Here is a 55,591-nt window from a genome sequence, read left to right on the forward strand (position 1 = left end):
GCTGCCCGTCGCGGCGAAGATGTTGCCCCGCTCAAGGCCATCGTTTCCAAGATCAACGAAGAGCTCGAGACCAGCAAGGTCGAGCTGGATGCCCTGCTGGCCGAGCTGAAGACCATCGCTGACGCCATCCCCAACCTGCCGAGCGACACCACTCCGGTCGGTCGTGACGAGAACGACAACGTGGAAGTACGCCGCTGGGGTACCCCGCGCGAGTTCGACTTCCAGGTGCGCGATCACATCGACCTGGGTGAAGCGGCCAAGGGCGTCGACTTCAAGAACGGCGTCAAGCTCTCCGGCTCCCGTTTCGTGGTGATGAAGGGCCAGATCGCCCGCCTGCACCGTGCTCTGGCCCAGTTCATGCTGGACCTGCACACCCTGCAGCACGGTTACACCGAGTGCTACGTGCCCTACCTGGTCAACCCGGACAGCCTGTACGGCACCGGTCAGCTGCCCAAGTTCTCTCAGGATCTCTTCAATACCGGTATCGAAGGGGAAGGGGAAGAAGAGGGCAAGGTTCGCAAGTTCTCCCTGATCCCGACCTCCGAAGTGCCGCTCACCAACATGGCCCGCGACGAGATCTTCGACGAGCAGGAACTGCCCATCAAGATGACCGCCCACAGCCCCTGTTTCCGCTCCGAAGCGGGCTCCTACGGCCGTGACACCCGCGGTCTCATCCGCATGCACCAGTTCGACAAGGTCGAGATGGTACAGCTGGTGCACCCGGAAAAATCCTGGGACGCGCTGGAAGAGATGGTGGGTCACGCCGAGAAGGTACTGCAACTGCTGGAGCTGCCGTATCGCGTGATGGCACTCTCCACCGGTGACATGGGCTTCTGCGCCGCCAAGACCTACGATCTGGAAGTGTGGCTGCCGGCCCAGAACACCTATCGCGAGATCTCCTCCGTCTCCAACTGCACCGACTTCCAGGCACGCCGCATGCAGGCTCGCGTGCGCATCGATGGCAAGCCGCAGCTGCTGCACACCCTGAACGGCTCTGGCCTGGCGGTGGGTCGCACCCTAGTGGCGGTGCTGGAGAACTACCAGCAGGAAGATGGCCGCATCGCCATCCCGGCTGCGCTGCAATCCTACATGGGCGGCCTGACCCACATCGGGTAAGCGCTCATTGCAGACGACAACGCCATGGCATGCCATGGCGTTGTGCATTCTGGCGCCGGTCAACCGTTTTTATCGTGAATAAATCTGCGTTGCCGGCGTCTCTTTGAACATGTAACACAATTTTATCAAGCATTGCGCAATCGTTTTTGTTAGACTGCGCCGCAATTTCGCAGGACATCTTTTTCTATGGTCTGGATTGATTACGCCATCATCGGCATCGTCGGTTTCTCTGCTCTCATCAGCCTGGTGCGCGGCTTCGTCAAGGAGGCCATGTCTCTCGTCACCTGGTTCGTCGCCTTCTTCATTGCCAGCCATTTCTATCCCGATCTCGCCGTCTATTTCACCTCGTTCAGCGATCCCCTGGTGCGCAACGGCCTGGCCATCGCCGCCCTGTTCGTGGCGACCCTGATCCTGGGCAGCGTGGTCAACTACGTGGTGGGCCTGCTGGTGGACAAGACGGGGTTGTCCGGCACCGACCGGGTGCTCGGCATCTGTTTTGGCGCAATTCGCGGGGTACTGATCGTCAGTGCCCTGCTTTTTTTCATGGATACCTTCACCAGCCTCTCCCAGAGCGACTGGTGGGTGGCATCCAAGCTGGTGCCCGAGTTCAAGCCGGTCATCCAGTGGTTCTTCGGGTTCATGCTGAACTCATCGAGTTTTCTTAAACAGGTATAGTGACTTCGAGGTAGCAAAGACATGTGTGGTATTGTCGGTATAGTTGGCACCACCCCCGTCAATCAGGCCCTCTACGACGCCTTGACGGTGTTGCAGCACAGGGGACAGGATGCCGCCGGGATCGTGACCATTGACAGTGGAAACTTCCGGCAACGCAAGGCCAACGGCCTGGTGAAGGACGTGTTTGAAGTGCGTCACATGCAGCGCCTGAAAGGGCATATCGGCATAGGACATGTCAGATATCCCACCGCAGGCAGCTCCAGTGCCGCTGAAGCCCAGCCTTTTTACGTGAACTCTCCCTATGGCATGGTGCTGGCCCACAACGGCAACCTCACCAACGCCAAGGAGCTCAAGGAGCAGCAGTTCAAGGTGGCTCGCCGCCACATCAACACCACCTCGGATTCCGAAGTGCTGCTGAACGTGCTGGCCCACGAGCTGGATCGCTGCGACAAGATGGCCCTGCAACCGGAGGACATCTTCGCTGCGGTGCGCAAGGTGCATCAACAGATCCGCGGCGCCTATGCGGTGGTCTCCCTGGTGATCGGCCACGGTCTCATCGGCTTTCGCGATCCCAACGGCATTCGCCCGCTGATCCTGGGTCGCCGGGTCGACGAGCAGGGGCAGGTGGAGTACATGCTCGCCTCCGAGAGCGTGGCGCTCGATGCCATCGGTTTCGAGACGGTGCGCGACATCGCCCCGGGCGAGGCCATCTACATCACCGAGCAGGGCCAGCTCTTCTCCGAGCAGTGTGCGGAGAACCCGCAGATGAGTTCCTGCATCTTCGAGTACGTCTACTTCGCTCGCCCTGATTCGTGCATCGACAAGGTGTCGGTCTATGCTGCCCGCCTCAACATGGGTCGCAAGCTGGGCCAGAAGATCGCCCGCGAGTGGGAAGATCTCGACGTGGACGTGGTCATCCCCATCCCCGAGACCTCCTGCGATGTGGCGCTGGAAATCGCCCACACCCTGGATTTGCCGTACCGTCAGGGCTTCGTGAAGAACCGCTACATCGGCCGTACCTTCATCATGCCGGGCCAGACCCAGCGCAAGAAGTCGGTGCGTCGCAAGCTCAACGCCATCAGCTCCGAGTTCAAGGGCAAGAAGGTGTTGCTGGTGGATGACAGCATAGTGCGCGGCACCACCTCCGAGCAGATCATCCAGATGGCCCGTGAAGCGGGGGCCGCCAAGGTCTACTTCGCCTCGGCGGCACCGGAGATTCGTTTCCCCAACGTCTACGGCATCGACATGCCCACCGCCAACGAGCTGATCGCCCACGGCCGGGAAGTGGAAGAGGTGTGCAAGCTCATCGGCGCCGATGGCCTCATCTTCCAGGATCTGGAAGATCTGGAAGCGGCGGTGCGGGAGATCAACCCCGAGCTGCGTCACTTCGAGACCTCGGTGTTCAACGGCCACTACGTCACTTCCGACGTGGATCAATCCTACCTCGACCACCTCAATGCCATGCGCAGCGACGACAACAAGGCGGTGCGCGAGTGGCAGGAAGGCACCAGCAACCTGGAAATTTTTAACGAAGGCAGTTAAACGTTTTCCACGCTGAGGTGTTGCAACGAGATGGGGGCCAAGGCCCCCATTGTTGTTTCCGCTTGCCGAAAAGGGCCCTGTATCTGCTTGAAAAAGCAGCGTTTGTAGCCGCAGCTATGGGCAGTGGCGGCGGGATCCGCTAGCATGGGCCGCCGCTGTATCAACCCGACCAGACGAGAGTTCAGATGGATGACCTGCTAGCCCCCGTGCGCCAGTTTTTGCACTGCGAGACCCCGGATGCGTGGATCGAGATGGCGCGGGATCCCGCCCAGCTGCCGACCCTGCTCATCGATCACGCCAACTGCGAAAATAAGGCTGCGCTCACCGCCCACAGCCTGGTGCGCCGCTACTGCCTGCCCAAGGGCAAGCGACATCTGCTGCCCAAGCTGGAGTTCTATCGGGAGCTGGACGCCATTCCGGAGAAGGCCGAGATCCTCGGCAAGCGGACCATGGGAGAGACCGATCGCACCGTGTTCGAGGAGCTCTCTCGCAATCCGCTGCTGTTTCCCATGGTGCGGCTCATTCAGGAGGAGCTGCACCACTTCGAGCAGGTGCTGGAGCTGATGGCCGCCCGCGACATCCCCTACGGCCCGGTGACCGCCTCCCGCTATGCGCGCAACCTGATGCAGCACGTGCGCACCCACGAGCCCGCCACCATAGTCGACAAGCTGATCATCGGCGCTTATATCGAGGCGCGTTCCTGCGAGCGTTTTGCCAAGCTGGCACCCCATCTGGACGAGGAGCTGGGCCGCTTCTACGTCTCCCTGCTGCGCTCAGAGGCGCGCCACTATCAGGATTATCTGGCGCTGGCCGAGCAATATGCGGGAGAGGACATCAGCGAGCGGGTGGCCTTCTTCGGCCAGGTGGAGGCGGAGCTGATCCGCTCGCCGGATCCGCAGTTCAGGTTCCATAGCGGTCTTCCTGTCAGATCTGACAGTTGTTGACGCGAAGGGGGCTGCCTACCATTGCAGCGTTCCTACTACGAGCGACGCATTTACTTTTGAGCGCAATTCCCGGCCCCTGAGCCGGGATTTTTTTGTCTCATTTTCGGGGCTGCGGAAAGGCGGGAAAGGGCCGGCGGCAGGCCGCCGGGCAGGGCTCAGCGGCGGTATTCGTTGTCGTAGTTCTGGATGAGGCGGCGGGTCACCTCGTGCTGGGGATCGGCGAACACCTTGAGGGTCTTGCCGCGCTCCACCACCCGCCCTTCGTGCATCACCAGCACCTCGTCGCTGATGTGGCTCACCACCCCCAGATCGTTGGCCACCAGCACATAGCTGAGCCCCATGGTCTCCTGCATCTCCAGCAGCAGGTTGATGATCTGGGAGCGCACCGAGATATCCAGGGTAGAGAGCGCCTCGTCGGCCACCACTATCTTGGGGTTGAGGATCAGTGCCCGCGCCAGCGCCACCCGCTGCTGCTGGCCGGCGGAGAGCATCTGCGGGTAGAAGAGGGCGTGATCTGCCAGCATGCCCACCATGCGCAGGGTCTGTATCACCTTGTCGCGGCGCTCCTCCTCGGTCATCTCGGTGTTGAGGCGCAGCGGCGTCTCCAGGATCTGGCCGACCCGGATCTTGCGATTGAGGGAGGAGTTGGGGTCCTGGAAGATCATCCGCAGCAGCTTGCAGCGGGTCTGATAGTCGCCATGGATCATCGGCTGTCCCTCGATGGCGATCTCGCCACCGCTCGGCTCTATCATGCCCGCCAGAATGCGGGCCAGGGTGCTCTTGCCGGAGCCGGCCTCTCCGACGATGGCCAGGGTCTGGCCCACCTCGAGATCAAAGGATAGCGGCTTGATGGCTTCCACCGCCCGGCGTCGAAACAGGCCGGTGCGGTTCTGATAGGTCTTGCACAGGCCCCGGACCTGCAGCAGAGAGGGTTCGATCACTGTCCTGACTCCTTGGTGACAGGGCTCGCTGTCACGCACTGATACGAAATTGACGTCACTTCTTGGGCTCTTCCATGTTCAGCGGGAAGTGGCAGCTGAACTGGTGCCCCTTGATCTTGCTCATCAGCGGCGTCTGCACGCACTGCTTCTGGGCGTAGGGGCAGCGGGGGCCGAGCCGGCAACCGATGGGCAGGTGCTGCAGCGGCGGAATGACGCCGGGCAGGGTTTCCAGGCGCGACTTGTGGCGCACCAGCTTGTCAAAGTCGGGGATCGACTTGAGCAGCGCATCGGTATAAGGGTGGTGCGGGGTCTCCAGGATCTGCTCCCGGGTGCCCACCTCCACCATCTGGCCGCAATACATCACGTTGATGGTGTCGGTCAGGTTGGCGATGGCGGCGATGTCGTTGCTGATGATGAGGATGGTGGTGTTGCCCAGCTTGTTCATCTTGTCCAGCAGCCGCAGGATCTGCGAATGGGTGGTGGATTCCATGGCGCTGGTGGGCTCGTCCGCCACCAGCAGGCGCGGCTGGTTGGCGATGGCCATGGCGATCATCACCTTCTGGCACATGCCGTCCGACAGCTCGTGAGGGTAGGCCCGCATCACCTTGCGGTGATCCTTGACGCCGACCCGGTGGAGCAAGGCGATGGCCTTCTTCTTGCGCCACTGGAAGCGCTGCCAGAACTGCCCCTCGAACGAGTCGGTGGGGATCGCCTCTTCCAGCTGGGTGCCGATCTCCTCGGAGGGGTCGAGACAGCTGATGGGGTCCTGGAAGATCATGGCGATCTCGCGGCCCATGATGCGGCGCCGCTCGCGGGGCGCCATGGTCAGCAGGTCCATGTCGTTGAAGCGCATCCGGTCGGCGCGCACCGTCCAGTTGTCCTTCTGGATGCCGACGATCACCTTGGCTACCAGGCTCTTGCCGGAGCCGGATTCCCCCACCAGGCCGCGGATCTCTCCCTCGGCCAGGGTCAGGCTCACCTTGTCCACCGCCTTGACCTTGCCCTGCGGGGTGTCGATCTCGATGGTGAGGTTGCGTATGTCGAGCAGAGGCATTAGTCATTCCCCTCTTTGAGTGCTTCGCGAATGCCCTCGCCAACCAGCGATGGGTTGACCTGCACGCCGTACAGGAATTGGCGGGGGACAAGGGTGAGCATGCCTATCTTGGGCACAGAGCATTGCATCAGTCGTTCCCCTCTTTGAGTGCTTCGCGAATGCCTTCACCAACCAGGTTGGTGACCAGCACGCTGAACAGGATGGCCATGCCCGGCAGGGTCACGGTCCAGGGGGCGAGATAGATGAGATCGCTGGAGTCCGCCAGCATGGCGCCCCACTCAGGTTGCGGTGACTGGGCGCCGAGGCCGAGAAAGCCCACCGCCGAAATGTCGAGGATGGCCGCCGACAGGGTGCGGGTGGTCTGGGCCACCAGGGTCTCGACGATGTTCGGCAAAATGGCGAGGCGCATGATCCGCAAGGGGGGCGAGCCATCGAGCCGGCTGGCGATGATGTACTCCTTCTGCATCTCGGTGTGGACCGCGTTGTAGGTGGCCCGGATGAAGGGCGGGATCAGCGCCAGGGTGATGGCGATCAGGGTATTGAACAGACCCGGCCCCAGGATGGCCACCATGATGATGGCCAGCAGCAGGGAGGGGATGGAGAGCAGGGTATCGAGCAGGTGGTGCAGCACGCTCGACTTGAGCCCCTTGCTCATGCCACCGAGGATGCCGATGGCGGTGCCCACCACCATGGCGATCACCACCACCAGCAGGGCGTTGCCAAAGGTGAGCCGCGCGCCCACCACCAGCCGGGAGAGGATGTCGCGGCCCAGATCGTCGGTGCCGAGGAAGTAGTCGATGTTGCCGCTGTTGGCCCAGGAGGGGGCCAGCAGCAGGCGGGAGCTGTGCTGCTCGTCGATGCCGTAGGGCACCACCAGCGGGCCGAGCAGGGTGATCAGCAGCAGGATCACGAAGCACCAGAGCCCTGCCATCGCCAGCGGATTGCGGCGATAGGAGGCCCAGGTCTGCTCCAGCGGCGAGAGGATCTTGAGCTCGGGGTAGAGGCTAGTCTTGTCTTGCATAGGATTCCTGGCTCCGGGTCATGCCATGAGCACGTTCAGTCTTGTTTTGCATAGAGTTCTTTGCGCCGCGCCGGGTAGATGATGGTGGTGAGCAGCTCGGTGCTGACGCTGATGAAGATGACGAAGCTGGCCACCACCAGGGTGGCACCGCGGATGGCGGCGTAGTCCTGCAGGGCGATGCTGTTGATGAGCCAGCGGCCGATGCCGTGCCACTCGAACACCACCTCGGTGATCATGGCGGAGGTGAGCACGCTGCCCAGCTGCAGGCCCAGCAGCGGCAGCACCGGCGGCAGGGCGTTCTTGAGGCCGTGGCGCCAGACGATCTGGCGGCGGGAGAGGCCGCGGCTGGCCGCTGCCTTGATGTAGTTCTGCTTCATCACGTCGATGAGGGAGCTGCGCACGTGGCGGATCACCTCGGTGGTGGGCACCACCGCCAGCACCAGCGAGGGCAGGATCAGGTGGCGCAGGGCGTCGTGCAGGGCAGCCTGGCGCCAGGGCTCGTGGCTCATCAAGACGTCGATGAGGGCGATGCCGGTGATGGAGGGCACGTCATAGAGCAGGCTGATCTGGCCGGAGGCGGGCAGCCAGCCCAGCTCCAGCGAGAAGAACATCACCACCAGCAGTGCCAGCCAGAACACCGGCACCGCGTAACCGATGAGGCCGGCGGTCATGATGGTGAGATCGAGCGGCTTGCCCTGGGAGAGGGCCGCCAGGGTGCCGAGCGGAATGCCCACCAGCAGCGAGATGGCAAAGGCCGCCCCGCAGAGGATCAGGGTGGCGGGGAAGTAGTGACGGATCTCGTCCAGCACCGGCAGGCCGGAGACGCTGGAGAGCCCCAGATCCCCATCCAGAATGCGGCGCAGGAAGTCGGGGTAGCCGCTCCAGAAGCTGGCTTGCTGGCCGATGAGACGCACGTCCAGCAGGTAGGCGACGAAGGTCAGCGCCAGCAGGGTGATGAGCAGCAGATTGATGCGACGCAGGATATAGAGAAACATGCTTACTCCCGATAGGCCTGGTTGAAGACGGTGCCGCCAAAGGGCATCAGGGAGAGCCCCTCGATGTCGCTGCGGCTGACCTGGGTACGCAGGGCATGGGCCAGCGGAATGAGCGGCATCTGTTCGTTGAGCAGGGTCTGGGCGTAATAGTAGTTGCGCAGCCGAAACGCCAGCTGGGGCGTGGTCACCGCGTCGTCCAGCAGCTGATCAAACGCCGGGCTGCACCAGCGGCTGTAGTTGTTGCCGCGCTCGACGGCGGCGCAGCTCAGCAGCTGGCGAAAGAAGTTGTCCGGGTCTGCGTTGTCGGCGATCCAGCCGCTGAGCAGACTGTCGTACTGACCCTGGGCGAGGCGGGCCTCGATGACCGGCCACTCCTGCTGCACGATTTTGAGCTTGATGCCGATCTTGGCCAGATCGCTTCGCATCAGCTGGGCGGTCTTGAGGGCATCCGGGTTGTAGGCGCGCGAGCCCGGCTGCACCAGCACCTGCATCTCGAAGCCTTGCGCCAGTCCCGCCTCCTTGAGCAGCTGGCGCGCCCGCTTGAGATCCGGCTGGCGCATCGGCAGGGAGGGGTTGTAACCCCAGGAGAGCGGCGGCAGCAGGCTGTTGGCGGGCTGGCCCGTCTCGAAATAGACCGCCTGCAGCAGGTTGTCGATGTTGATGGCGTTGGCGATGGCCTGGCGCACCTGCACCTTGTTGAACGGTGCCTTGCGGGTGTTGAGGGCGAGGAAAGCGACGTTCATGCCGGACTGCACCGCCAGGCTGAGGTCGGGATCCTTGTCGATCACCGACAGCTGGCTGGCGGAGGGGGTGCTCATCACGTCGCACTCGCCGGTCAGCAGTTTGGCCAGCCGCTTGGAGGATTTGGGGGTGATGTCGTAGATGAGCTGCTCAATCTTGGCCTCGCCGCCCCAGTAACCGGGGTGGCGCAGGTAGCGCACGTATTCGTTGTGGCGATACTCCTTGAAGCTGAACGGCCCTGTGCCCACCGGGCGGCTGTCGATGAGCCCCGGGGTGCCGGCCTTTTGCAACTGCTCGGCATACTCGGCGGAGAGCACGATGGCGTAGTCGCTGGCCAGGGTGGCGAGGAAGGAGGCATCCGGCCGGATGAGCTCGAACACGACTTTATCGGCCCCCTTCCGGTAGACCCGCTTGATCAGCTGATCCAGCCCCAGACTGTAGAAGTAGGGGTATTCGCCGCCGGACACCTCGTGATAGGGGTGCAGCTTGTTGAGCAGCCGCTGCCAGGTGAACACAACGTCGTCTGCGTTGAGGGGACGGGAGGGGTTGAACCAGGGCGTGTGGTGAAAGGTCACCCCCTGGCGCAGGGTCAGGGTATAGGAGAGACCATCCTCGCTCACCTGCCAGCGGGTGGCGAGCCCGCCTTCGAGCGCCAGGGTGTTGGGATTCACCTCCAGCAGGCGGTCATAGAGGGGGCGCGAGCTGGCATCCAAGGTCACCCCCGAGTTGGAGACCTGGGGATTGAAGGTCTGGGGCGAGCCTTCCGCACAATAGATGAGTCCCGTCTTGGACGCGTCATCCTGTTTGTGACAACCGGTGAGCAGCACCAGCACACCAAGCAGCAGGGGTTTGAGCATTCTCATTGTCGAACCATGTTTTTATACGAAGTTGCCGGCGATGGGGCCGGCAAGGGGTGGAAGCCGCTCTGGCACGGGCTGCCCGGGTTATTAATCCGCATCGTTGTCACTGTCCAGCAACTGGTATTTGCGCAGCATGCCGCGGAACTGGTGATAGCTCAGGGCCAGCAGTTGGGCGGCTTTGCGCTGATTATACTGGGATTGCTGCAACGCTTGCTTGAGTAAATTAATCTCGTAGCCCGCCACCGCCTGTTTGAGGTCCAGCGGCAGGGTGGCAGTGGCCGCAACGGGCGCCGGTTGCGCCTCGCTCGGCAGCGCCGCGGCGGTGTCGGTGCGAGCCAAGGGCCGCCAGGGGGAATCGAACGGGTTGAGCACCAGCTCGGCCAGCGGCAACTGGGGGTTGCCCTGGCGGTAGATACTGCGCTCCACCACGTTTTTCAGCTCCCGCACGTTGCCTGGCCAGGGGTAATCCAGCAGCAGCTGGGTCGCCTTGCGCGAGAAGCCGGCAAACAGTGGATAGCCGAGCTCCCGGGTCATGCCGTGGGCGAAGTGCTCCGCCAGCATCAGAATATCGTCGCGCCGCTCCCGCAAGGGGGGCAGGGTGATGACGTCGAAGGCGAGCCGGTCGAGCAGGTCGTGGCGAAATTGCCCTTTGTCGGCCAGCGCCGGCAGATCCTCGTTGGTGGCGCACACCAGCCGCACATCCACCTTGAGGGCCTTGGCGCCGCCCACCCGTTCGAACTCCCCGTACTCGATGACCCGCAGCAGTTTTTCCTGCACCCGGGCGCTGGTGGTGGCCAGCTCGTCAAGGAAGAGGGTGCCGCCATCGGCCCGCTCGAAGCGACCCTGGTGACGCTTGGCGGCACCGGTGAAGGAGCCCGCCTCGTGGCCGAACAGCTCGGTCTCCAGCAGGCTCTCGCTCAGGGTGGCGCAGTTGACGGTCACAAAGCTTTGATCCCAGCGCGCCGAGAGATAATGTAGGCGGTGGGCGATCAGCTCCTTGCCGGTACCCCGTTCGCCGATGATCAGCACGGGCTTGCGCAGCGGCGCCAGGCGGGAGGCCTGCTCAATGATCTCGAGAAATGCGTTGGATTCCCCCAACAGGCTTTCCGTGGCCGTGGTCATAGTCATCCCCGTGAGTCGGTGAAAGCTGGTCAATCTTACCAAAAGTTGGTGATTCTAATCATTACTTGTGTGGTGCCTCTTGAAATACGATCGAGCAGCCCCATATAAATCAACAAGTTAAATTCTGTTCCAGATTGGCACACAAGTTGCCATTGTCAATGGAGAAACAACGTATGCCAACCACAGGAGTACAATCATGAGTATTTTTTCCCGCCTGGCCGACATCATCAATTCCAACCTGACGGCCCTGCTCGACAAGGCAGAAGATCCCCAGAAGATGGTGCGCCTGATCATCCAGGAGATGGAAGACGAATTGGTGAAGGAGCGATCCAACCTGGCCCGCTTCCTCGCCAACCAGAAAGAGATCGGCCGCCAGGTCGCCCGCCATCAGGAGCGGGTCGCCGAGTGGCAGGGCAAGGCCGAGCTGGCCCTGAGCAAGGAGCGGGAAGACCTGGCCCGCGCTGCGCTTATCGAGAAGAAGAAGCAGGCCGAGCTGGCCGACTCCCTCTTGCGTGAGCAGCAGGCGGTGGACAGCGGCATCGAGAAGCTGGGGGAGGAGATCCGTCAGCTGGAAGCCAAGCTGGAAGATGCCCGTGCCCGCCAGAAGGCGATGGCCATTCGCACCGAAGCGGCCAGCAGCCGTCTCAATGTGCAGAGCCAGGTGGCCCGTGGCGACAGCCAGGCGGTGGTGAGCAAGTTCGAACGCATGGAGCGCCGCATCGACGAGATGGAGGCCCGCGCCGATCTGGGGCAGTCCGACAAGGCGCTGGCCCAGCAGTTTGCCGAGCTGGAAGCCGACGATCAGATAAGCAAAGAGCTGGAAGCCATGCGCCAGAAGCTGGGCCAGAGCGACACCACGCCGAAACAGGGAGAATAACAGATGGAAGATCTGCTGGGTGTGTTGATGGTTCCCATGGTGGTCTTCATGGTAGTGGTGGCCCCCATCTGGCTGGTGCTGCACTACCGCGCCAAGGGGCGCATTGGCGCCGGTCTTGCCGATGGCGAGCGTGAACAGCTGCAGGGTTTGCTGGTGCGTGCCGAGAAGATGCAGGAGCGGGTCGGCGCCCTGGAGTCGATTCTGGATGCCGAGGTTCCTGGTTGGAGAAACAAGGTATGACACAGTGGAGCAAAGAGGGGCGCAACCTCTATCGTGACCCCCAGCGCGGCAAGATAGCCGGGGTCTGTGCCGGTCTGGCAGAGTACTTCGGGGTGGAGACCTGGATCGTGCGGTTGCTGGCCATCAGCGGCCTCATCTTCGCCGGTTTCATCACCTTCACCGCCTACGTCGCCGCCTGGTTTCTGCTCGACAAGAAGCCGGTCACCCTTTACGCCCAGGAGGATGCCGACTTTGCCGAGGTGCGGATGAAGGCGCGCAGCTGGCAGGCAGGCGTCACGCCTCATCAGGCCCTTGCCCGCATCGGCCAGGAGCTGGATGCGCTGGAGCCCAGGGTGCAGCGCATCGAGAAGCTGGTGACCTCCAAGGAGTTCACCCTGCAGCGGGAGTTTCGCAACTTGTAAGGCCTGAGCGGTACGATGGCCCCGCCGGCCTGGACTTGCCTCTGATGGCAGGGGAGGCGGGCGGGGATCATGACGAGGGTGGTGCTGCCTGCCACCCGCTTCGCCGGGCAGCTACGGGAGAACAGAACAAGCCTTGATACTCAATAAACTGGAACAGCAATTCAATCGCCTGCAGCACAAGGCAAGCGACGTGGTGAACCGGGTACGGGATCGCCACATCCGGCTGGCAGTCACCGGCCTCTCTCGCAGCGGCAAGACCGCCTTCATCACGGCGCTGGTTAACCAGCTGGAACACGCGGCCATCGATGGCCGGCTGCCCCTGTGGGATGCCCTGCGCCAGGGGCGCATCCTCGGCGCTCGCCGGGTACCCCAGCAAAATGCCCACATTCCCACCTTCCCCTACGAGCGTGGCCTCGACTCTCTGTTTGGCGATCCGCCGGCCTGGCCCGAGCCGACCCGCGGGGTGGCCGAGGTACGCCTCGAAATTCGCTATCGCACCCGTCATCCGCTGCGCAAACACTTGGGGGAGATCTCCACCCTCTACGTGGATCTGGTGGACTACCCCGGGGAGTGGCTGCTCGACCTGCCGCTGCTGGAGATGAGCTACGAGCAGTGGAGCGAGCAGGTGCGCGAGCAGCTGCGCCGCCCCGAGCTGCAGACCCTGGCCGCCGGCTGGCTGGCACCCGCATGGCAGGCGGAGCAGGACTTCGAGGAGCGGCCGGTGGCCCAGCTCGCCGAGCGCTACACCGATTATCTGCACGCCTGCAAGCGTGAGCTGGGGCTGCACCTGATCCAGCCCGGCCGCTTCGTGCTGCCGGGGGAGTATGTCGGTGCCCCCATGCTGCAGTTTGTGCCCTGGGTGTGGGACAAGCCTGCCGGCGAGCCCGCCGAGGGGACCCTCTACGCCACCCTCAAGCAGCGCTTCGAGCAGTACAAGCAGCATCTGGTGCAGGGGTTTTATGAGCAGCACTTCGCCGGTTTCGATCGCCAGATCGTGCTGGTGGATTGCCTGCAGCCCCTCAACGCCGGGGCGGCCAGCTTTGGCGACATGCAGCAGGCCATCGCCCGCATCATGGAGAGCTTTGCCTACGGCAAGAGCAACTGGTGGCGGCGGCTCTTCTCGCCGCGCATCGACAAGCTGCTGTTCGTGGCGAGCAAGGCCGATCACGTCACCCCGGAGCAGCATGGCTCTATGGTCTCCCTGCTGCAGCACCTGGTGCGCAGCGGCCGCGGCCAGGCCCGTTTTGAAGGGATTGCCACCGAGTGTCTGGCGCTGGCCGCCATCAAGGCGACCGAGGTGGGCAAGGGGGTGGCCGATGGCCGCGAGTTCCCCGCCATCCGTGGCACCAGCCTGAGCGGTGAATCGCTCTTGCTGTTTCCGGGTGAGGTGCCATCCCATATCCCCCCTGCGCAGTGGTGGAACAATCAGGGCTTTGATTTTCAGGTTTTTCGCCCGCTGCCCATGAGCGCCCATCAGGCGCTGCCCCATATCCGGCTCGATGCGGCGCTGGAGTTTCTGCTCGGGGATCACCTCGAATAAGGGTGTGCGGCCGGGGTTGTTTCCGTCGCCGCACCCAGAAGACGGTTTTCAGGAGAAGCGATGAACGATCAGACAAAAGCGCAGCCGCCGCTGCAGGGCAAGGTGATCCTGGAGCCCACCTTGACGACAGCTGACGACCAGCGAGCGTCGGCACCCGCCCAGCGACTGGAGGAGGCGAGCTTCGAGCGCCTCGATGAGCTGGAAGAGCTCACCGAGGTGGAGAGCGCCCTCGTCATCAAGCCGCGCCGCCGTCATCGGCTGCTGGCCTGGGGGCTGGGGGCGGTCGGCCTGCTCTCTCTGGGCCAGTACGGCGCCTTTCTCTACGATCAGTTTCTCACCACCCCGCTCTGGGGCGGCGCCTGGCTGGCGGCCTCGGCACTGGTGGCGGCGGGTACCGCCGGGGTAGTGGGGCGCGAGTGGCTGCGCCTGCGCACCCTCAAGCGGCGCCAGGATGTGCGCTCGCGGGCCGAGGATCTGCTGACCCATCAGGGGGTCGGCCAGGGGCAGGGGTTTTGCGAAGGGCTGGCCGAGCGCAGCGGCGACAAGGGGCGCGAGGGGTATCAAACCTGGCTCGCCCAGCTCGACGAGAGCCACAACGATCGGGAGGTGTTGACCCTCTACAGCCAGCTGGTGCTCGGTGAGCGCGACAAGCTGGCCCAGGCGCGGGTGGCCAAATGGTCGGGGGAGGCCGCCGTGCTGGTGGCCCTGAGCCCGCTCGCCACCGTCGACATGATGCTGATGCTGTGGCGCAACCTGCGGATGATAGAGGACATCGCCGATGTCTACGCCATCGAGCTTGGCTACTGGAGCCGCATCCGCCTCATCCGTCAGGTGTTTCGCAACATGCTCTACGCCGGCGCCACCGAGCTGGTGACCGAGGTGGGAATGGACTTGCTGGGGGCCGAGCTCACCGCCAAGCTCTCCGCCCGTGCCGCACAAGGGGTGGGGGCCGGGCTGCTCACCGCCCGGCTCGGCCTGCGCACCATAGAGGCGTGCCGCCCGTTGCCCTGGTGCGCGGACGAGAAGCCGAGACTGGGAGAGCTGCGCAAGCGGCTGATCGGTCAGCTGGCGGGCTACCTCAACAAGGGGTGAGCACCAGGCCAGGGGCTCGATTGTGGTTGTCACAAATTATTTACAATTGTCCGCGACAGCCGACCCCTGGGTCGGCTGCTTTTTTGGGGGGCAAACCGTTACAGTGATCTCATCGCGCAATGGCGCCACACCGCCCGGATGGCGGGTTGCAACCCAGAGGATGGAGTCACCCATGGCAAGTCTCTACACCGCCCACCAGCCGGACGAAGCGGGCACGATCCACTACTCGGACGAGGAGCACGGCACCTGGCAGATCCTGATCGCACGCCAGCTGGCTGCGCTCGAAGGCAAGGCCTGTGACGAGTACCAGGCCGGGCTGGCGCGGCTCGACCTGCCCCGGGATCGGATCCCCCAGCTGGCCCAGATCAACGCCGTGCTGCAACCGGCCACCGGCTGGTCGGTGGCGGCGGTGCCGGCACTCATCTCCTTTGACCGCTTCTTTGCCCTGCTGGCCAACCGCCAGTTTCCAGTGGCCACCTTCATCCGCCGCCGGGACGAGCTCGACTACCTGCAGGAGCCCGACATCTTTCACGAGATCTTCGGCCATTGCGCCATGCTGACCAACCCCGCCTTCGCCCACTTCACCCATGTCTATGGCCAGCTCGGCCAGCGGGCCGGCAAAGAGGATCGGGTCTTTCTGGCGCGGCTCTACTGGTTCACGGTGGAGTTTGGCCTGCTGGCCACGCCGGAGGGGCTTCGCATCTACGGTGGCGGCATTCTCTCCTCCATCGGCGAGACGGCCTATGCCCTCGGCAGCCAGCCGGTATTGCAACCCTTTGATCCCATCGAGGTGCTGCGCACCCCGTATCGCATCGACATCATGCAGCCCACCTATTTCGTGCTGCCCGAGCTTGATGAGCTCTATCGTCTGGCGGAGCAGGACATCATGGCCATGGTGGCCGAGGCGCGCCGCCTGGGGCTGCGTCCACCCCGTTTTGCACCGGCCGGCGGCAAGCAGGCGAGCTGAGTCGCCCGCCGGTGTTGATCACCCCTTTTCATCGATACACAAGGAGAGTCCCATGTCCGAACTGGCCAGCCAGCAGTGTGAAGCGTGCCGCGCCGATGCCCCCAAGGTGAGCGAGCAGGAGCTGAGCGAACTGATGCGCCTCATCCCCGACTGGCAGCCGCTGGTGGTAAAGGGTGAGCTGCAGCTGCGGCGCGAATTCACCTTCCGCAATTTCAAGGAGGCGCTCGCCTTCACCAACCGGCTGGGTGAACTGGCGGAGGCGGAGTTTCATCATCCCGCCATCCTCACCGAGTGGGGCAAGGTGACCGTCAGCTGGTGGACCCACAAGATAGGTGGCTTGCACCGCAACGACTTCATCATGGCGGCGCGCACGGACGAGCTGCTGAAGTGAAGAGGCCATTCCTCATCGACAAATTGCTCAAATAAACGCCTGTAGATGACGCGGGCCTGCCCGGTGAAAACGGGGCGGGCCCGCATTTTTATGGGCTGGCGCTCGCACTGGCGGGATCGAGTCTGTATTATCCGGTCATTCATAGAGTTAGCTAGGAAGTGTGTCCCGAATGCGTCTTGAAGTCAGCTGTGAAGACCGCCTGGGCCTGACCCGGGAACTGCTCGACCGCCTGGTGGAGCACAACATCGATCTGCGCGGCATCGAAATCGATACCTCAGGCATCATCTATCTCAACTTTCCCGAGCTGGAGTTTCGTGATTTCCAGCACCTGATGCCGGAGATCCGCCGCATTCCCGGCGTCTATGACGTCAAGACCATCCCCTACATGCCCTCCGAGCGCGAGCATCACGAGATTGAGGCGCTGCTCAAGGCGCTGCCGGATCTGGTCTTCTCCCTCGATGCCAAGGGCAAGGTGACCCAGGCCAACCAGTCCGCCCTCACCACCCTGGCCCTGCCGGTGGAGGAGGTGCGCGGCGCGGCGCTCGGCTCCCTGGTCAAGGGCTTCTCCTTCAGCCGCTGGCTGGAGGCGAGCGAGATCCGCCCGCAGACCTGCAAGCTCAGCATCGGCGGTGAGGAGTATCTGGCGGATCTGATGCCGTTGTTCGTGGCCGAGGAGAAGGGCAAGCAGGCCCTGGCCGGCGCCGTGGTGGTGCTCAAGTCCGCCCGCCGGGTTGGCATGCACTTCAGCGCGCTGCACGCGGTGGAAGTGGGGGGCTTTGAACACCTGCAGGCCGAGAGCCAGAAGATGAAACAGGTGCTGGCCCAGGCGAGCAAGCTGGCGATGCAGGATGCGCCGCTGCTGATCGTCGGCGAGACCGGCACCGGCAAGGAGCTGCTGGCCCGCGCCTGCCACGGTGCCAGTCTGCGCTCCAGTCACCCCTTCATGGCGCTCAACTGCGCGGCCATGCCGGACAACGTGGCCGAGAGCGAGCTGTTTGGCTATGCCCCCGGCGCCTTTGGCAACAACACCGAGGGCAAGCGCGGGGTACTGGAGCTGGCCAGCGGCGGCACCCTGATGCTGGACGAGATCGGCGACATGTCGCCCCATCTGCAGACCAAGTTTCTGCGGGTGCTGCAGGACGGCGTGTTCCGCCGGGTTGGCGACGAGCAGGAGGTGAAGGTCAATGTGCGCTTCATCTGCACCACCCAGAAGCAGCTGCTGGATCTGGTGCACGAGGGCAAATTCCGGGAAGATCTCTACTACCGCCTCAACGTGCTGAGTCTGGCGCTGCCGCCGCTGCGCGAGCGCAAGGCGGACATCATGGCGCTGGCCCAGCAGTTCGTCTCCCGTTTTGCCAGCGAACTGCAACGTCCGCGCCCGCGCTTTACCCGCAACATGGCCGAGTACCTGACCGCCTATCGCTGGCCCGGCAACGTGCGCCAGCTGCGCAACTGCCTCTATCGTGCCATGACCTTGCTGGAAGGGGACGAGATCGGACCGGAGCACGTGGACTTGCCGGTGGCCGCCGATGCCATGCCGCTCATCGACGAGTGGTTCGAAGGGGGGCTGGACGAGGCGGTGAAACGCTTTGAGAGCCGGCTGCTGGAGCGGCTCTACCCGGCGTTCCCCTCCACCCGTCAGCTGGCCAAACGGCTGGGGGTGTCGCACACCGCCATCGCCAACAAACTGCGGGAATACGGGATCAGCAAGAAGTAACCCCATGAATGTAACTTATCGCAGGGCTCACGCCGGGGTGGGCCCTTTTCATTATTGTGACGCCAGCCCGGCCAACCCCTTGCTCTGCGGGCTGCGCCTTGTCATGCTGCTGACAAGTTCAATACTATCTCCTGCCGGCTCACCCCCTTCGGGTCTGTGCCCTGTGTGGTTGCTGAGGCGGGTGTAAGCGCAGGCATGATGCACTCTTTTTCACTGTTCAGGATCCTTGTCTGGCTGGCGCCCCTGTTTTGCTCGCTGGCCCTCTCCAGCGAGTCGCCCCCGCTCACTGCGGCCGAGCTGCGGTCCGAGCAGGTACGCCAGACCGTGCTCGACATTCTCAGCTATACCCGCTGGCCGAGTGAACCGAGCGAGCTGCGCCTGTGCGTGGCGGCGCCGACGGAGTACGCCACCGCGCTCTTTTCCATCAAGCAGCAGGCCAACGGCCGGCCGGTCAGCGTCCATCGCTACGAGATCGATGACGAGGCGATCGGCCCCCAGTGCGACGTGCTCTATCTGGGGGTGCTCTCCTCCGAGCGGCGCTTGCCGCTGTTCGAGCGGCTGCGTGGCTACCCCATCCTCAGCATCAGCGAATCCAGCTCGGAGTGCGTGGCCGACGCCGTCTTCTGCCTGCAGATCGGCAAGGAGCGGATCCGGTTCAGGGTCAATCTGGATGCCCTGGCCAGGAGCGGAGTGCGGGTGCATCCGGCGGTGCTCAAACTGGCCAAGGCCGATGAGGGGGGGTCATGATAGGTCTGTTTCGCCCCCCCTCCCAGCGCCTCACCTTGCGACAGAGTCTGGGACGCACCCACCTGGTGACGTCCCTGACCGCGGTCTGCATGGCCGGTCTGCTGCTGACCGGCATCGCCCTGCTGGCGCTGCGGCTCTATGCGGATCACAATCTGGAGCTGGTCGCCCGCGCCATCGGCTATACCAGCGAAGCGGCCGTGGTGTTCCACGACGAGGATGCGGCCCGGGAGGCGCTGGAGGCCATCCTCACGCACGAAGACGTGGCGCAGGCCAGCATCTATCTGCCGAGCGGCCAGCTGCTGGCGAGCTGGAGCCGGGCCATGAGCACCCCCTGGTCCGGCCTTGAGCAGTATCTGGCGCGGATCATCCTGCCGGGGCCGGTGGATCAACCCATGATGCGGGGGGGCATGGAGATCGCCCACATTCACCTGGTGGGGCACGGCCAGTATCTGTTGTTGTTCCTGCTGCAAACCCTGCTGGCCATGCTGCTCTGCCTGGTGCTCAGCACCCTGGGGGCCCTCTATGTGGCGCACCGGATGCAACACTCCCTCACGGCGCCGCTCAAGGAGCTGGCCCAGGTGGCCCACAGCGTGAGCCGCCAGCGGATCCTCGCCATGCGGGTGCCGGAGGCCAACATCGCCGAGCTGCACGAGCTGGGTCAGGATTTCAACTCCCTGCTCGACGAACTGGAGGCCTGGCAGGCCCACCAGCGGCGGGAGAATGCCAGCCTGTTGCACCAGGCCACCCACGATGCCTTGACCGGCTTGCCCAATCGTGCTCTGTTTGAGGCTCGTCTGGATCAGGCGGTCACCACGGGCCGGCTGCATGACGAGCGCTTCGCGCTGCTCTACCTCGATTGTGATCGCTTCAAGCAGATCAACGACACCCTGGGCCATGCCGCCGGGGATGACGTGCTGATCGCGCTGGCCAGACGGGTACAACATCAGCTGCGGCCGATGGATCTGGTATGCCGTCTGGGGGGCGACGAGTTTGCCATCCTGCTCACCCCCCTCTCCCTGGTGGAGGAGGCGGAGGATGTGGTTGCCCGCATCCAGCAGGCCATGGCGGACCCCGTGGTACTGGGGGACGGCAGCCAGCTGGTGGCGGCCGTCAGCATTGGCGTCGCGCTGTATCCGGATCAGGGGCAGAGTGCCGCCGATCTGCTGCAGCAGGCGGACCATGCCATGTACCAAGCCAAACGGCTGCGTCGGGAGCTTGCACTCCATGAGCAGCTGGAATTCGATGTCTCTGCTGAGGAAAAATAACAATGAAGATCCATGTCCTGATGAAAACCGGCTTGATCGGTCTGCTGCTGAGCGTGCTGATGGGTTGCCAGAGTGCTCCCTACGGCCTCACGGCAGAACAGATCGCCGTACTCAAGGAACAAGGCTTTCGCCTGACCGACGAGGGTTGGACTCTGGACTTCTCCAACCGTGTGCTGTTTGCCAACAACGCGGATGCCCTGACCCCCAAGACGCGCGTCGTGGTGGAAAAACTGGGGACGACGCTGCTGGAAGTGGGCTTGAACCGGGCGCGGATCGATGGTCATACCGATTCCAACGGGGCGGCGGACTATAACGATCAGCTCTCCTACAAGCGGGCGCAGTCGGTGGCCGACGTGCTGGTTTCGGTCGGCATGCCGCAGGCCAACCTGGACATCCGGGGCCGTGGCGAGCGCGATCCGATAGCCGACAACAAGACGGCTGCCGGTCGGGCCGAGAACCGCCGCGTGGCAATTGTCATCAGCAATGAATGACACGGTTGTGTAGATACAAAAAGAGCGCCATCAGGCGCTCTTTTTTGTGGCTCGCCGTTATTGCTGCTTGAACTTCTCGCGGTCGTGATGACTGCGCAGGCGGATGTTGATCATCTCCACCGTCAGCGAGAAGGCCATGGCGAAGTAGATGTAGCCCTTCGGAATGTGCAGGTCCATCCCCTCGGCCATCAGCGCAAAGCCCACCAGGGTGAGGAAGGAGAGGGCCAGCATCTTGATGGTGGGGTGGTTGTCAACGAAGTCGCCGATGGCCTTGGCGGCGAACATCATGATGAAGACGGCGATCATGATGGCCAGCACCATGACCGGCACGTGATCCGCCATGCCCACGGCGGTGATGACCGAGTCCAGGCTGAAGACGATGTCGAGAATGGCGATCTGGATCAGGGTGCTGATGAAGCCGGAGGCGGCCGTGCTCACGCTCTCGGGCTCGGCGGCCCCCTCCAGGGTAGCGTGGATCTCGTGGGCACTCTTGCCGATAAGGAACAGGCCCCCCAGCAACAGGATGAGATCGCGGCCCGAGATGGCCTCGCCCAGCACGGTGAACAGCGGCTCGGTGAGGCGCATCACCCAGGCGAGCGATAGCAGCAGCAGGATGCGGGTGCCCATGGCAAGCGCCAGCCCCAGGATCCGCGCCTTCTGGCGCTGGGCTTCCGGCAGACGGCCGACCAGGATGGAGATGAAGATGATGTTGTCGATGCCGAGTACGATCTCGAGCAGGGTCAGGGTGGCGAGCGCGACCCAGGCAGAGGGGTCCAGAACCCATTCCAGCATGATGAAACCTTGGTTGAAAAAAGTGAAGCAGCGCATTTTAGCAGGGGAGTCACGGCTTGTCCCTGCGCCTTGAAAAGATAAAATGGCGGGCGTCTGCAGGGAGGATATCATGTTTCGTTTAGGACTCATCATCAATCCGGTCGCCGGCATCGGCGGCGCGGTCGGTCTCAAGGGCAGTGACGGCATGGTGGCCGAGGCGCTGGCCCGTGGCGCCGTGCCCAAGGCTTGCGAGCGGGCTCGTCAGGCGCTGCTGCCATTGTGTGAACTGGCGGAGCGCTTCGAGTTGCTGACGGTGGCGGGGGAGATGGGGGCCGGGCTTGCCGGCGAGCTCGGTCTGCCCTGTCGCATCGTCTACCAGCCCGCCACTGTGCCCACCACGGCGGCCGATACCCGCGCGGCGGCGCTGGCGCTGCGCGAGGCCGGCGTCGATCTGCTGCTGTTTGCCGGCGGTGACGGCACGGCGCGGGACATCTGTGCGGCGGTGGGGGAGTCGTGCCATGTGCTGGGCATTCCGGCCGGCTGCAAGATCCACTCAGGGGTGTACGGGGTGACCCCCGCCGCCAGCGGCCGGGTGGCGGCCAGGATGATCGCAGGCGAACTGCTGAGTCTGGTGGATGCCGAGGTGATGGACATCGACGAGGAGGCGTTTCGCGCCGGCAAGGTGCGTGCCCGCCACTATGGCCAGCTGCAGGTGCCCGGCGATCTGCGCTACGTGCAGGCGGTCAAGCAGGGGGGACGGGAGTCCGAAGAGCTGGTGCTGGCGGACATCGCCGCCGGTGTGGTCGAGCAGATGGAGCCCGATACCCTCTATCTGATGGGCTCAGGCAGCACGGTGGCGGCCTGCATGATGGAGCTGGGTCTGGAAAATACCCTGCTCGGTGTGGATCTGGTGGAAAATGGCCAGCTTATCGGGCAGGATCTGTCCGCCGCCGAGATCCTGACCCGGATCCGCGGTCGTCGCTGCCGGCTGATCATCACCCTGATCGGCGGTCAGGGACATCTGTTCGGGCGCGGAAATCAGCAACTGAGTCCAGAGGTGATCCGGGCCGTCGGGCGGGACCAGATCCAGGTCCTGGCCACCAAAGCCAAGCTGGCAGCCCTCGATGGCCGTCCGCTGCTGGTGGATACCGATGATCCGGCGCTGAACCGGTCGTTAAGTGGTTATCTGCGGATCACCACGGGATACAAGGATCAGGTCATCTACCCGGTGGCCAACCCGGAATAGGACATCAAGGATGCGGCTGGCCTGGCGCCAGAGAGCCGCGATCAACCGGATCGCGGTTCCACTCCCCCGAATTATTTTGCCGGCAATCCCGGAAAATGAGGCTGCGTTAAATGACGATTCATGAATTTGAGCACAAGTTGTTGGGACTGATAGACAGCATGGTGGCCACGGCGACCGATGACGAGCTGTTTGCCGGGGGCTACCTGCGCGGCCACATCTCGCTGGCGGTGGCGCGGGCCGAGCTGGAAGGCAAGACCCTGGTGCGGGATGTAAAGAGCTATGTGCTGCGCAGCCTGAACGAGGCCATTTTGCAGGGTGAACTCTCGGAAGAGGATGAGAAGCTGGTGCAGGCGATGTGGATTCGTTTGCAACAACAGGCAGAAGCTTGATCGGTTACACAGTTCAAACAGAAGTTTAAGTTTATTCTTCCCTGAGGTTAGTGAAAGGTTAATAATAAGTTTCGCCTTTTGTTTCAGGGATTAAACTATGGCTTCCTCCTCGCGTATTGCCAATAAACTGCCGCTCGAAATGCTCTATCACTGGGAGCGGCAGTCTCCTGACAGAGTCTATCTGCGTCAAACCATCAACCGAGAATACGTGGACTTCACCTGGGGCGAAGTGGCCGATGAGGCCCGCCGCATGGTGACGGCACTGCGTCAACTGGGGCTGGTGGCCGGCGACAAGGTGGCACTGCTCTCCAAGAACTGCGCCCAGTGGTTCATCGCCGATCTCGCCATGCAGATGGGGCAGTACGTGAGCGTGCCCATCTACCCCACCGCCAACGTCGACACCATCGAATACGTGCTGCGCCACAGCGAGGCCAAGGCCATTTTCGTCGGCAAGCTCGATGACTGGAAGAGCCAGGAGGCGGGGGTGCCCGCCGATCTGCTGCGCATCGCTTTTCCCTATGACACCATGCCGGCGGCCCACCAGTGGGACGAACTGCTGGATCGCCACGAACCGATCCCGGACAGCCCGGTGCAGGCGCCTGACGCCCTGCTGAGCCTGGTCTACACCTCCGGCAGCACCGGCAAGCCGAAAGGGGCCATGCTGAGCGTCGAACGTTACGCCTGGTCGTGCGAGAAGCTGGTGGAGACCGTGGGTCTGACCCAGTCCGACCGCGGTTTCTCCTATCTGCCGCTCGCCCACATCACAGAGCGGGTCTACATCTACGGCGGCAGCCTCTACGGCGGCGCCACCATCGCCTTTCCCGAGTCCCTCGATACCTTCATCGAGGACGTCAAACGCTGCCGTCCCACCGTGTTCATCTCGGTGCCGCGGCTGTGGGCCATGTTCCGCATCAAGATCCTCGAGAAGCTGCCTCAGCAGAAGCTGGCGCTGCTGCTCAAGATCCCCTTCGTCTCGGGCCTCATCAAGCGCAAGCTGCAAAAGGGGCTGGGGCTGGATCAGGCGCGGGTACTTGGCTGCGGCTCGGCGCCGGTGTCGCCGGCCCTGCTTGAGTGGTACCTGAGCATCGGCCTTCAGGTGACCGAAGCCTGGGGCATGACCGAAAACCACGCCTACTCCACCATCAACTACCCGTTTAGGGCCGACAAGATAGGCACGGTCGGCAAGGCAGGGATCGGGGTCAACATCAAGATCTCAGACGAGGGGGAGATCCTCTGTCGCTGCGAGGGCATGATGCTGGGCTACTACAAGGATCCCGAGCACAGCCGCGAGGCCATCGATGAAGAGGGCTGGCTGCACACCGGCGACATGGGCAAGCTGGATCGGGAGGGCTACCTCACCATCACCGGCCGCATGAAGGACGTGTTCAAGACCGCCAAGGGCAAGTATGTGGCGCCGGTGCCCATCGAGGGGCTGCTGGGCCAGGAGCCCATCATCGAGCAGTTGTGCGTGATCGGCTACGGCATGCCGCAGCCGGTGGCGCTGGTACAGCTGGCTGAACACGCCATGAAGGGGGACCGCAATCAGGTCAATGCCCAGCTGGAGGCGGCCCGCAACCGGGTCAACGAGCAGCTGGAGTCCCATGCCAAAATTCGCGGCATCCTGGTGGTGAAGAGCCCCTGGAACATCGAGAACGGGGTGCTGACGCCCACCATGAAGATCCGCCGCCACCTGCTGGAGCAGAAGTACGCGAACCTGGGGGACGCCTGGTCCTCCTCCCAGAGCATCGTCTGGGAGTCCTGACAGGGGATCCGCTGATCACCACAAAGCAACAAGGGGAGCCACTGGCTCCCCTTGTTGTTTCAGGCCATGGCCGATCAGACCGCCTGATACTCCAGTTCGACCGAACCGAGCGCCTTGAGGGTGGCGCGGGCGGAGTCCTGCTGGCTGATCTGGCCATCCTTGCTCTCCAGCAGCACGGCGCGGCGGATGGTGGCGAGATCCTCGCCGCCCAGCACCGCATGGGCACAGGCCATCTGCATCGGTGGCAGGCTGGGGTTGAAGGCGGCGTTCTCGGCGTAGCGGCCGCAGAAGATGCGCCCGTCGGCGAACTGCAGTGCCACCGCGGCATAACCCTGGCTGTAGGGGGCGTAGCTCTGGCGGGCGGCGGCCAGCGCGGCCTGCCACAGCGGATCCTCGCTCTCAAGCTGGAGCTCGTCGTGGGACTGCGGGCTCATCAGGGCGTCCGTGATGTCCAGATCCGCCGGGCCGAACGAGTGAGGCAGGAAGGATTGCAGCGCGCTCAAGTCGTCCGGCAGGGAGACCTTGAGGGTCTTGGCGGTGCTCAGCTCGTTCATGAACTGGCGGCAGTGACCGCAGGGGGTGTAGTTGACGGTGATCTCGGAGATGCCGGTCTCGCCGCCCAGCCAGGCGTTGGAGATGGCGGACTGCTCGGCATGCACCGAGTGGAACAGTCCCTGGCCGGCGAACTCCATGTTGGCGCCGAAATACCAGTTGCCGCTCAGGCCGCAGGCGATGGCGCCGACGAAGAACTTGGAGATGGGGGCCACCGAGCAGGCGGCGGCCAGCGGCAGCAGGGCTAGGCGCAGGGCGCGATCGTCAAGACCGGTAGCGGCTTTCAGGGTCGCGACCTGATCGGCGGTGAAGCGGGCCTGGAAGTCATCGCCCAGCATGGGCAGCAGGGCTGCCTTGAGCGGAGCGGACAGGGTATCGAGTGGCTTGGCAAAACGGGGATGCATAGTGTGTCCTCAAAGGCCAATTGGGGGGCCATTGTAGGGAGCAAGCTCGGGCAAATGTGTGAGCGTGCTCACGCCCTGACGGGCAAACGGAGGAGGATGTTAATGGAAACGTTTGTCTTGTGCAAATTGTGCGGCAGGTCGCACATCGGCGGGCCCGCAGGCCCACCGCAGCGGAAAAGGGTGCGCTTCAGCTCAACCAGTGGTAAATGGCAAACAGCAGGGGCGCCACGGCGGCGGTGAGGATGCCGCATACCACCATGGCCAGCGAGGCAAAGGCGCCCTGGGTGATGCCCTGCTCGGCGGAGGTGGCGGTGCCGATGGCGTGGGCACAGGCCCCCATGGCCAGCCCCTGGGCTTCGGGGTCGGTGACCCGCATCAGCCTGAGCAGGGGGAAGCCCACCAGGGCGCCGACGATCCCGACTACCACCACCACGGCGGCGGCGATGGCAGGAATGCCGCCGAGGGACTGGCTGACGCTCATGGCGAGCGGGGTGGTGATGGATTTGGTGGCGAGCGAGGCCAGCAGTGCCGGATCGGCGCCCATGAAATGACCGACCGCCAGGGTCGTGCAGACCGAGATCAGGACCGAGCTCAGGGTACAGATCAGGATGGGTTTGAGCCTGGCCTGGATCTGGCGGGCCTGTTGATAGAGGGGCAGCGCCAGCGCCACCACCGCCGGCTCCAGCAGGGCCGTGATGGGGCGGGTGCCGCTCTCGTACTGCTCCAGCGGCAGATCGAACCAGAGCAGCAGGCCGATGATGACGGCGGTGGGCACCAGCACCGGGTTGATGATGGGCCAGGGCAGCTTGCGATAGAGGGCCCGGGTGGCGAAATAGAGCGCCAGGGTCAAGGGAATGGCCAGCCAGAAGATCATCTGTTCATCCTCTGGTAGAGACGGCCGACGGTGCCGAGGATCAGCACGATCCCGAGCACGATGCAGAGCATGATGAGACCGAAGGATTGGCGCAGCGGCTCCAGCCAGGCCACCAGCCCGACTGCCACCGGCACGAACAAGACCCCCATGTGGCGCAACAGCAGGCCGGCGCCGAGTTCTACCCAGTGCAGTTTCACCAGTTGCAGGGAGAGCAGCACGAACAGCAGCAGCATGCCGATGATGCTGCCGGGGAAGGCGAACGGCAGGATGGCTGCCAGGGTTTTGCCCGCCAGCAGGCAGGCGACGATGACCAGAAAGTCACGAAGGTACAGCAAGGCACGTTGTGCGATCACAGGAGCCCCATCTTGGTAACGGTGAAGTAAGGAATACGCCAGTCTACCAGAGAGACAGGGTCGCGGCATTAAAACAATAACAGCTGAAATCAGTTCGTTTGAGGCTGATTTCATTGAAGATTTTCAGATAGAACCCTTTTCGAACCACAAGGAGTCGCCATGACATCTCTCTTGTCCCGCCTGCGTCAGCTGGCGGACGACCACCATCTCCCCCCTTCGTTGCTGCAAACCCGCCAGTGGGAAGGCCCCCTGTGCCGGGTGCGGCTCGACAACACCGGCAGCAGCGAGGCCCGGGTCGGGCACTGGACGCTGTTTGACGGCAAACTCGGCCTCTTGCCTGCGAGCGCCATCTACGGCGAAGGCTTCCAGATGCTGGCCCAGACCATGGGCAGCTGGCAAGCGCCGCAACCGGTTGGCCGCTGCCCCGATGCCGGCGTCTATCGCATCACCGACGATCAGGGCTATCACACGGTGCACAACCTGCTGTTAGTGGAACATGACAAGGGCTGGCTGCTGCTTGCCTTTGCCAGTTGTCAGCGCTTTGGCGGGGAGTTTCGGCTCTACCCCGATGGCCGGCTGCAGATCCTGATGAATTGTGAGGGGCGTGCACTCCCTGCCGGCCAGTTCTGGCAGAGCGAGGCGTTGCTCTGCCTTGAGGGGAAAGATCGGGAGGCGCTGCTGGCCGAATTGGCGCAGCAGATCGAGGCTGAGCATGGTTCGCTGATCGGTCAGGTTGGCGAGCGCCCCAGCGGCTGGTGCTCCTGGTATCACTACTACGCGGACGTGAGCGCCGCCGACATTCGCGAGAACCTGCAGGTGCGTGCCGAGCGCTTCCCGGCGCTGCGCTACGTGCAGATTGACGACGGTTATCAGGCCAAGATGGGCGACTGGCTCACCCCGTCGGCCAAGTTCGAGCAGGGGGTGGCGTCCCTGGCCGCCGAGATCAAAGACGCTGGCTGCGAGCCGGCGCTCTGGGTGGCCCCCTTTATCGCCGAGCCCGGCTCCCAGGTGTTTCAGGATCACCCCGACTGGTTCGTGAAGGGGGAGGACGGGCTGCCGCTACCCTCCGAGCGGGTTACCTACGGCGGCTGGCGCTGTACCCCCTGGTACGTGCTGGATGGCACCCACCCCGAGGTGCAGGCTCACCTCGAGCGGGTGTTCCGCACCCTGCGCGAGCAGTGGGGCATCCACTACTTCAAGCTCGATGCCAACTTCTGGGGGGCCATCCACGGCGGTTGCTTCCACGACCCGGCTGCCACCCGGGTCGAGGCCTACCGGCGCGGCATGGCCGCCATCCTGCGCGGGGCGGGCGAGGGGGCCTTCCTGCTCGGTTGCAATGCGCCCATCTGGCCAAGCCTTGGTCTGGTGCACGGCATGCGGGTGAGCGATGACGTGGAGCGCCACGGCCAGCGTTATCGCCAGATCGCCCGCGAGGCCTTCTGCCGCGCCTGGCAAAATGACAAGCTCTGGGCCCTCGACCCCGACTGCATCTGCCTGCGGGATCTGCCGAGCCAGCAGGCGAGCCCTGCCGAGTACTGCTTTCATCTGGCGGCGCTGGTGGCAAGCGGCGGCATGATGCTGGCCGGGGACAGGCTGCAAGATCTCGACGAGGAACAGGCGGCGCAGCTGCGCAAGCTGCTCGAGCTCTGTGCGGCGCGGGCCCCTTGCGCCCGTTTCGAGTCGATGGACTTTGCCTGCGGCGAGGTGAGCCTGCCCGAGGGCGGTACCCTGCTCTGTCTCTTCAACTGGGAGGCGCAGCCTCAGGAGTTTTTGCTGCCAGCGGGTGGCGAGGATTTTTGGGAAGAGGGGGCCGTCGGTACCGCGCTCACCCTGCAGGGGGGTGAGGGGCGGGTGATCCGCTACCGCTGAGCAGGCTGGCAATCATGATTCAGGCTCCCGTGGGAGCCTGAATTTATTGTGAAAGGAGCTGCTATAGCGGAGTCAATAACGCCACTCGAAGCCGATGGCGTAGTTGGCGGCGCCATAGCCCGGGATCTCGTTGCTGGAGAGCAGGGCCTTGAAGGTGAGCTGCGCCGTGAGCGGAATGCCGAGCCCCATGCCGAGGGCCACCTCGTCGTTGGTGTTGCCCATCATGTCGGCCCGGATCATCCGATAGAGCGACATGTCCTGGCTCATGTGCACATAGCTCTGGGAGGCGCGGTTGTAGAGCTGGCCGAATACCTCCAGCTGAAAACCGGCCTGGGGCGTGATGGCCAGTGGCACGCCGACGAAGTTGTAGAGATCGGAGCGGTTGAAATAGCTGTTGGTGATCTGGGGGGTGAAATCGGTCTGCCGATAGAGGCGACTGAAGTTGCTCTCGATCAGCTCATAGGTCTGCTGCGGCAACTGCAGCAGGTAGTCGGGGATATCAAAGCGCACACCCGCCATGCTGGTCGATGGCAGCAGGGCGCAGATGAGCAAACCAAAACCGGATAATCCTGAACGCATCGGATGAGGCATCCCCAAGGGTCGATAGGCCAACCGGCCGTTAGTGCAATGTTAGCGCACAAATAATTGAAACATCAGGAGTCTTTGCTCCCCTTCCCATTATGTCGCGGGGCGGGGGAGCGTACAGTCATTTAACCGTGAGGCGGGTCACATCTCACAGATTTTCGAGGTAGTGATAGAGGCTCTTGAGGATGGCAAAGTTCCGATCGTTCCCCTGATTCTGCTCGGCCAGCGCCTCGAGGCGCGGTACATAGTCGGGCAGACGGCGGCTGAAGTAGTCGCTGCAGTGCAGTCGCCAGCGCTTTTGCTCCGCTTCGCTCAAGGTGTGCGGCCAGTTGCGGGCACGGTAGCGGAACAGCATCTCCGGCAGCCGTGGATCCGTGAAGGCAAACTCCCGCTCGCCCAGCAGGTCCGCCGGGGTGGCGCGCACCAGATCCATGGTGGACTTGTCGCCGTGACCGAAGAAGCCGGCGTAGAGCTGGGTATCCGGATCGCCGTCATTGTTGCCGGCAAACTCCTGATTGAACACCTCCACCAGTTTTTCCCGCACTTCGGGGTGGGCGCGCAGCAGATCCAGGCTCTTGCGGCACTGAGCCCGGTCGATGCCAAGCTGGTCGGCGCGCTCCGGCGTCAGGGTGGCGGCCGGCGCCAGCACAGGGCATTTGTTGATGTGCACCAGCTTCACCGGAATGCCGGCCAGGTCCCCCAGCTCCTCTTTCTTGGTGTAGAGGCGCTCGCGGATCTCCTCGCTGGTGAGTTCGATGAGCGGGGTGGGGTCGCGGGTCAGATCCACCATGATCACCGCGTTCTGGTTGCTGGGGTGCCAGGCGAGCGGCGACACCCAGCTTGCGCACCCCTGCCAGGGGGAGAACATGCCGGAGATGTGTACCAGCGGCTTCATGGTCACCACGTCGATGAGGGCCTTCACCTTGTTCTTGTTGCGAAGATCAAAGAGATAATCGAACAGCTTGGGCTGGGCCTTTTTCACCAGCCTGGCCATCTCGATGGTGGCCAGCACATCCGAGAGCGCATCGTGGGCGTTGGCGTGGGCCACGCCGTTGGCCACCGTCAGCTTCTCCAGCTTGAAGCTCGGCTTGCCCTCTTCGTCAAACGCCCACTCTATCCCCTCCGGGCGCAGGGCGTAGCAGGCCCGCAGCATGTCGAGGATGTCCCAGCGGGAGTTGCCATTCTGCCAGGCGTAGGCATAGGGGTCATAGAAGTTGCGATAGAGGGTGTAGCGGGTCACCTCGTCATCGAAGCGGATGCTGTTGTAGCCCAGTACGCAGGTGCCCGGGGTGGCGAACTGCTCGTGGATCTGACGGATGAAATCCGCCTCGCAGAGCCCGTCCTTCATCGCTTTTTGCGGCGTGATGCCGGTGATCAGGCACGCCTCCGGCTCCGGCAGATAGTCAGCGGGCGGCTTGCAATAGATGACCAGCGGCTCGCCGATGAGGTTGAAATCCGCATCGGTACGAATGCCGGCAAACTGCGCCGGTCTGTCCTTGGCCGGGCTGATGCCGAAAGTCTCGTAGTCGTGGAAGTAGAAGGTCGGCTCGCTGCCGGCGTGTGCTGTTTTGCTCATGTTGCTCGAGAGGGATATCCGATGACGGCGGCGCCTGGCGCCTGGGTGGGGGTGCCATGCACCTCGGTTGCCTGCATGGTAAACCATAGCGCAGGCAGAGCGAAGGGCAGTCGTCGTGGTTGGCTGTTTATTGGCCGCGGCAGGTTGGCCAGCCCGGTGAGATGAGCAACGCCATGATCTTCTAAGACAAAGGCATGTCTCAACGGTTTCTTCTGGCCGCGCCCGCCAGTGTGCCGGACATCGAGGATGGATGCCCGGCCTGGTGATCGCGGCCGGGCATGGCAGGTTACTCCTCATCGATGGCGGCGAATCGAGCCACCAGATAGTCGATCAGCGCCCGTACAGAGGGGAGCAGGCCGCGCCGGGAGGGGAACACGGCGTGGATGAGTTCGGGCTTTGGCTCCCAGGCGGGCACCACCTTGATCAGGGTGCCGGCATCGAGCTGCTCCCGCACCATCAACAGCGGCAACTGCACCACGCCGATACCGGCCAGCGCGGCACTGCGCAGGGCCACCATGTCGGTGGTGACGAAACGGGGTTGGTGGGCGAGCTCGACATGGGCCCCCTGCGGCCCGAACAGCGACCAGACATAGTGCAGCCGTGGCGCCCCCAGCCCCATGCTGGGCCAGCCGTACAGATCCGCCGGCGCGGCAGGCAAGCCCCGTTGTGCTATCAGTGCCGGGCTGGCCACCAGGCACTGGCGACGCTGCGCCAGTGTCCGGATCACCAGTTCGCTGTCCTGCAGCGGTGGCGGTCTGACCCGGATCGCCACATCGACTCCTTCGGCGATGGGGTCGACCCGCCGATTGGTCCCTTCCAGCTCGACTCTGATCTGCGGGTGACGGGCCATGAAATCCGCCAGCATGGGGCCGATATGGGTATGCAGCAAGGCGATGGGGCAGCTTATGCGGATGAGACCACAGGGCTCGGTTCGGGTCATCTCGATGGCAGCCTGCGCCGCCTCGGCCTCCACCAGCATCCCCTTGCAGTGTTCGTAATAGGTACGGCCCAGCTCGGTCACCGCAAACTGGCGGGTCGAGCGCTGGATCAGCCGCACGCCGAGCCGCTCTTCGAGCTGTGCTATCCGGCGGCTGAGGCGGGATTTGGGCATGCCGATGGCGCGGCCAGCGGGGGCAAAACCGCCGTGATCCACCACCTGGACGAAGTAGTAGAGATCATTCAGATCCTGCATAGGGTACTCTCATCGTTCCAAAAATAGGACGCTGATGCCTAATTTAGCAGTCTATCCACCTGTTCGTTTCGAAACTATGCTGTCTCCAGTGTTCAATTCCACCGAATATGTCAGGAGCGACAGATGAAAAAGATCCTCGGCGTTTACAGCGCCCCCCGTCCTCACTGGGTGGGCGACGGCTTTCCCGTCCGCTCCCTCTTCTCCTACAGCAGCCACGGCAAGCAGTTGAGCCCATTTCTGCTGCTCGACTATGCCGGCCCGGCCAACTTCACGCCGAGCAGTCGGCCGCGCGGAGTGGGTGAACATCCCCATCGCGGTTTCGAGACGGTAACCATCGTCTACAAGGGCGAAGTGGCGCACCGGGATTCGACCGGTCGGGGCGGCGTGATAGGCCCGGGTGACGTGCAGTGGATGACCGCCGGCGCGGGTATCTTGCACGAGGAGTTTCACGCCCCGGCCTTCAGCGCGTCGGGCGGTGAGCTCGAGATGGTGCAGTTGTGGGTGAATCTGCCGAGCCGGCACAAGATGACGCTGCCCGGTTACCAGCCCATCCTGGCGCGCGACATTCCGACGGTGGCACTGGCCAACGACGCAGGGTTGGTACGGGTCATCGCTGGCGAGTTTGAGGGGGTCCGTGGCCCGGCCCATACCTTCAGCCCGCTGCATGTCTGGGATCTGCGGCTGGTGCAGGGTAGCGTCAGTACACTCGAGTTGCCCGAAGGCTGGACCGGCGCGCTTATCGTGTTGAAGGGGTCGGTGCAGGTCAACGGCAGTGCCATCGCCCGGGAGGCACAGATGGTGGTGTTGGAGAGAACGGGGCAGCAGGTGCTGATCGAGGCAAACAGCGACGCCACTGTATTGCTGCTGAGCGGTGAGCCCATCGAGGAGCCCATCGTGGGGCACGGCCCCTTCGTGATGAACAGCCATGAGGAGATAGTGCAGGCCATCGATGACTTCAACAGCGGCAGATTCGGCGTGATGCCGGAGTGATAAACAAGGCCCTCGCAGAAGGGCCTTGTTTTTATTGTGCCGCGGATCAGCGCTGACGGGCCTTGAACCTGGGGTTGCTCTTGCAGATCACGAACAGCTTGCCGCGGCGGCGGACGATCTGGCAATCGGGGTGGCGCGACTTGGCTGATTTGAGGGAGGAGAGGACTTTCATGACTGGGCTTTTCCTTTGTTGAAGAACTGACCGAAACGCTGGCCGAAGCGGGCGACCTGACCCTCCTTGCTGACCTGCTTCTGCTTGCCGGTATAGAAGGGGTGTGACGCACTGGAAACATCCAGTGTTACATAGGGGTAGGTATTGCCGTCTTCCCACAGCTTGGTGCGATCGGTCTTGAGGGTGGAACCCACCAGAAAATAGGTGTTGGCGGTCAGGTCGTGGAACAGAACCTGACGGTACTCGGGGTGAATGTCTGGACGCATGATGGTTCGCTCTGTGTGATTTAATGTTATGTTATAACAATAAAATCATGCCTCCGTTGAGAATCAATATCAACAACTTTTTGCACGGCATCAGGGTTGAGCGAGGAGAATGAAGTTGCCGCGTTGCGCCGTTTGCTCGGTTGACCGCTTGAATAGACAGCCAATTGCATCAGGGGAGAAGGTCTTGCAGGAAAGAGTTTTTGGTCAGCCGCTGGCGCCCTCTTTACTTTTGATTTTTACTGTATAAAAATACAGTAAAAATCATGGAGAAGTATCCTATGCGTCTGGAAATCATCATCGACAAGAAACATCAGGTGCCCACCTCGACCATGGAGGCGCTGCGCCAGGAGCTGCTCAAGCAGCTGGGCGAGAAGTTCCCCGACCTGCATGTTCGCGTCGCCCCTGGCAGTGCCATGGCGTTGACCGTCAGCCGGGCCAGCAAGGAGGATAAGGAGCTGGCGGAAGCCATGGTGCAGGAGGTGTGGGAGAACGCCGATAGCTGGATGCCGGAGAGTGCAGCCTCCTGAGCCAGGCGTCGAGCATATGAAAATTGGATAGACAGAAAAAACGCAGCCATGGCTGCGTTTTTTGTTTTCGCGGGATGGAGCCCGTGCTTGTCGTGCTCTCTGCCCTTAATCCTTAATCCTCAAAACTCAAAACTCAAAACTCAAAACTCAAAACTCAAAACTCAAAACTCAAAACTCAAAACTCAAAACTCAAAACTCAAAACTCAGAACTCAGAACTGGCAGCAAGTGTTAGAGCCCGGCCCAGCGTTTGAGGCTGTTGACCTGTACCCGCTGATCGGCCTGGGCAATGTCACCGCTGGTCCGCAGTGCCTTGAGGGCGATGGGCAGGGCGGCGCGCACTTCGCTGGCCGTCATGCCGGCCTGCAGGGCCGGGTGATAGGCGAGCTTGAGCAGCACGTAATCGAGCCCGGTCGGAAAACTGTCGATACTGTTGTCGTTGAAGATGGAGGGAAACACCTTGTCCGAATCGTTGGGCAGCCCCATCACCTGAGTGAGCTCCTCCACCACGCAGTCGAGGAAGCGCCCCTTGGCCCGGCTGTAATCCACCGGAATGATGATGGTGGCGCGGGCCATCTCGCGGCGGGTATTGGTGGTGAAGTTGGCCATGCAGAGCCCCTCCTTGAGCGCCGTCTTGACGGAGGCATCCTGCCCCATGGTGCGCTGGGCCCAGCTCGCCATCTTGGCGCGCTCGGTCATGATCAGGGTGATGTTGGGTCGCTCGCTGACCAGGGCGATGGGGCGGCCTATGATGCCGGCCAGATGCTGGCTCTGCACCCTGACCACCTCGCTTTGCAGCGCCTTGTCGCCAAACTCGTTGACCAGCTTGAGCCGGATGGGCTGCTCCCAGCGCGAGAAGCGCACGTTCTGTTCGTGGCCATACTCCCGCTTCATGGCGATCTCAAAGAAGCTTGCGGTGAGATAGGCATCGCTCTGCCAGCGTTCGGCCGCCGAGAGGGAAGGGCTCAGCAAGAGTGCCGCCATCAACCAGCGGGCAAGTGGTCGGCGCAACGGGATCATGTCTCCTCCTTGAAACCTGCGATGGGTCAGCGTGCGGCACGCTCGAGATCGCGCCAGGTGAGCCAGAGCCTCAGATCAAACTCCAGTTGATGATAGTCCGGCTCCATATGCTGACAGAGCTGATAGAAGCTCTTGTTGTGATCCTTCTCTTTCAGGTGGGCCAGCTCGTGCACCACGATCATCTTCAGGAAGGCCGGGTGGGCCTCCTTGAACAGGGCGGCGATGCGGATCTCGTTCTTGGCCTTGAGCTTGCTGCCTTGCACCCGGCTCACATAGGTGTGCAGACCGAGGGCATCCTTGATCACGTTGATCTTGCCGTCGAAGATCACCTTGGAAAGCGGCGCCGAGCTTTTCAGGTAGCGGTTTTTCAGCTCCATGGTGTAGGCGAGCAGCGCCTTGTCGCTCTGGATGAGGTGGGTCTCAGGATAGCGCCTGGCCAGCACCTCCCCGAGCTTGCCCGCCGCGATCAGCTGTTGCACCTGGGCCTTGAGGGGCTCGGGGTAGCCACCGAGATAGGTCAGTTCCGCCATGTCTGCATTACTCAATACATCAAAAGAGCGCCATTGTAGTCAGCGCGTCGCCGCTTGCCTACCGTTTCGGGCCGGGCCTGCCTCACCGCAATGAAAAGGGCCGTCATCGCGGGATGACGGCCCTGTTAGCTCAAGGGGGGGCTCAGCGTCTGCGATAGAGACCCGGATCCACCTCTTCATACTGGCTCACCAGATATTGATAGAAGGCGAGACTGGAGGGGGAGCTCGGCTTCTTGAGCTCATCGGCCACCCGATCCGGCTTGGCGATGATGAACTTGGGGCTCTGGCGTTTGAGGTCGGCCAGCACCCGCTCACGCACGTCATAGGGCGGGTTGACGTTGGCGAAGAAGAGGTAGGCGGAGGCCGGCTGGCGATCGGTCCAGAGGTAATATTGCGGCTGGATGCCATCCACCCAGATCTTGTCGGCAGGGGTGGTCTCGGCCAGGATCCGGTCGACCCGTACCTGGGCCGGCGGGTTGAAGGGCCGGCCTTTCTGGCTGCCTTCCCAGGCGTTGTTGAGCAGCAGGGCCAGCATGGCCAGCGAAGCGAGCCAGGGGGTGGCACTGCGCACATCCCAGGCGCGCCACAGGGGCACCAGAATGAGCACCGGCAGTGCCCACAGCAGGCTGTTGCCGAGCACTTCACGTACCCGTTCCAGTGACCACTCCTTGGTGCTCCAGCCGTAGCCCAGCTGCTGGGCCAGCAGCCAGCTGGCGGTCAGCACCACCAGCGAGATGCAGAGCAGACCGAGGGCATCGGCTTGCTGCTCGCTGCGATCCAGCAGGCAGGCCAGCGGCAGCAGGGCCAGCTGCAGATAGAGCACGTCGTAGTGATCGAACACGTGGCCGGAGACCGAGTTGGCGATCAGGGTGAAGATGACCCCAAACAGGGTGGCGCACAGCACCGGCAGGTACCACTCCTGACGCCGGCTCATCATCAGCACGATGAAGGCGGGCAGCAGCATGATGAGGCCGGTACGCAGCAGGCCGACGCTGCCCACATCCGGCGAGAAGCCGTTGCCGTAGCTCCCCTCGAAGAAGATGTCGAAGGCGTAGTATTTGAATTCGGCCAGCAGGTTGTGGTGCTGGAAATAGGCCAGCAGCGGACCGCCGACGAGCGCCAGCCCCAGCAGGCTGGAGCAGAGCAGGGAGAGGGCGCAGCGCCACTGCTCGCGCAGGCACCAGTGGCAGAACAGCACCAGATACCAGGCACCCCAGAAGGCGCCGTTGTTGGTGCGCATCCAGGCGACGATGGCAAAGGTGAGCGCGGCCACCAGCGCCGGTCCCCAGCTGCAGCGCTTGTCCAGCAGCATGGTGATGAAGGCCCACTGGGCGATGAGGGCGAGATGGAAGGTCCAGTCCTCGGTCATGTTGCCGTAGTAGTAGCGGGTGCCGTAGAGCGCCAGTACCGCCAGCATGCTGCCGAGCCGGGCCCGCAATGAGAGGCCGAGCTGGCCGAAGGCCTGCCAGCTGGCCATCAGCCCCAGCCAGCAGAGCGCCCATTCCAGCAACCAGATCCCGAAGAAGCCGCCGAGGCCGTAGCCGAAGGCGTCGAGGGCGAAGATCATGGGGCCCTTGATGTCGATCATGTCCCGATAGAGCACGCCCCCCTCGCTCCACATCTTGCCCATCACGGCAAACAGCGAGGCGTCGAAGCCCGGCGCCATGCCGTGGAACAGCGGGTTGCGCAGGGAGAACAGCAAGGCCAGCAAACCGGTGAGCAGGATCACCAGCGGCCGCAGGCCCGGATTGACGCGAGGAGGAGTAAAACGGATGGCATGATTCATGGGTGACCTGTTCCTGCTGGGAAGTCTCGAAAGCGGGCCTATCTTGCCGAGCCTGACCACACGATGCAATGGGCCAGGGGAATGTGCTTGAAATAATTTGCAAAAGTGCCGCTTTACGACAAGAAAGCGGCACGTTTTATGGCGTACGGGGACAAAGGGCGAAGCCGAGTCCGGCTTTCGCCCCGGCTGGCGGGGGATCAGCCGGCGGTCGGCCCCTGATACTCCACCCGCGCCGGCATGGCGGTGAGCGCCGGCAGATAGCGGGCCCAGCGGATGAAGGCATCCGCCAGGGTGATGCCGAGCTCCTGATTGTGCTGGGTCAGGGTGCGGGCCAGCGCTGTGTAGCCCTCCTTGCCGGAGGCGGTGTAGGCGCTGGAGACCCCCCGATAGATGGCGTCGGCGTCGACCGCTTGCCACTCATCAGGCGCACGCTCCCACTCCAGCCGGGTGATCCGGCGCCCCTTGGGCTGATCCGCCTGATAACAGAAGCGCACTCCGGCGGTGTAGGGGAAGCTGCCGCTGCCATTGCCCGTCACGCCGTTGTTGGTGGCGTTGTCGATGGCCCCCTCCAGTGCTTCGGCCAATTCATGACCGTGCACCCGATAGAGGGTGAGCGGAATGGCGAAGGGCAGCAGGCGACCGGCGATGTCCGCTTCGCTGAGCGGCCCGGGTTCGAGGGAGCAGCGCACCCCGCCGGCGTTGTGCAGGGCAAAGTCCACCTGACCGACCTGCTCGCGGGCGCTGGCCAGCATGGCGCTCGCCACCAGGGGGGCGACCTGGCTGCCGGTCGGCAGGTTGGCATCGGGCAGCCGCTGGTGGTGCAGCGGCTCGTCAAGGCGGGTCACGATGCGCTGGGTCATGGTCTCCAGCTCGGGCCGGTAGCGCCTGGCCAGATGCTGTTCCAGTTCGGGATCGGGGTCGCAGAAGGTGAGCCCGGCCGGCGGATTGCCGGCAAAGGGCCAGGGCTGCCAGGGCAGCCACTCCAGCTGGCCGCGGCTGCGCGCTACCCGGCCGCGCTCGTCAAAGGTCAGCTCGCACACCCCGAGGCAGAGGGCGCTGTGGGCGGCGTGCAGGACGGCCACCCCGTTCACCATCAGCGGGTAGCTGCCTTCGCTGTCGAGCCCGAGCGGTGCCAGCTCCCCCAGCAGGCTGTGGGTGTGGCCACCGATGATGAGGCTGAGCTCGGGGAAACGCTCGGCCAGCCGTTTGTCCTGCTCGAGCCCCAGGTGGCTGAGCAGGATGATGTGCTGGATGCCGGCGGCCTTGATCTCTGCCAGCGCGGTTTGCAGGGTCTGCTCGATGCCGTGAAAGTGGGTGTGGCCATCCGGGTTGGCGATGGTGGCCATCTGCGGCAAGGTGATGCCGAGCAGGGCGAAGGGCACGCCGCCGAGCTGGCGCCGCTGCCAGGGGCGGCTGGCATCGTGCAGATTGGGCAGGCCGCGCAAGGGGAGTGGGGTATCGGCCGGCTCCTGGCTGCTGTCGAGGTTGGCGGCCAGCACCGGAAAATCGAGCTGGCGCAAAAACTCCACCAGAGGACCGTTGCCCAGATCGAATTCGTGATTGCCGATCACCATGGCGTCCGGTCGCAGCAGGCTCAGCAGATCGGCGTTGGCCCGCCCCTTGAAGCGGTTGAAATAGAGCGAACCCTGGAAGGTGTCGCCACCGTGCAGAAACAGGCAGGGCTGGCCCGCCTCGTCCGCCTGCCGTCGCAGGGCGTTGAGCCGGGTCAGGATACGGGCATAGCCGCCGCACTGGGTGCGCCACTCGGACTCGCCTGCGGGGGCGAAGCGCATGGGGGCGCCGTCGAAATGGGAGTGGCAGTCACTGAAATGGGCAAGTTGAACCGTAATACTCATCTCGGTCCTCCTTAGAGAAAAAAGAGCACCGAGTCTACTCCAATGGCGGGGGAAGATACCAGCCCGGCGGCAGGCCGGGCTGGTAGAGCGGGGAGAGGCGGGGCATCCGCTCAGGGAGCCCCGACCACGTCAGGCGGGCACCATGATCTGGGTGGCGAGGATCACCACCAGCAGGCCGACGGCCACCGGCAGCGAGGTACGTTTAACCACCTCGAACGGAGAGAGATTGCCCATCCCCGCACAGGCGACCACCACCCCGGAGACCGGCGAGATGGTGCGGCCGAGGTTGGAGGCCTGCAGCATGGGGATCACCAGATAGGCCGGGTTGACGCCGAGGCTGGTGGCCAGATGGGGAATGAGCTCCACGAAGGCGTAGAAGGGGGCGTTGCCGGAGCCCGTGGTAAAGGCAGCCAGGGTGGTGATGACCACCAGCACCAGCATGATGACGATGCCGCCGGTGCCAAAGCTCTGGGCCAGATCCAGTAGGTTGGCGATGAAGCCGAGCCCCATCAGCCCCTGGGCAAACACCCCGGCTCCCACCAGCAGCATCACCACGCCGGCGAAGGCATCGGCCATGCTGCGCCAGCACACCTGCAGCCCGTCCAGCAGCTCTTTGCCGTTGCGCTTGCGTACCAGCTCCAGCAGGGCGGCCAGCACCAGGCAGATGACGATGATGGTGACGATGTCGAGCTTGGGCCCCAGTTTGCCGTCAAACAGCAGCACCCCGATGATGGGGGTGAAGGGCAGGATGGCGTAGAAGCTGGGCGCGTCGGTGATGAGATCGCTCGGGGCGACGGCGGCGTTGTGCTCGCCGGCCTTCTGATCCAGATAGCGTTGCCAGAAGAAGTGGGTCACCGCCATGGCGGCGATGGCCACCAGCGAGATAGGCAGGGTCAGCTTGAAGGCAAACTCGATGAGCTCCATGTTGGCGGCCTGGGCGGCCATCACCACGTCCCCCGAGGTGGGGGCCAGGATGATGGCGGCCGGCGAGGCGCACACCGCCGCCGCGGCGCCGCGGGAGATCCCCATGTTGACCATCAGCGGGAACAGGGTGGCCATCAAGAGCACGCCAAGGCCGGTGGCGGAGCTTACCGCCAGCGACATGGCGCAGGCCACCAGGTAGGCGGCTACCAGCAGGATATAGGGGGACTTGATGACGCCGAGCGGCTTGCTCGCAAGCTTCACCAAAATGGTGTTGGCCCCTATGTGGCTCATGTAGCCGGCGAAGCCGCACAGCACCATGATCAGCATGCCAAGGCCGCCGCCCCGGTCCACCAGCAGGAAGCGCACGTATTCGAACACGTCGGTGGCCACGTGCCCGGTGGAGGTGACGCTGGCGGGCAGCACCGCCTTGCCCATCAGGGCGGTGATCGCCAGCAGCAGCAGGCCGCCGCTGAGCAGCACCCCGGTGGCCGAGTAGCCCTTGAAGATGTAGCGGCCCACGGCAAGAGTGACCAGGGTACCAATAAGGAGTTCCATCATAGAGTGAGTTCCTGAGTACGAATGGGAGTGGATGCATTATTGGCGTCAACTTGGAGGTTAATCTGGCCAATCCCGAAATGCATCGACATAAAACTCGGCGATTATTATCCAATAAGGGGTAACCCACCATGATGTAGCGCATCACTTGTGATCTCGCTTGCAAATCAATACGGGCGCGGGGTTGCGACTTGTCAAGCTGACACTTAGGCTTTGTGACGGGAGTAGGTGACAGTCGCGGGGATCGCGGTTAATCTCCTGCTTTGAATATTAATGCGTTGATTATTAATTAAAATAACAACCCCGCCAGCAACGAGGTCAAGGCAGCAGAGATGGGAATGGTCAGCAAACTTTTCATGGTGGCACTGATGTTGTTCGCCGCCACAGCAGGGGCCGAGAGTTCCCATTACACCGGCATCAAGGCGGTGCCTGACATCAAGGTAGACTTCCAGTTTTATCGGGTTTCCGGGCCGGATGTGGCGAGCCTGGCCCGCCAGATGACCAATGCGGGCACAGCCCGGGCCAATGGCCACATCGGCATGGCCAGTTACCAACTCTCCTGGCAGTTGCAGACCAGCCCCGGGGTACAGCGCTGCGAGCTGGAGCAGGTCAAAGTCACCACCCGCATCAAGGTGATGGTGCCGAACTGGATGGACAAGGCCAAGGCCTCTGTTGCCGAGCGCCAGAAGTGGGACAAGCTGGTGGCCGCCATGTTCGATTACGAGAGCCGCCACAAGGACATCTTGCTGGAGAGCGTGAGCCAGCTTGGCATCCAGCTGGCCCAGCTGCCGGTGGAGCGTGACTGCGCCGCCCTGCAGTATCAGGCCTGGCAGCGCGGGCAGGGTGGACTGGCCAGCTTGCGCCAGCGTTTTGCCCAGTTGCAGCAGCAGACCGACCATGGCCGCAAGCTGGGGCTTAACTGGCCTAAGGGCATCTGACGCCACATACCATCCATGAAAAACGGGCTCCCTTGGGGAGCCCGTTTTGTTGTTGCGCCTTGCCGAGCACTTGAGCTGAGCATCTGAGGCTTACTGCAACGGCTTGCCCTTGAGCAGCTTGCGTACCCAGTAGCGGGCCGGATGGAGCGCCTCCAGCAGATCGGCGGCCAGCGGCAGCGGATCGCCGCAGATCTCGCTGGCGAGCAGCTCGCCGCAAAGGGGGGCCGAGCACAGACCCCGTGAGCCGAGCGCCCCCAGCACATAGAGACCGGGGTAGAGGGGCAATGGACTCTGCTGATCAACGGGCGCCTTCAGATTGTGATCCGCCAGCGCCGCCAGTCTGGCGACCGGCCCCGCCACCGGCAGATGATCCCGGCTGGCACTGCGCACGCCTACCCGGGCCTGGTTGCCGCTCACGTCCACCTCGGCAGGCCAGCGCTGTTGCGGCAGGCAGGCCTGCAGTCGCGCCTGGTTCTGGGCCTGCTCGTCGGCGCGAAACGCGAGGTCGGTCTGGTTGCGGCCATAGCTGGCGCCGATGCAGTGGTGATCGTGGTGGGCCGGTGTGAGGTAGCCATCGTAGCAGAGCACGGTATTGAGCTGGCTCAGGCTGGCGGAGGTGGGCACATGGCTCACCTGGCCGCGCACCGGATAGAGCGGCAACTCGGCAAAGGGGATGAGCGCCGGCAACTGGTGTCCGGCGGCCACCACCAGGGTGGGGCTCTGCCAGCGGCGACCGTCACAGCTTTCAACTTGCCAGCCATCCGCCTGTTCGGTCACGGTAGCGACCCGGGTATTGAAGAGTACCTCAAGCAGTCCGCCGGCCTGCGCCTCCCGGATGGCGGCGCGGGTGAGATCGGCCGGGCAGAGCCAGCCCCCCTGCGGATAGCTGACGCCGCCGTGGCCGCAAGGGAGGCCGACCACCTGCTCGACCTCTGGCTCGGAAAGCACCTGCATCAGTTCGGGCGGGAAGGGGCCTTGCGCCATCTTGGTCAGCTTAGCGGCGGACTTGTCGTCATAACCGAGCTGGGTGACGCCACATAGGGAAAAGGCGACGGGGTGGCGCTCGGCCAGGGCCAGCAGTCGGCTTCTGGCAAAGCCGAAGGCCAGCGAATAGAAGCGCGACAGGGCATCGTGCTCACCGTTGAGCAGTGGATAGAGCGCTCCCTGGCGATTGCCGGAGGCGCCGCCGGCCGGCTCGTCATCCTGGCACAAGAGGGTGACCTTGCGGCCCCGCTCCACCAGCGAGAGCGCCGTCATGGCCGAGGCGATGCCACCGCCAATGATCAGCACTTCTCCCGCCCGCCCGGCCGGACGGGCATAGCAGGGGGCTATGGTCTGCTGCGGCAGCTTGTCTGCGCGCTCGCCCGCCAGCATCTCCCGCTTGCTGCCGTGGCCCTTCACTTTCTGCATGGCAAAGCCGGCGGCAATCAGGCCGCGGCGCACGAAGCCGGCGCAGGTAAAGGTGGCGATGGTCGCCTGGGGGCGGGCGAGACGGGCCAGTCCGTCGAACAGATCCTGGGTCCACATCTCGGGGTTCTTGGCCGGCGAGAAGCCATCCAGATACCAGGCATCCACCAGCCCCGTTGCCGGGTGGGGCACCTGGGGCAGCATCTCCTTGATGTCGCCAAGCCAGAGATCGAGCCGGATGCGGCCGCCGGCAAAGATGAGGCGATGGCAGCCGCAGACCGGCAGCGGCCACTGGGCAATCAGATCCTGGCTCAGGTGGGCAAGCTCGGGCCAGGCCGCCAGCGCCTTGCGCAGATCGGCCTGAGTTAGCGGGTACTTTTCGAAACTGATGAAGTGCAGTCGGGAACCGTTGCCGGTTTGGGGCGCCTGTTCCAGAAAGGCGGCCATTGTCGCCAGAAAGTTAAGACCTGTGCCGAAACCTGTCTCACCTATCACGAAAATGTCACTATCGTGGTGCGAAAATCGCGCTGGCAGCCGATTTTGCTGCAAAAAGACGTAGCGGGTTTCACTTAGACCGTTATCATTGGAAAAGTACACATCCCCGAACTCACTGGAGACTGGAGTTCCCGCTTCATTCCAGTCCAATCGGGCATGATGTAAGGATGTTTGACTCACGTTTTCCTCGGCTCGCGTCACAAAATCGCGGGCATTCTACGTGAAAGCAGACCAGTTTGGCAGCCGAAAGCGGGTAGACTCGGTGCCAGTTTTTCCAGACGAGATGAATTAATGAGAAGAGCAGTGATCACCGGTATCGGCGTCATCTCCAGTATCGGCAACAACAAGGAAGAAGTGCTGGCCTCCCTGAAAGCAGGCAAATCTGGCATCACCTATTCCGAGCAGTTCGAGCAGCACAACCTGCGCAGCCGTGTCTGGGGTAACATCAAACTCGATCCGTCTGAACTGATCGACCGTAAAGTCATGCGTTTCATGGGTGACGCCGCGGCCTACGCCTACCTCTCCATGCAGCAGGCCATTGAAGATGCCGGCCTGGCGGAAGACCAGGTCTCCAACGAGCGTACCGGCCTGGTGGTCGGTTCGGGTGGTGCTTCCGGCAAGAACACCTCGGAATCTGTGGACATCGCTCGCGAGAAAGGGGTCAAGCGTGTGGGTCCCTACATGGTGCCGCGCACCATGTCCTCCACCACCTCTGCTTGCCTGGCGACCCCGTTCCAGATCAAGGGCGTGAACTACTCCATCAGCTCCGCCTGCGCGACCTCCGCTCACTGCATCGGTCACGCCATGGAGCTGATCCAGCTTGGCAAACAGGATGTGGTCTTCGCTGGTGGCGGTGAAGAGCTGGACTGGTCTTCTACCATCCAGTTTGACGCCATGGGCGCGCTGTCTACCAAATACAACGACACGCCGGAAAAGGCGTCCCGTACCTATGATGCGAACCGCGATGGTTTCGTCATCTCCGGTGGCGGCGGCATTCTGGTGATCGAAGAGCTGGAGCACGCGCTGGCTCGTGGTGCTCACATCTATGCCGAACTGACCGGCTATGGCGCCACTTCCGACGGTTACGACATGGTCGCCCCGAGCGGTGAAGGCGCGGTGCGCTGCATGAAGATGGCGATGCAAGGTGTTGGCAAGGTTGACTACATCAACACCCACGGCACCTCCACCCCGGTCGGTGATACCAAAGAGCTGGAAGCTATCCAGACCCTGTTTGGTGCCAACGGTCCCAAGATCTCTGCCACCAAGGCGATGACCGGCCATGCGCTGGGCGCCGCCGGCGTGCACGAGGCTGTCTACTCCCTGCTGATGATGGAACACGGCTTCATCGCCCCCAGCATCAACATCGAGACCCTGGACGAGAAGGCTGAAGGTCTGCCCATCGTGCGCGAGTACGAAGAGGCCGAGCTCAACACCGTCATGTCCAACAGCTTCGGCTTTGGCGGTACCAACGCCTCCCTGGTGTTCAGCAAGTACAAGGCTTGATGAGCCCGTCATGAGTTGCAAAAAAGGCGCCGCAAGGCGCCTTTTTTATTGGGTGTTCGTCAAGCCCGCGCCTGCAGCGGCAGTCGCATGTAGGTGGCGCCCTCGCCATATTTGGCCAGGGATTTCTGGGTGCTGGCAGGCTTGAACCCCTGCTTGCGCCAGAAGGCTGGCGCATCCTGTACCGCCACCAGACCGGCGTGCTCGAACCCTTCGTCGGTGGCAAACGCGAGGGCGGTGGCGAGCAGCCGCTGGCCGATCCCCTTGCCGCGAGCCTGTCTGGAGACGGCAAGATCGTGCAGATAGAACTCGTCGTTGCCGGCCAGGCGCTGCATGGACACGGAGAGGGGCGGTGGCTGGTGGGCGCGCCAGGGGTGGCAGAGCAGGTAACCCAGTACTTGGCCCTGATATTCGGCGACCCAGCAGCAGTCGGGCGCCAGTTCGGCCTTGTTGCTCATGACGTCGATGGGTTCAGGATCCAGCTGGTGATAACACTCGTCCTGAATGGCCATGATGGCGGGCCAGTCGTTGGCCCGGGTCGTGCGGATCTTGATCATAATGACAGGGCATGGCTGCCCGAAAACGCTGATTAAATAGTGAATGCGTCAGCCAGCCTACCAGAAGCGGGTCACCAACTGAACAGGCATCTTCAAATGATGCCTTTTTTGATCAGCGCGCCGCCTGTTTGCTGACGACCTTGATGAGCTGGTAGCGCAGGGAAGGGGCATCTGCCGGCACATCGGTGAGCTGCTCCTTGCTGACGCTCAGCTGGTAGCGGTAGCCGGGCTCAAACTGGAAGCCTTCGATCTGCTGATAAAACAGGGTCCAGGGCTGCTGCTCGTCGCTGCGCACCTGCATGCACTGCATGGGGCCGACACCGACGCAGTGCACCAGCTGACTGTTGACGTAGAGGGTCTCGCCGGCGGTCGGGGCAGGGGCGCTCTGGCAGGCGCTGAGCAGCAGGGCGGCGCCGGCGCTGATGAATAATGGTCTCATGATGGACTCCTTGGCTAAAAGGGGGGCATTAGAGCGGCAAATGAAAAGGCGGTCAATGACCGCCTTTGTAACAAAATATCCGAAACCCGTGACTCAACGCTGGTCGAGCGGGGTGAACTCGCGCTGCGGCTGACCGGTGTAGAGCTGGCGCGGACGGCCAATCTTCTGATCCGGATCCGAGTGCATTTCGTTCCAGTGGGCAATCCAGCCGATGGTACGAGAGATGGCGAAGATCACGGTGAACATGGACATGGGGATGCCAATGGCCTTCATGATGATGCCGGAGTAGAAGTCCACGTTCGGGTAGAGCTTCTTCTCGATGAAGTAGGGGTCGGACAGCGCGATGCGTTCCAGCTCCATGGCCACGTCCAGCAGCGGATCCTTGATCTGCAGCTCGGTCAGTACCTCGTGACAGGTTTCGCGCATCACGGTGGCACGGGGGTCGTGGTTCTTGTAGACCCGGTGACCGAAGCCCATCAGACGGAACGGATCGTTCTTGTCCTTGGCCTTGGCGATGTACTCGGGGATACGATCCACTGAGCCGATCTCCTCGAGCATCTTGAGGCAGGCTTCGTTGGCACCGCCGTGGGCCGGTCCCCACAGGGAGGCGATCCCCGCGGCGATACAGGCGAACGGGTTGGCACCGGAGGAGCCGGCCAGACGCACGGTGGAGGTGGAGGCATTCTGCTCGTGATCCGCATGCAGGGTAAAGATGCGGTCCATGGCGCGTTCGACGATGGGGTTGACCTTGTACTCTTCGGTCGGCACGCCAAACATCATGTGCAGGAAGTTGCCGGCATAGGAGAGGGCGTTGCGCGGCTGCATGAACGGCTGGCCGATGGAGTACTTGTAGCACATGGCGGCCAGGGTCGGCATCTTGGAGAGCAGACGGAAGGCGCAGATCTCGCGGTGCTCTTCGTTGTTGATGTCGAGGGCATCGTGATAGAAGGCGGAAAGCGCGCTGACCACGCCGCACATGACGGCCATGGGGTGAGCGTCGCGGCGGAAGCCGCGGAAGAAGAAGGCGATCTGCTCATGCACCATGGTGTGGCGGGTGACCAGACGTTCGAATTCCGTGTATTGCGCCTTGGTGGGCGCCTCGCCGTACAGCAGGATATAGCAGACTTCGAGGTAGCTGGCCTGGGTGGCCAACTGGGCGATGGGGTAACCACGGTGCAGCAAGACACCCTGATCGCCATCTATGTAAGTGATGGATGATTTGCAAGAACCGGTGGCCATAAAGCCGGGGTCGAAGGTGAAGTACCCTTGCGCGCCCAGCTTTCTGACATCGATCACGTCAGGTCCGACAGTTCCTGACAGGATCGGGAGTTCTACCGGGTCTTTGCCGGGCAGATGTAGGGTGGCTATCTTATCAGCCATAGCACGTCTCCTTTGCTCTTTTATAATTTGATTCCAGCTCTACTTTATTACGAGTTTGATGACGCTGGCAAAGGTTCTGACCCGTACCAGGGCGGCTGGAGCGCCTTATTTGAAACAGAGTTCAGGTCTGTTGTCAATTTTGCTGGATGATCATTAATGTTTTGTTAAATCAGTTGTGGGATCTGGTTTACGGTTTTGGGTTTTCTTTGTAGCTAATTGATTGTCATTGGTTAAGCCCGCCGATATACTGCGCCTCGTGGGTGATGGCTGTCGGTGTTTGAAACGCTTTCGCAAAGCCAGATGTGATATTGAAAATGTCGTTTTTGGCTTTCCCGAGTTGTTTTGGTAACAAAAACCTAACAAATGCCACTCCATGCCCTCATAAGCGTGAAAAAACAATAACTAACGTGCTCAATGGAGCTGAGTGGGCAAAGCCGTGAAAAATAAACAGAGACCTGTAAACCTCGACCTACAGACGATCAGCTTTCCTGTCACCGCCATCGCTTCCATCTTGCATCGTGTCTCAGGGGTCATCACCTTTGTGGCGCTCTCAATCTTGCTGTGGATGCTTGGTACTTCACTCGCCTCTCCCGAAGGATTTGAGACCGTGGTGTCCATCATGGACAACTTCCTGGTCAAATTCGTGCTGTGGGGGATCCTGACCGCGCTGGCTTACCACATTGTGGGCGGGTTGCGTCATCTGGTCATGGACATGGGCTATTGGGAAGAGCTGGAATCCGGTAATCAGAGTGCCCGTGTGGCCTTCGTGATCACTGCGATTTTGGCGGTATTGGCGGGGGTTCTGGTATGGTAACCAATTCTGCAACATTCGGGCGCAGCGGTGTTCACGATTACATCCTGATCCGCGCCACCGCCCTCATCATGACCTGCTATGTCCTCTATCTGGTGGGTTTCGTTGCGTGCAACGACATCACCTACGAGGTGTGGACCGGTTTCTTCGCGAAAACCTTCACCAAGGTGTTCACCCTGTTGGCGCTGCTGTGTGTGCTGATCCATGCCTGGATCGGTCTGTGGCAGGTGCTGACCGACTATATCAAGCCGGTCGGGCTGCGCGGTGCGCTGCAGTTTGCACTGGTGGTGGTGCTGTTTGTCTATCTGATGACGGGTTTCGTCGTGCTGTGGGGTGTGTAAGGTGACTATTCCAACTCGTGAATTTGATGCGGTCGTGATCGGCGCCGGCGGTGCCGGCATGCGCGCCGCGCTGCAGATTGCCCAATCCGGCAAGAGCTGCGCACTGCTTTCCAAGGTTTTCCCGACTCGTTCCCACACGGTTTCCGCCCAGGGCGGCATCACGGTTGCGCTGGGCAACGCCCACGACGACAACTGGCAGTGGCACATGTATGACACCGTGAAAGGTTCCGATTACATCGGTGATCAGGAAGCCATCGAGTACATGTGCAAGACAGGCCCCGAGGCCGTCTATGAGCTGGAGAACATGGGTCTGCCCTTCTCCCGCTTCGACAACGGCCGCGTCTACCAGCGTCCGTTTGGTGGTCAGTCCAAGAACTTCGGTGGCGAGCAGGCTGCCCGTACCGCGGCGGCTGCCGACCGTACCGGCCACGCCCTGCTGCACACCCTGTATCAGCAAAACGTCAAGAACAAGACCACTGTCTTCTCCGAGTGGTATGCGCTGGATCTGGTGAAGAACCAGGATGGCCACATCGTCGGCTGTACCGCCATCGACATGGAGAGCGGTGAAGTCGTCTACTTCAAGGCCAAGGCCACCGTACTCGCCACTGGCGGCGCCGGTCGCATCTACCAGTCCACCACCAACGCCCACATCAACACCGGTGACGGTGTCGGCATGGCGCTGCGTGCCGGGGTCGGCGTGCAAGACATGGAGTTCTGGCAGTTCCACCCCACCGGCATCGCCGGGGCAGGGGTACTGGTGACCGAAGGTTGCCGCGGTGAAGGCGGCTACCTGCTGAACAAAGACGGCGAGCGCTTCATGGAGCGTTATGCGCCGAACGCCAAGGATCTGGCCGGTCGCGACGTGGTGGCCCGTTCCATCATGATCGAGATTCGCGAAGGCCGTGGCTGCGACGGTCCCTGGGGCCCGCACATCAAGCTCAAGCTGGATCACCTCGGCAAAGAGGTACTGGAATCCCGTCTGCCGGGCATCTGCGAGCTCTCTCGCACCTTCGCCCACGTGGATCCGGTCAAGGAACCCATCCCCATCATCCCGACCTGCCACTACATGATGGGCGGTGTGCCGACCAGCGTGAACGGCCAGTGTCTGACTCAGGACAAGGATGGCAACGACGTGCCGGTGGTCGGTCTGTTCGCGGTGGGCGAGATCGCCTGCGTCTCCGTGCACGGCGCCAACCGTCTGGGCGGCAACTCCCTGCTGGATCTGGTGGTGTTCGGTCGTGCCGCCGGCATGCACCTGGTGGAGACCCTGGGCTCGATGGAGCACGGTGTGGAAGCTACCGAAGCCGACATCGCCAAGGCGCTCGAGCGCCTCAACCGCTGGGAAAGCAACCGTAACGGGGAAGACCCGGCCCAGATCCGCAAGGATCTGCAGCGCTGCATGCAGAACAACTTCTCCGTGTTCCGCGAAGGGGATGCCATGGCGGAAGGGCTGGCCGAGCTGAAACTCATCCGCGAGCGCCTCAAGAACGCCCGTCTGGACGACACCTCCAGGGAGTTCAACACCCAGCGCATTGAGTGCCTGGAGCTGGACAACCTGATGGAGACCGCCTATGCCACCGCGGTGGCCGCCAACTTCCGTACCGAGAGCCGGGGCGCCCACAGCCGCTTCGATTTCCCGGAGCGTGACGATGAGAGCTGGCTGTGCCACAGCCTCTATCATCCGGACACCGAGTCCATGACCCGTCGCGCTGTCAACATGTCACCCAAGACCCGTGAGGCGTTCCCGCCCAAGGTCCGGACTTACTGATTGCGGAGCCAAGCACAATGAACGTCACATTCTCTGTCTACAGATACAATCCGGATGTTGATAACGTCCCCCATATGAAGGAATATCGTCTTGATATTCCTGAAGGTTCCGACATGATGGTGCTCGACGCACTGATCCAGTTGAAAGAGCTGGATCCCACGCTCGCCTTCCGCCGCTCCTGCCGCGAAGGGGTCTGTGGATCAGACGGTCTCAACATGAATGGCAAGAACGGTCTTGCCTGCATCACCCCGCTCTCCGATCTGCTGAAGAAGGGCAATAACGTCGTTATCCGCCCCTTGCCAGGCCTGCCGGTGATCCGTGATCTGGTGATCGACATGACCCAGTTCTACACCCAGTGGGAGAAGGTCAAACCCTTCCTCATCAACGACGAAAAATTGCCGCCCGTGCGTGAGCACCTGCAATCCCCCGAAGAGCGCGCCAAGCTGGATGGCCTGTACGAGTGCATACTCTGTGCCTGCTGCTCCACCTCTTGCCCCTCCTTCTGGTGGAACCCGGACAAGTTCATCGGCCCGGCCGGGCTGCTCGCCGCCTATCGCTGGCTGGCGGACAGCCGCGACACCGCCGCGACCGAGCGACTGGGTAATCTGGATGACGCCTTCAGTGTGTTCCGTTGCCACGGCATCATGAACTGCGTGAACGTCTGTCCCAAGGGATTGAACCCGACCAAGGCCATCGGCCACATCAAGTCGATGCTGCTCAACCGGGCTGTTTGATATCAGGGCCAGGGCGTCACGCGCCAGGCCCGACCTCTGGATAGCCATCCAGCCTGGATGGCTATTTGACCCCTACAAGCTGCGCTGCAGTGAACAAGATGTACAAGGGATAGAAATGCATAACGGCGTGATGAAGGCCTGGTTGGAGTCATCTCACCTGGCTGGTGCGAATGCAAGCTATATCGAGGATTTGTACGAATCCTTCCTGGAAGACCCCGAATCCGTAGCCGAAGAGTGGCGCAGCCTGTTTAGCTCGCTGCCTCAGGTCAATGGCCATGCGATAGAACAACCCCATTCCCGGGTCCGCGATTATTTCCGTCGCCTGGCCAAGGAGCCCTCCCGTTACAGTGCCCCCGTCTCCGATCCGCAAGTGGATGCCAAGCAGGTGCGGGTACTGCAGCTGATCAACGCCTTCCGCTTCCGCGGCCATCAAAACGCCAATCTGGATCCGCTCGGCCTGTGGGCGCGTGAAACCGTTGCCGAACTGGACCCTGCGTTTCACAACCTGCAAGGCGCGGACATGGAGGCCACCTTCAACGTGGGCTCCTACGCCATCGGTCGCGAGACCATGGTGCTCTCCTATCTGTATGCCTCGCTGAAGAAGACCTACTGCGGCAGCATCGGCGCCGACTACATGCACCTCACCTCCACCGAGGAGAAGCGCTGGCTGCAAGACAGGCTCGAATCCATCGAAGGGAAGGGGACCTATACCCTCGAAGAGAAGACCCGCTTCCTCGAGAGCCTGACCGCCGCCGAAGGGCTGGAAAAATACCTGGGTGCCAAGTTCCCGGGGGCCAAGCGTTTCTCCCTGGAAGGGGGCGATGCCATGGTACCCATGCTGAAAGAATTGATCCGTCGCGCCGGTGAGCAGGGCTGCAAAGAGGCTGTCATCGGCATGGCTCACCGCGGTCGCCTCAACGTGCTGATCAACGTGCTGGGCAAGCGCGCCCAGGACCTGTTCGACGAGTTTGCCGGCAAGCACGGCGAATCCTGGGGCACGGGTGACGTGAAGTACCACATGGGCTTCTCGTCCGACTTCGCCACTCCGGGCGGCAACGTCCACCTGGCGCTCGCCTTCAACCCGTCTCACCTCGAGATCGTCAACCCCGTGGTCATCGGCTCCGTGCGTGCCCGCATGGACCGCCGCGGTGACAAGGACGGCTCGACCGTACTGCCCATCACCATCCACGGTGACTCCGCCATGGCCGGTCAGGGCGTGGTGGCCGAGACCTTCAACATGTCCCAGACCCGAGCCTATGGCGTCGGCGGGACGGTGCGCATCGTCATCAACAACCAGGTGGGCTTCACCACCTCCTATATTCGTGACCTGCGCTCCACCGAATATTGCACCGACATCGCCAAGGCGGTGCAGGCCCCCGTACTGCACGTCAACGGTGACGATCCGGAAGCCGTGGTGCTGGTGACCCAGATTGCCCTGGATTACCGCAACACCTTCAAGCGCGACGTGGTGATCGAGCTGGTCTGCTACCGTCGTCACGGCCACAACGAGGCCGATGAGCCGAGTGCCACCCAGCCCTTGATGTACCAGAAGATCAAGCAGCACCCGACCCCGCGCAAGATCTACGCCGATCAGCTGGTGGCCGATGGCGTCATCAGCCAGGAGCTGGCCACCACCCTGGTCAACGAGTATCGCGACACCCTGGATCGCGGTGAGCGGGTGAGCAAGGAGTGGCGTCCGATGGAGCTGCACTCCGTCGACTGGACGCCCTACCTGGGTCACGACTGGGCCATGCCCTATGACAGCACTGTGCCCATGGATCACCTGAAGGCCCTCGGCGAGCGGGTGAGCCAGTATCCGGCCACCCATGTGCTGCAGCGCCAGGTCGAGAAGATCTACGAAGACCGCCGCCTGATGGCCGCCGGCGAGAAGCTGGTGGACTGGGGCTTTGCCGAGACCCTGGCCTACGCCACCCTGGTGGACAAGGGTTCCCGCATCCGCTTCACCGGAGAAGACTCCGGCCGCGGCACCTTCTTCCACCGCCACGCTGTGCTGCACAACCAGACCGATGCCAGCACCTACACCCCGCTGTGCAACCTGCACGACGAGCAAGGCCCGTTCGAGGTGTACGACTCCGTGCTGACCGAGAACGCGGTACTGGCGTTTGAATATGGCTACGCCAGCGCCGAGCCGGCCGGCCTCACCATCTGGGAAGCCCAGTTCGGCGACTTCGCCAACTGCGCCCAGGTGGTGGTGGATCAGTTCCTCTCCTCCGGCGAGCAGAAGTGGGGCCGGATGTGCGGCCTGACCATGTTGCTGCCGCACGGTTACGAGGGACAGGGTCCGGAACACTCCTCCGCCCGTCTGGAGCGCTATCTGCAGATGTGCGCCCAGCACAACATGCAGGTGTGCGTACCGTCCAACCCGGCCCAGGTATTCCACATGCTGCGCCGTCAGGTGGTGCGTCCGATGCGCCGTCCGCTCATCGTGATGACGCCCAAATCCCTGCTGCGCCACCCACTGGCGGTGAGCAAGCTCGAAGAGCTGGCCGAAGGCACCTTCCAGAACGCCATCGGCGAGATCGATGCGCTGGATCCGAAGGGCGTCAAGCGCGTGGTGTTCTGCTCCGGCAAGGTCTACTACGACCTGCTCGATGCCCGTCGCAAGGCCGAGCAGCAAGATGTGGCCCTGGTGCGGATCGAGCAGCTCTACCCCTTCCCGGAAGAGGAAGTGCGCGCCATCCTGGCCGACTACAGCCATGTCACCGACTTCGTCTGGTGTCAGGAAGAGCCGCAGAACCAGGGCGCCTGGTACTGCACCCGTCATCACTACGACAGCGTGCTGCCAAGCCATGCCCGTCTGCGTTATGCCGGTCGCCCGGCCTCGGCCTCGCCGGCCGTCGGTTACATGTCCGTCCACGCCAAGCAGCAAAAAGCCCTGGTGGAAGACGCACTTACCCTGGAATAACGAGTTGTGAAGGAGAGGGCGCTCCCCGGGAGCGTCCTCTTCGACCAAGAACAAGCCCGCTGGCCAAGAAGTAAACAAGGAACTGATTAGATGACTATCGAGATCAAAGTACCGGACCTGCCGGAATCAGTGGCGGATGCCACCATCGCGACCTGGCACAAGAAGCCGGGTGATCTGGTTGCCCGTGACGAAGTGCTGGTTGACATCGAGACCGACAAGGTCGTGCTGGAAGTGCCGGCGCCGGAAGCCGGCGTGCTGGGCGACATCCTGCAAAGCGAAGGGGCCACCGTGCTCTCCCGCCAGCTGATCGCCATGCTCAAGCCTGCCCCGGTGGCCGGTGAAGAGACCAAGGATAAGCCGGTGGAAGCGGTAGCCGATGACGCCGCCGATGGCCTGAGCCCCTCCGTGCGCCGCCTGGTGGCCGAGCATGACATCGATGTTGCCAAGCTGACCGGTACCGGCAAAGGCGGTCGCGTCACCAAGGAAGACGTGGAAGCCTTCATCAAGGGTGGCAACAAGCCTGCCGCCGCGCCGGTTGCCGCTGCAGCCCCGGCTGCACCGGTCGCCCCGCTGGCCGGTCGCACTGAAAAACGCGTGCCCATGACCCGTCTGCGCAAGCGTATCGCCGAGCGTCTGCTGGAGGCCAAGAACACCACCGCCATGCTGACCACCTTCAACGAGATCAACATGGCGCCCATCATGAAGCTGCGCAAGCAGTACGGCGAGATCTTCGAGAAGAAGCACGGCATCAAGCTCGGTTTCATGTCCTTCTACGTGAAGGCGGTAGTGGAATCCCTCAAGCGCTACCCGGAAGTGAATGCGGCGCTGGACGGTGACGACATCGTCTACCACAACTACTTCGACGTCAGCATCGCCGTCTCCACCCCCCGTGGTCTGGTGACTCCGGTGCTGCGTGACTGCGACAGCATGAGCCTGGCCGACATCGAGAAGGCCATCAAGGATCTGGCCGGCAAGGGCCGTGACGGCAAGCTGACCGTGGACGAACTGACCGGCGGCAACTTCACCATCACCAACGGTGGCGTGTTCGGCTCCCTGATGTCCACCCCGATCATCAACCCGCCCCAGAGCGCCATTCTGGGCATGCACAAGATCCAGGACCGCCCCATGGCCGTCGACGGCAAGGTCGAGATCCTGCCGATGATGTACCTGGCGCTCTCCTACGATCACCGCATCATCGACGGCCGCGAGTCGGTGGGCTTCCTGGTCTCCATCAAGGAGCTGCTGGAAGATCCGACCCGTCTGCTGCTGGACGTCTAAGCAAATCGGCCGGATCGACAAGCCCTCTGGCTTGACGGTCTGCGCCACAAGCTTGCCGCCGGACTTCCCGTTCGGCGGCAA

54 protein-coding genes (1 of these 54 running past the window's edge) are annotated in these 55,591 nt (G+C 62.8%); 29 read left to right on the forward strand and 25 right to left on the reverse strand.

All coding sequences use genetic code 11. The annotated features are described in order from the left end of the window. From serS to miaE, 4 genes are all read left to right on the forward strand, one after another. On the forward strand, window positions 1-1,116 hold the 3' portion of the coding sequence (gene serS / locus AB5Y94_RS04530) for a serine--tRNA ligase (RefSeq protein WP_206865320.1). The gene continues 180 nt to the left of window position 1, outside the view; the window shows 1,116 of its 1,296 coding nt (coding positions 181-1,296); its start codon lies off the left edge, out of view; it ends in the stop codon at window positions 1,114-1,116. 186 nt (window positions 1,117-1,302) lie between these two features. Beyond that, window positions 1,303-1,791: a CvpA family protein gene (locus AB5Y94_RS04535; RefSeq protein WP_005300057.1), complete on the forward strand. Its 489-nt coding sequence runs from the start codon at window positions 1,303-1,305 to the stop codon at window positions 1,789-1,791. Window positions 1,792-1,812: 21 nt separating this feature from the next. After that, window positions 1,813-3,333: an amidophosphoribosyltransferase gene (gene purF, locus AB5Y94_RS04540; protein WP_005300060.1), complete on the forward strand. Its 1,521-nt coding sequence runs from the start codon at window positions 1,813-1,815 to the stop codon at window positions 3,331-3,333. Window positions 3,334-3,518: 185 nt separating this feature from the next. After that, complete coding sequence (gene miaE / locus AB5Y94_RS04545; RefSeq protein WP_005300062.1) at window positions 3,519-4,277, forward strand: tRNA-(ms[2]io[6]A)-hydroxylase; 759 nt, start codon at window positions 3,519-3,521, stop codon at window positions 4,275-4,277. A gap of 155 nt (window positions 4,278-4,432) precedes the next feature. On the opposite strand, the gene AB5Y94_RS04550 is transcribed toward miaE, so the two are convergent. The 7 genes from AB5Y94_RS04550 to pspF all read right to left on the reverse strand — a co-directional run bounded on the left by AB5Y94_RS04550 (window position 4,433) and on the right by pspF (window position 11,011). Continuing rightward, on the reverse strand, window positions 4,433-5,218 hold the full coding sequence (locus tag AB5Y94_RS04550; protein WP_005300064.1) for an ATP-binding cassette domain-containing protein: 786 nt from the start codon (window positions 5,216-5,218) through the stop codon (window positions 4,433-4,435). Window positions 5,219-5,273: 55 nt separating this feature from the next. Beyond that, the gene (locus AB5Y94_RS04555; protein WP_005300065.1) at window positions 5,274-6,272 is read right to left on the reverse strand and encodes an oligopeptide/dipeptide ABC transporter ATP-binding protein; all 999 of its coding nucleotides are present in this window, start codon (window positions 6,270-6,272) and stop codon (window positions 5,274-5,276) included. Continuing rightward, window positions 6,272-6,400 (reverse strand): hypothetical protein, encoded by a 129-nt coding sequence (locus AB5Y94_RS04560; RefSeq protein ID WP_005300067.1) that lies wholly within the window; start codon window positions 6,398-6,400, stop codon window positions 6,272-6,274. Before AB5Y94_RS04560 ends, AB5Y94_RS04555 begins: the two co-directional genes overlap by 1 nt. Then, entirely contained in the window at window positions 6,400-7,293 is an 894-nt protein-coding gene (locus tag AB5Y94_RS04565) for an ABC transporter permease subunit (protein ID WP_005300069.1), read from the reverse strand. The genes AB5Y94_RS04560 and AB5Y94_RS04565 overlap by 1 nt, the downstream gene beginning before the upstream one ends. A gap of 35 nt (window positions 7,294-7,328) precedes the next feature. Then, window positions 7,329-8,288 carry an ABC transporter permease subunit gene (locus AB5Y94_RS04570; RefSeq protein WP_005300071.1) on the reverse strand — a complete coding sequence of 320 codons (960 nt, stop codon included), beginning with the start codon at window positions 8,286-8,288 and terminating at the stop codon, window positions 7,329-7,331. A 2-nt stretch (window positions 8,289-8,290) separates the two neighbouring features. Beyond that, complete coding sequence (gene sapA, locus AB5Y94_RS04575; protein ID WP_042050963.1) at window positions 8,291-9,886, reverse strand: ABC transporter substrate-binding protein SapA; 1,596 nt, start codon at window positions 9,884-9,886, stop codon at window positions 8,291-8,293. 90 nt (window positions 9,887-9,976) lie between these two features. Beyond that, complete coding sequence (gene pspF / locus AB5Y94_RS04580) at window positions 9,977-11,011, reverse strand: phage shock protein operon transcriptional activator (protein WP_042050964.1); 1,035 nt, start codon at window positions 11,009-11,011, stop codon at window positions 9,977-9,979. 196 nt (window positions 11,012-11,207) lie between these two features. On the opposite strand from pspF, the gene pspA reads away from it, so the two are divergent. The 11 genes from pspA (at window position 11,208) to AB5Y94_RS04635 (ending at window position 20,739) form a co-directional block, all read left to right on the forward strand. After that, complete coding sequence (gene pspA, locus AB5Y94_RS04585; protein WP_005300077.1) at window positions 11,208-11,888, forward strand: phage shock protein PspA; 681 nt, start codon at window positions 11,208-11,210, stop codon at window positions 11,886-11,888. A 3-nt stretch (window positions 11,889-11,891) separates the two neighbouring features. Then, on the forward strand, window positions 11,892-12,128 hold the full coding sequence (gene pspB, locus AB5Y94_RS04590; protein ID WP_005300084.1) for an envelope stress response membrane protein PspB: 237 nt from the start codon (window positions 11,892-11,894) through the stop codon (window positions 12,126-12,128). Next, complete coding sequence (pspC, locus tag AB5Y94_RS04595) at window positions 12,125-12,529, forward strand: envelope stress response membrane protein PspC (protein WP_005300085.1); 405 nt, start codon at window positions 12,125-12,127, stop codon at window positions 12,527-12,529. Before pspB ends, pspC begins: the two co-directional genes overlap by 4 nt. 133 nt (window positions 12,530-12,662) lie before the next feature. Beyond that, a complete protein-coding gene (locus tag AB5Y94_RS04600) occupies window positions 12,663-14,069 on the forward strand; it encodes a YcjX family protein (protein WP_368205050.1) in 1,407 nt (468 codons plus the stop codon). Window positions 14,070-14,129: 60 nt separating this feature from the next. Further along, a complete protein-coding gene (locus AB5Y94_RS04605; protein ID WP_368205052.1) occupies window positions 14,130-15,161 on the forward strand; it encodes a YcjF family protein in 1,032 nt (343 codons plus the stop codon). Between the two features lie 172 nt (window positions 15,162-15,333). Beyond that, a complete protein-coding gene (phhA, locus tag AB5Y94_RS04610) occupies window positions 15,334-16,128 on the forward strand; it encodes a phenylalanine 4-monooxygenase (RefSeq protein ID WP_042007755.1) in 795 nt (264 codons plus the stop codon). 52 nt (window positions 16,129-16,180) lie between these two features. Continuing rightward, entirely contained in the window at window positions 16,181-16,519 is a 339-nt protein-coding gene (locus tag AB5Y94_RS04615; RefSeq protein WP_005300093.1) for a 4a-hydroxytetrahydrobiopterin dehydratase, read from the forward strand. Between the two features lie 169 nt (window positions 16,520-16,688). Next, window positions 16,689-18,236, forward strand: a complete 1,548-nt coding sequence (gene tyrR, locus AB5Y94_RS04620; RefSeq protein WP_010634201.1) for a transcriptional regulator TyrR — start codon at window positions 16,689-16,691, stop codon at window positions 18,234-18,236. 195 nt (window positions 18,237-18,431) lie between these two features. After that, window positions 18,432-18,983 (forward strand): YfiR family protein, encoded by a 552-nt coding sequence (locus AB5Y94_RS04625; RefSeq protein ID WP_208199965.1) that lies wholly within the window; start codon window positions 18,432-18,434, stop codon window positions 18,981-18,983. Further along, a complete protein-coding gene (locus tag AB5Y94_RS04630; RefSeq protein ID WP_368205054.1) occupies window positions 18,980-20,248 on the forward strand; it encodes a diguanylate cyclase in 1,269 nt (422 codons plus the stop codon). The genes AB5Y94_RS04625 and AB5Y94_RS04630 overlap by 4 nt, the downstream gene beginning before the upstream one ends. A gap of 2 nt (window positions 20,249-20,250) precedes the next feature. Further along, window positions 20,251-20,739, forward strand: a complete 489-nt coding sequence (locus tag AB5Y94_RS04635) for an OmpA family protein (RefSeq protein WP_368205056.1) — start codon at window positions 20,251-20,253, stop codon at window positions 20,737-20,739. Between the two features lie 57 nt (window positions 20,740-20,796). Here the strand turns inward: AB5Y94_RS04635 and AB5Y94_RS04640 are convergent, their stop codons facing one another. After that, window positions 20,797-21,531, reverse strand: coding sequence for a TerC family protein (locus AB5Y94_RS04640; RefSeq protein ID WP_010634198.1), 735 nt, complete (start codon window positions 21,529-21,531; stop codon window positions 20,797-20,799). A gap of 109 nt (window positions 21,532-21,640) precedes the next feature. Between AB5Y94_RS04640 and AB5Y94_RS04645 the strand changes: the two genes are divergently transcribed. The 3 genes from AB5Y94_RS04645 (at window position 21,641) to AB5Y94_RS04655 (ending at window position 24,907) form a co-directional block, all read left to right on the forward strand. Further along, complete coding sequence (locus AB5Y94_RS04645) at window positions 21,641-22,756, forward strand: ATP-NAD kinase family protein (protein WP_368205058.1); 1,116 nt, start codon at window positions 21,641-21,643, stop codon at window positions 22,754-22,756. 110 nt (window positions 22,757-22,866) lie between these two features. Further along, window positions 22,867-23,145, forward strand: a complete 279-nt coding sequence (locus tag AB5Y94_RS04650; protein WP_005300108.1) for a YfcL family protein — start codon at window positions 22,867-22,869, stop codon at window positions 23,143-23,145. Window positions 23,146-23,242: 97 nt separating this feature from the next. Next, complete coding sequence (locus AB5Y94_RS04655; RefSeq protein ID WP_010634196.1) at window positions 23,243-24,907, forward strand: AMP-binding protein; 1,665 nt, start codon at window positions 23,243-23,245, stop codon at window positions 24,905-24,907. A gap of 74 nt (window positions 24,908-24,981) precedes the next feature. On the opposite strand, the gene cdd is transcribed toward AB5Y94_RS04655, so the two are convergent. The 3 genes from cdd to AB5Y94_RS04670 form a co-directional block, all read right to left on the reverse strand. Then, on the reverse strand, window positions 24,982-25,863 hold the full coding sequence (gene cdd / locus AB5Y94_RS04660; RefSeq protein ID WP_042007764.1) for a cytidine deaminase: 882 nt from the start codon (window positions 25,861-25,863) through the stop codon (window positions 24,982-24,984). A 187-nt stretch (window positions 25,864-26,050) separates the two neighbouring features. Further along, window positions 26,051-26,737, reverse strand: a complete 687-nt coding sequence (locus AB5Y94_RS04665; RefSeq protein ID WP_010634194.1) for an LrgB family protein — start codon at window positions 26,735-26,737, stop codon at window positions 26,051-26,053. Beyond that, on the reverse strand, window positions 26,734-27,090 hold the full coding sequence (locus AB5Y94_RS04670; RefSeq protein WP_123246009.1) for a CidA/LrgA family protein: 357 nt from the start codon (window positions 27,088-27,090) through the stop codon (window positions 26,734-26,736). The genes AB5Y94_RS04665 and AB5Y94_RS04670 overlap by 4 nt, the downstream gene beginning before the upstream one ends. A gap of 159 nt (window positions 27,091-27,249) precedes the next feature. On the opposite strand from AB5Y94_RS04670, the gene AB5Y94_RS04675 reads away from it, so the two are divergent. After that, window positions 27,250-28,959 carry a glycoside hydrolase family 36 protein gene (locus tag AB5Y94_RS04675; protein WP_368205060.1) on the forward strand — a complete coding sequence of 570 codons (1,710 nt, stop codon included), beginning with the start codon at window positions 27,250-27,252 and terminating at the stop codon, window positions 28,957-28,959. A 72-nt stretch (window positions 28,960-29,031) separates the two neighbouring features. Here the strand turns inward: AB5Y94_RS04675 and AB5Y94_RS04680 are convergent, their stop codons facing one another. The 3 genes from AB5Y94_RS04680 to AB5Y94_RS04690 form a co-directional block, all read right to left on the reverse strand. Next, entirely contained in the window at window positions 29,032-29,538 is a 507-nt protein-coding gene (locus tag AB5Y94_RS04680; protein WP_005300120.1) for a hypothetical protein, read from the reverse strand. A gap of 154 nt (window positions 29,539-29,692) precedes the next feature. Continuing rightward, window positions 29,693-31,120, reverse strand: coding sequence for an exodeoxyribonuclease I (gene sbcB, locus AB5Y94_RS04685; protein WP_162519793.1), 1,428 nt, complete (start codon window positions 31,118-31,120; stop codon window positions 29,693-29,695). A gap of 286 nt (window positions 31,121-31,406) precedes the next feature. Beyond that, entirely contained in the window at window positions 31,407-32,312 is a 906-nt protein-coding gene (locus AB5Y94_RS04690; RefSeq protein ID WP_368205062.1) for a LysR family transcriptional regulator, read from the reverse strand. Between the two features lie 123 nt (window positions 32,313-32,435). Here AB5Y94_RS04690 and AB5Y94_RS04695 point away from each other — a divergent pair, with 123 nt between their 5' ends. Next, the gene (locus AB5Y94_RS04695; RefSeq protein ID WP_368205064.1) at window positions 32,436-33,302 is read left to right on the forward strand and encodes a pirin family protein; all 867 of its coding nucleotides are present in this window, start codon (window positions 32,436-32,438) and stop codon (window positions 33,300-33,302) included. A 46-nt stretch (window positions 33,303-33,348) separates the two neighbouring features. On the opposite strand, the gene ykgO is transcribed toward AB5Y94_RS04695, so the two are convergent. Continuing rightward, complete coding sequence (ykgO, locus tag AB5Y94_RS04700) at window positions 33,349-33,474, reverse strand: type B 50S ribosomal protein L36 (RefSeq protein ID WP_005300174.1); 126 nt, start codon at window positions 33,472-33,474, stop codon at window positions 33,349-33,351. Then, complete coding sequence (locus tag AB5Y94_RS04705) at window positions 33,471-33,740, reverse strand: type B 50S ribosomal protein L31 (protein WP_010634187.1); 270 nt, start codon at window positions 33,738-33,740, stop codon at window positions 33,471-33,473. Before AB5Y94_RS04705 ends, ykgO begins: the two co-directional genes overlap by 4 nt. A gap of 278 nt (window positions 33,741-34,018) precedes the next feature. Here AB5Y94_RS04705 and AB5Y94_RS04710 point away from each other — a divergent pair, with 278 nt between their 5' ends. After that, entirely contained in the window at window positions 34,019-34,267 is a 249-nt protein-coding gene (locus AB5Y94_RS04710; RefSeq protein ID WP_117404324.1) for a DinI family protein, read from the forward strand. A 229-nt stretch (window positions 34,268-34,496) separates the two neighbouring features. Here AB5Y94_RS04710 and AB5Y94_RS04715 read toward each other — a convergent pair whose 3' ends face one another. The 5 genes from AB5Y94_RS04715 to dcuC form a co-directional block, all read right to left on the reverse strand. After that, window positions 34,497-35,285 (reverse strand): DUF2927 domain-containing protein, encoded by a 789-nt coding sequence (locus AB5Y94_RS04715; RefSeq protein ID WP_017787157.1) that lies wholly within the window; start codon window positions 35,283-35,285, stop codon window positions 34,497-34,499. Between the two features lie 26 nt (window positions 35,286-35,311). Then, on the reverse strand, window positions 35,312-35,815 hold the full coding sequence (locus AB5Y94_RS04720; protein WP_005300181.1) for a M48 family metallopeptidase: 504 nt from the start codon (window positions 35,813-35,815) through the stop codon (window positions 35,312-35,314). A 142-nt stretch (window positions 35,816-35,957) separates the two neighbouring features. Further along, on the reverse strand, window positions 35,958-37,601 hold the full coding sequence (locus AB5Y94_RS04725; RefSeq protein WP_368205066.1) for a hypothetical protein: 1,644 nt from the start codon (window positions 37,599-37,601) through the stop codon (window positions 35,958-35,960). A 197-nt stretch (window positions 37,602-37,798) separates the two neighbouring features. Next, the gene (locus AB5Y94_RS04730; protein WP_368205068.1) at window positions 37,799-39,457 is read right to left on the reverse strand and encodes a bifunctional UDP-sugar hydrolase/5'-nucleotidase; all 1,659 of its coding nucleotides are present in this window, start codon (window positions 39,455-39,457) and stop codon (window positions 37,799-37,801) included. A 129-nt stretch (window positions 39,458-39,586) separates the two neighbouring features. Next, complete coding sequence (gene dcuC, locus AB5Y94_RS04735) at window positions 39,587-40,939, reverse strand: anaerobic C4-dicarboxylate transporter DcuC (protein ID WP_017787160.1); 1,353 nt, start codon at window positions 40,937-40,939, stop codon at window positions 39,587-39,589. Between the two features lie 335 nt (window positions 40,940-41,274). Between dcuC and AB5Y94_RS04740 the strand changes: the two genes are divergently transcribed. Next, a complete protein-coding gene (locus AB5Y94_RS04740) occupies window positions 41,275-41,874 on the forward strand; it encodes a DUF922 domain-containing Zn-dependent protease (RefSeq protein WP_368205070.1) in 600 nt (199 codons plus the stop codon). 90 nt (window positions 41,875-41,964) lie between these two features. Here AB5Y94_RS04740 and mnmC read toward each other — a convergent pair whose 3' ends face one another. After that, on the reverse strand, window positions 41,965-43,977 hold the full coding sequence (gene mnmC, locus AB5Y94_RS04745; protein WP_368205072.1) for a bifunctional tRNA (5-methylaminomethyl-2-thiouridine)(34)-methyltransferase MnmD/FAD-dependent 5-carboxymethylaminomethyl-2-thiouridine(34) oxidoreductase MnmC: 2,013 nt from the start codon (window positions 43,975-43,977) through the stop codon (window positions 41,965-41,967). 90 nt (window positions 43,978-44,067) lie between these two features. Here mnmC and fabB point away from each other — a divergent pair, with 90 nt between their 5' ends. Further along, window positions 44,068-45,279, forward strand: a complete 1,212-nt coding sequence (fabB, locus tag AB5Y94_RS04750) for a beta-ketoacyl-ACP synthase I (protein WP_054545032.1) — start codon at window positions 44,068-44,070, stop codon at window positions 45,277-45,279. 59 nt (window positions 45,280-45,338) lie between these two features. Here fabB and AB5Y94_RS04755 read toward each other — a convergent pair whose 3' ends face one another. The 3 genes from AB5Y94_RS04755 to AB5Y94_RS04765 all read right to left on the reverse strand — a co-directional run bounded on the left by AB5Y94_RS04755 (window position 45,339) and on the right by AB5Y94_RS04765 (window position 47,652). Then, window positions 45,339-45,833 (reverse strand): GNAT family N-acetyltransferase, encoded by a 495-nt coding sequence (locus tag AB5Y94_RS04755; protein WP_368205073.1) that lies wholly within the window; start codon window positions 45,831-45,833, stop codon window positions 45,339-45,341. 112 nt (window positions 45,834-45,945) lie between these two features. Continuing rightward, complete coding sequence (locus AB5Y94_RS04760; RefSeq protein ID WP_005300200.1) at window positions 45,946-46,272, reverse strand: DUF4377 domain-containing protein; 327 nt, start codon at window positions 46,270-46,272, stop codon at window positions 45,946-45,948. Window positions 46,273-46,365: 93 nt separating this feature from the next. After that, window positions 46,366-47,652 (reverse strand): citrate synthase, encoded by a 1,287-nt coding sequence (locus AB5Y94_RS04765; protein WP_005300205.1) that lies wholly within the window; start codon window positions 47,650-47,652, stop codon window positions 46,366-46,368. A 424-nt stretch (window positions 47,653-48,076) separates the two neighbouring features. Between AB5Y94_RS04765 and sdhC the strand changes: the two genes are divergently transcribed. The 6 genes from sdhC (at window position 48,077) to odhB (ending at window position 55,510) form a co-directional block, all read left to right on the forward strand. Next, window positions 48,077-48,466, forward strand: coding sequence for a succinate dehydrogenase cytochrome b556 subunit (gene sdhC, locus AB5Y94_RS04770; RefSeq protein WP_005300207.1), 390 nt, complete (start codon window positions 48,077-48,079; stop codon window positions 48,464-48,466). Next, the gene (sdhD, locus tag AB5Y94_RS04775; protein WP_005300209.1) at window positions 48,460-48,804 is read left to right on the forward strand and encodes a succinate dehydrogenase, hydrophobic membrane anchor protein; all 345 of its coding nucleotides are present in this window, start codon (window positions 48,460-48,462) and stop codon (window positions 48,802-48,804) included. The genes sdhC and sdhD overlap by 7 nt, the downstream gene beginning before the upstream one ends. Window position 48,805: 1 nt before the next feature. Then, a complete protein-coding gene (gene sdhA / locus AB5Y94_RS04780; RefSeq protein ID WP_017779962.1) occupies window positions 48,806-50,572 on the forward strand; it encodes a succinate dehydrogenase flavoprotein subunit in 1,767 nt (588 codons plus the stop codon). 17 nt (window positions 50,573-50,589) lie between these two features. After that, a complete protein-coding gene (locus AB5Y94_RS04785; RefSeq protein WP_010634177.1) occupies window positions 50,590-51,306 on the forward strand; it encodes a succinate dehydrogenase iron-sulfur subunit in 717 nt (238 codons plus the stop codon). Window positions 51,307-51,421: 115 nt separating this feature from the next. Beyond that, window positions 51,422-54,232, forward strand: coding sequence for a 2-oxoglutarate dehydrogenase E1 component (sucA, locus tag AB5Y94_RS04790; RefSeq protein WP_368205075.1), 2,811 nt, complete (start codon window positions 51,422-51,424; stop codon window positions 54,230-54,232). A 90-nt stretch (window positions 54,233-54,322) separates the two neighbouring features. Continuing rightward, window positions 54,323-55,510 carry a 2-oxoglutarate dehydrogenase complex dihydrolipoyllysine-residue succinyltransferase gene (odhB, locus tag AB5Y94_RS04795; protein WP_368205077.1) on the forward strand — a complete coding sequence of 396 codons (1,188 nt, stop codon included), beginning with the start codon at window positions 54,323-54,325 and terminating at the stop codon, window positions 55,508-55,510. Window positions 55,511-55,591 lie beyond the last annotated feature (81 nt).

Origin of the sequence: Aeromonas sp. s5 (genome assembly GCF_040907865.1) — a bacterium.
Taxonomy (GTDB): Bacteria; Pseudomonadota; Gammaproteobacteria; order Enterobacterales; family Aeromonadaceae; genus Aeromonas; species Aeromonas dhakensis.

Excerpts from the sequence above, each read along its gene's own strand:
- AB5Y94_RS04555 (WP_005300065.1), bottom strand. The coding sequence starts at position 6,272 with ATGCCTCTGCTCGACATACGCAACCTCACCATCGAGATCGACACCCCG.
- sucA (WP_368205075.1), top strand. The coding sequence starts at position 51,422 with ATGCATAACGGCGTGATGAAGGCCTGGTTGGAGTCATCTCACCTGGCT.
- AB5Y94_RS04715 (WP_017787157.1), bottom strand. The coding sequence starts at position 35,285 with ATGATCCCGTTGCGCCGACCACTTGCCCGCTGGTTGATGGCGGCACTC.
- AB5Y94_RS04625 (WP_208199965.1), top strand. The coding sequence starts at position 18,432 with ATGATGCACTCTTTTTCACTGTTCAGGATCCTTGTCTGGCTGGCGCCC.
- pspF (WP_042050964.1), bottom strand. The coding sequence starts at position 11,011 with ATGACCACGGCCACGGAAAGCCTGTTGGGGGAATCCAACGCATTTCTC.
- cdd (WP_042007764.1), bottom strand. The coding sequence starts at position 25,863 with ATGCATCCCCGTTTTGCCAAGCCACTCGATACCCTGTCCGCTCCGCTC.
- AB5Y94_RS04645 (WP_368205058.1), top strand. The coding sequence starts at position 21,641 with ATGTTTCGTTTAGGACTCATCATCAATCCGGTCGCCGGCATCGGCGGC.
- purF (WP_005300060.1), top strand. The coding sequence starts at position 1,813 with ATGTGTGGTATTGTCGGTATAGTTGGCACCACCCCCGTCAATCAGGCC.
- AB5Y94_RS04665 (WP_010634194.1), bottom strand. The coding sequence starts at position 26,737 with ATGATCTTCTGGCTGGCCATTCCCTTGACCCTGGCGCTCTATTTCGCC.
- miaE (WP_005300062.1), top strand. The coding sequence starts at position 3,519 with ATGGATGACCTGCTAGCCCCCGTGCGCCAGTTTTTGCACTGCGAGACC.
- fabB (WP_054545032.1), top strand. The coding sequence starts at position 44,068 with ATGAGAAGAGCAGTGATCACCGGTATCGGCGTCATCTCCAGTATCGGC.
- AB5Y94_RS04705 (WP_010634187.1), bottom strand. The coding sequence starts at position 33,740 with ATGCGTCCAGACATTCACCCCGAGTACCGTCAGGTTCTGTTCCACGAC.
- AB5Y94_RS04630 (WP_368205054.1), top strand. The coding sequence starts at position 18,980 with ATGATAGGTCTGTTTCGCCCCCCCTCCCAGCGCCTCACCTTGCGACAG.
- AB5Y94_RS04725 (WP_368205066.1), bottom strand. The coding sequence starts at position 37,601 with ATGAATCATGCCATCCGTTTTACTCCTCCTCGCGTCAATCCGGGCCTG.
- AB5Y94_RS04710 (WP_117404324.1), top strand. The coding sequence starts at position 34,019 with ATGCGTCTGGAAATCATCATCGACAAGAAACATCAGGTGCCCACCTCG.
- AB5Y94_RS04635 (WP_368205056.1), top strand. The coding sequence starts at position 20,251 with ATGAAGATCCATGTCCTGATGAAAACCGGCTTGATCGGTCTGCTGCTG.
- AB5Y94_RS04640 (WP_010634198.1), bottom strand. The coding sequence starts at position 21,531 with ATGCTGGAATGGGTTCTGGACCCCTCTGCCTGGGTCGCGCTCGCCACC.
- AB5Y94_RS04560 (WP_005300067.1), bottom strand. The coding sequence starts at position 6,400 with ATGCAATGCTCTGTGCCCAAGATAGGCATGCTCACCCTTGTCCCCCGC.
- odhB (WP_368205077.1), top strand. The coding sequence starts at position 54,323 with ATGACTATCGAGATCAAAGTACCGGACCTGCCGGAATCAGTGGCGGAT.
- dcuC (WP_017787160.1), bottom strand. The coding sequence starts at position 40,939 with ATGATGGAACTCCTTATTGGTACCCTGGTCACTCTTGCCGTGGGCCGC.
- AB5Y94_RS04680 (WP_005300120.1), bottom strand. The coding sequence starts at position 29,538 with ATGCGTTCAGGATTATCCGGTTTTGGTTTGCTCATCTGCGCCCTGCTG.
- AB5Y94_RS04720 (WP_005300181.1), bottom strand. The coding sequence starts at position 35,815 with ATGGCGGAACTGACCTATCTCGGTGGCTACCCCGAGCCCCTCAAGGCC.
- phhA (WP_042007755.1), top strand. The coding sequence starts at position 15,334 with ATGGCAAGTCTCTACACCGCCCACCAGCCGGACGAAGCGGGCACGATC.
- pspB (WP_005300084.1), top strand. The coding sequence starts at position 11,892 with ATGGAAGATCTGCTGGGTGTGTTGATGGTTCCCATGGTGGTCTTCATG.
- AB5Y94_RS04785 (WP_010634177.1), top strand. The coding sequence starts at position 50,590 with ATGAACGTCACATTCTCTGTCTACAGATACAATCCGGATGTTGATAAC.
- AB5Y94_RS04655 (WP_010634196.1), top strand. The coding sequence starts at position 23,243 with ATGGCTTCCTCCTCGCGTATTGCCAATAAACTGCCGCTCGAAATGCTC.
- AB5Y94_RS04730 (WP_368205068.1), bottom strand. The coding sequence starts at position 39,457 with ATGAGTATTACGGTTCAACTTGCCCATTTCAGTGACTGCCACTCCCAT.
- sdhD (WP_005300209.1), top strand. The coding sequence starts at position 48,460 with ATGGTAACCAATTCTGCAACATTCGGGCGCAGCGGTGTTCACGATTAC.
- AB5Y94_RS04755 (WP_368205073.1), bottom strand. The coding sequence starts at position 45,833 with ATGATCAAGATCCGCACGACCCGGGCCAACGACTGGCCCGCCATCATG.
- ykgO (WP_005300174.1), bottom strand. The coding sequence starts at position 33,474 with ATGAAAGTCCTCTCCTCCCTCAAATCAGCCAAGTCGCGCCACCCCGAT.
- AB5Y94_RS04570 (WP_005300071.1), bottom strand. The coding sequence starts at position 8,288 with ATGTTTCTCTATATCCTGCGTCGCATCAATCTGCTGCTCATCACCCTG.
- tyrR (WP_010634201.1), top strand. The coding sequence starts at position 16,689 with ATGCGTCTTGAAGTCAGCTGTGAAGACCGCCTGGGCCTGACCCGGGAA.
- AB5Y94_RS04565 (WP_005300069.1), bottom strand. The coding sequence starts at position 7,293 with ATGCAAGACAAGACTAGCCTCTACCCCGAGCTCAAGATCCTCTCGCCG.
- AB5Y94_RS04765 (WP_005300205.1), bottom strand. The coding sequence starts at position 47,652 with ATGGCTGATAAGATAGCCACCCTACATCTGCCCGGCAAAGACCCGGTA.
- AB5Y94_RS04690 (WP_368205062.1), bottom strand. The coding sequence starts at position 32,312 with ATGCAGGATCTGAATGATCTCTACTACTTCGTCCAGGTGGTGGATCAC.
- AB5Y94_RS04675 (WP_368205060.1), top strand. The coding sequence starts at position 27,250 with ATGACATCTCTCTTGTCCCGCCTGCGTCAGCTGGCGGACGACCACCAT.
- AB5Y94_RS04695 (WP_368205064.1), top strand. The coding sequence starts at position 32,436 with ATGAAAAAGATCCTCGGCGTTTACAGCGCCCCCCGTCCTCACTGGGTG.
- AB5Y94_RS04605 (WP_368205052.1), top strand. The coding sequence starts at position 14,130 with ATGAACGATCAGACAAAAGCGCAGCCGCCGCTGCAGGGCAAGGTGATC.
- AB5Y94_RS04740 (WP_368205070.1), top strand. The coding sequence starts at position 41,275 with ATGGTCAGCAAACTTTTCATGGTGGCACTGATGTTGTTCGCCGCCACA.
- AB5Y94_RS04650 (WP_005300108.1), top strand. The coding sequence starts at position 22,867 with ATGACGATTCATGAATTTGAGCACAAGTTGTTGGGACTGATAGACAGC.
- AB5Y94_RS04760 (WP_005300200.1), bottom strand. The coding sequence starts at position 46,272 with ATGAGACCATTATTCATCAGCGCCGGCGCCGCCCTGCTGCTCAGCGCC.
- sbcB (WP_162519793.1), bottom strand. The coding sequence starts at position 31,120 with ATGAGCAAAACAGCACACGCCGGCAGCGAGCCGACCTTCTACTTCCAC.
- pspC (WP_005300085.1), top strand. The coding sequence starts at position 12,125 with ATGACACAGTGGAGCAAAGAGGGGCGCAACCTCTATCGTGACCCCCAG.
- pspA (WP_005300077.1), top strand. The coding sequence starts at position 11,208 with ATGAGTATTTTTTCCCGCCTGGCCGACATCATCAATTCCAACCTGACG.
- sapA (WP_042050963.1), bottom strand. The coding sequence starts at position 9,886 with ATGCTCAAACCCCTGCTGCTTGGTGTGCTGGTGCTGCTCACCGGTTGT.
- AB5Y94_RS04615 (WP_005300093.1), top strand. The coding sequence starts at position 16,181 with ATGTCCGAACTGGCCAGCCAGCAGTGTGAAGCGTGCCGCGCCGATGCC.
- AB5Y94_RS04535 (WP_005300057.1), top strand. The coding sequence starts at position 1,303 with ATGGTCTGGATTGATTACGCCATCATCGGCATCGTCGGTTTCTCTGCT.